We start from the raw sequence: 51,278 nt of genomic DNA, 5'->3' as shown, positions 1-51,278 counted from the left end.
ATGGTCGATGCACTGGCGTCGGCGCGAGGGGCTCAGAAGTTTCCCCGCGCCGCCTCGGCCAGGATGAGCTTGTCGAGCGTCAGATCGGAGACCGCCCGCCTGAGCCGTTGGTTCTCCTTCTCGAGCTCCTTCAGCCGCTTCAGCTGGCTCCGGCTCATGCCGCCGTATTGCCGCCGCCACCTGTAGTAGCTCTGCTGCGTGATCCCGACCTGGCGCACAGCATCGGCAACCGGCATGCCTTGGCCATGCAGCACCTCGATCTGCCGCAGCTTCAGCACGACGTCCTCGGGCTTCTCGCGCTTTCCACCCATCGCTTCGTCCTCCTCCTGACGAGATAAATCTATCTCAGTGGGCGGAGCACTTCAGTGGGGGCAGACCACAAGCACCTGTTGCAGGGGGACGCGGCCGTTGCCGTGATCCTCGTCGGCGTTCCCAAGCTCCGGGAGGCGGTCATGAGCGATGAGGATAAGGATCGCTGGTTCGAGAAGCTGTTCCTGAAGCCGATCAACGCAGGGTCGCGGGACGCCGAGCACTTCGCCAAGTGATGCGACTGGATGGCGAGTTCGCTGGGGCTCACGATGGCGGCTCGGGACAGGCTGCCCGAGCGCATCCTGTTCGCCGAGCAGGGGCAGCTGGGTCGCGCGGTGGACCTGTTCAAGGAAACCATGACCCGTGCACTGTGGGCCTGCCGCGAGGCCCCGAGCCTCGAGGATGCGGAGCAGCGCTTCGAAGCGCTTTACGGCCCGCGCGAGATGAGCCCTTTCGCGCCCGGGAACTGGGATGCCGTGAGGTCGGAACTGGAAAAGTCGGGATGGGGGCGGTGACGATGTTGTGGCCCTTCATGCCGCTCGGCGTAGGCGAGACACTGCTGTCCTACGTTGCCCGGCTCGGCCTGTTCCACGCGGGCACGGGGCCGCGCCGGCTGCTCGACGATCTCGGGGTGTCGGCAGAACGGTTCGCGGCCGGGCATGCCGATGAGGTCGCGCGGCTGGCCGAGGCCACCGGAAACGACCTCGGCCTGCTCGATCGCGCAGCGGTACGGATCGCGCCGCGGCATGTTGAGTTCCAGGGCGAGCGGCTGTCGAAGGATTTCCTCGTCACCCGGGTCGCACGCTACTGCCCGAACTGCCTCGTGACCAGGGATCGCGCCGACTGGGAGCACAGGCTCCTCTGGGGATTCCGCCACGTCCATCGCTGTCCGGACCACGGGGTACGACTGGCCGCGACCAGCAATCATCTGGCCGTAGGCCTTCGGCAGGTGGTCGATGCGAATGACGTCCGTCCCGAAGAACCCGTGGCTGACGAGCAGCCCGAGTATCTCGACTGGTTGGCAGAGCGGCTGCAGGGCGGAGGCTCGGGGGACGACTGGCTGGGCGGCCAGACCATCGAGCAGGTGCTTTCGGCGTCCGAGATGATCGGCGCGGTCCTGCAGCACGGGCACAAGGTCAGCCTCAAGAAGCTGTCCGGAGCAGAAAGGGAGACCGGCACCGACATCGGCTTCACCATGCATCGCGAGGGGTCCGAAGCCGTCACGGAAGCGCTGACGACGATCCACGACACGAGTTCCGCTTCCGCCCCCCAAGCCGGACCGCTCGCCAAGTATGGCAATCTCTACGACTGGCTCGACCGCCGCTGCAACGCCATCCACCCGGGTCCGATCCGCGATCTTCTCCGGGAGCACATAATCGAGCATGACGCCGTCGGGGCGGGGTAGACCGTGCTCGGGGTCGAGATCACCCACCGCCGTTACCATTCGGTCGAAAGCCTCGCCGAGGCCACCGGGATCTCGCGCAGCAGGCTCGGGCGGCTGCTGCAGAAGATGGGCAGGGTTCCGACAGGCGCCACCGACGCGGAATGCGGGCGCATGCGGTTCGACGCCGAAGAGATCACGGGGTTCATCGCGGATTCGGAGACGGCCATCCCGCTCCTTGACGTCCCGGAATACATCGGCGCCAGCAAGCGGCAGGTCGAGATGCTCTATGCCGCCGAGATCGTGTTGCCGCTCGTGCCGAGAACGGGGAGGGGAGCGGTGCGCAATGCCGTCTTCGCGCGCCGGCATCTCCACAAGCTGCTATCCACCATCAGCGAATTGCCGGAGGCAGGACCGGCCGATGGCTCACTCGCTTCGATCAGTTACGCCTGCCAGAGGGGGATCGGGACGACGCCGGATGTCGTGAGACGGGTCCTGAGCGGGGAGCTTCCCGCCTTTCGCAAGTCCGGGCCACCACGCCTCGATCGCGTCTTGGTGTCGCCGATCAGGGCATCCGCCTGATCCTCGAGTTCGACGAACGACGAAGCAGGGTCCGCGAAAGCGGGCCCATTTTTCGTATCACTGGCAGGTTTTGCCAGATCTTCACTTCGATTTCCGCCGGATCTCGACTACAAGATCGCCGGATCTCGATCGCGAGCAAAACGAGGGCGCAAATATCCCATTGATCGCAAAGGGAAATTCTGACGCTTTCGCGCTAAATTGAGTCGGATTTACAGACTTTGTAAATCCGACCCGAGTTGAGGCGGTTTCGCGGTCGAGATCCCGCGAAGAGGCCGGACGCCACAATATCAAGTGTCCGGCAGGGTCGGACGCCATAGACTTCTACCGAGGGCGGCCTGACGGCCGCCCGTTTCGTTTCAGGGACCAGACATGACCATCACTCACCTCGTCACCCATTCGGGCGGCTTCCACGCCGATGAACTCCTGTCCTCGGTCATCCTGACCCGGCTGTACCCCGAGGCCGAGATCGTTCGCAGCCGTGACAAGGACTGGATCACACCCGGCGAGGGGCGGATCATCTATGATGTGGGCGGTCAGTACGACGCCGAGGCGCGGATCTTCGACCACCACCAGAAGCCGAACCCGCTGCGCGAGGACGGGCAGCCCTTCAGTTCCTTCGGGCTGGTCTGGGCTGAATACGGCCGTGACTACCTGCGCGCGCTGGAGGTTCCCGAGCATGATATCGACGCGATACACGCCTCGTTCGACCGTGGCTTCGTGCTGCCCGTCGATCTGCTCGACAATGGCGCGGTGGACGCCTCGGCGGCGGGTCCGCTATTCTCGGGGCTGACGCTGCCGGCGTTGCTCGAAAGCCTGAAGCCCGCCTTCGACGACCGCGAGGAAGGCGCAGACGATCGTGCCTTTGCCGCCGCCGTGCCGATCGCGCGTGCCTTCGTCGAAGCCCGCATCCGCCGCTCGGCCGCGAAACGGCGCGCCGAGGGAATGGTCGCCGAGGCGATCGCGGCGGCAGGCGATGGGCGGGTGCTGGAGCTGCCCATGGGCATGCCGTTCCGGGCCGGTGTCGAGGCGGCGGGAGCCGATCACCTGCTTTTCGTCGTCCACCCGCGCGGCTCCGACTGGGCGCTGACTACGATCCGCACCGGCGACGACACCTTCGAGACCCGTGCAGACCTGCCCGCCGCATGGGCGGGGCTGACCGACGAGGCGCTGGAAAAGGCGTCCGGGGTGAAGGGCGCGAAATTCTGCCACAACGGCCGCTTCATCGCCGTGGCCGACAGCCGCGAGGCGATCATGGCGATGGCGGAGCTGGCAGTGTCGGAGGTCGCGGGATAGGCCATACGACCCTGCATCGTCCCCGGCCGTTGCGTCCGCTGCGCGCAGGAAGGGCGGTGCGGGGATGAAGCCCGGCCAGACGCAGGGCAGGTCCGTTGCGGTGACCAAGCTCGGAGCAAACTTTGCGAACCGGCTTGGCTTGGTCTGACTTCTCGTGGGGAGCGCCATCCGCTGAGAGGCGGCAATGCGCCGTTCAATTCGGAGCAAAGCAACGTAGAGGCTGCCAAGTTCGCCACCGGAACTTCCGCATCTCTCGTGATGGTCCCCCTTAGCTTTCCGGTCGGCCAAAGTATTGAACGCCAAGACGGCGACAAAGGATGGCGGCACCGCGCGGACCAAAGGCCGGTCCTTTCGCGTTCCATATCATGGGCCGCCCGCATGGCGGCGCTGAAGAAGGCGGAAGGCATGCAGGACCGACGCGGCGAAGGGCCCGGGCCCGGCGTAGGGGCGAACCCGCATTCAGAGGGCGAAGGGCCGACTGAACCAGCGGCGCCCGAGGAGGCCGGGCGGGAGCGCGGCCGCGGGCGCGAGGCGTGGCGGCCGGATCAGATCCACCCGGCGGGCTGGCGCGACATCTGGCTGCGCGTCACCGGGCGGATCGGACGGGAGCTCGTCCCGCTGGTCGCGGCGGGGGTCGCCTTCTTCGGCATGCTGGCGCTGTTTCCGGCGATCGCGATGCTGGTGTCGCTGGCCGGGCTGTTCTTCGACCCCGAACTCGTCATCGATCAGCTCGACGCGCTGGACGGGCTGGCCCCGGCCGAGCCGCTCGGGGTGGTGCGGGATCAGGCGGTCGAACTCGTGAGCCAGGCCCCCGGTCAGGCGACGGCCACGGCGATCATCAGCCTGGTGCTGTCGTTGTTCTGGGCGTCGCGCGGGATCGACAACCTCGTCAGCGGCATCAACATGGCGCATGCGGAAGACGAGTCGCGCAACATCATCATGCGCAACCTCGTATCGCTGGGATTGACGGCGGTGCTGACGGCAATGGCCCTTGCGGCCTTGGCGCTCGCGGTGGCGGCGCCGCCGGCCGCGGAGGCGCTGGGCCTCTCGGGCTGGACCGACACCATCGTCAGCGTGGGCCGCTGGCTGGTGCTGGGGCTGCTGTCGATGGCGGCGCTGGGGCTGCTCTATCGTTACGCGCCGGCGCGAAGGCCCCCGCGATGGAGCTGGGTCACGCCGGGGGCGGTCATCGCCACGGCGCTTTGGCTGGGAAGCTCGGTGCTCTTCGCGCTTTTCGTGCGCAATTTCGGTAGCTACCAGCCGACCTACGGCGCGCTCGCCGGGGTGGTGATCCTGCTTCTCTACATATGGATGACAGCGTTCGTGGTGCTGCTCGGAGCCCTGCTGAATGCCGAGATGGAGCATCAGTCGCGGCGCGACACCACGCGGGGGGCCGTCAGGCCGATGGGAGAGCGTAACGCGGAGATGGCCGATACGCTCGGGCCAAAGCCATGAGCGACGGTCAAAGCCGGACTGTTCCCATGGAGAGACGTGGTTGGATGCCGAGTTCGGGTCGGCGGCCACAGGCCGAAGCCATTACGCGGGGATTCTCGCAATGGCGAGCGATACACGGCCACGGCGATGAGGCGAACCGGGCGACGACCGGTCCCTTCATGACATTGGCCAGCGGCAAGGCGGCTCAGGCGCTGGCCAGCACCTCGACCGTCACGTGACCGACACCGCTGCTGAGCAGGCCGATATCGTCCGCCGCGCCCTTGGACAGGTCGATGATGCGGTTCTTGGCGTAGGGGCCGCGATCGTTGATCCGCACCACCACGGATTCGTTGGTGGCCTCGTTGGTGACGCGCACGCGGGTGCCGAAGGGCAGGCTGGGATGAGCGGCGGTAAGGCTGTTCATGTCGTAGGTCTCGCCATTGGCCGTCTGGCGCCCGTGAAAGCCCGGCCCGTACCAGGAAGCGGCCCCCTCGAAGGTCTGGGTGGCGCTACCGGAATGCGCGGTGGCGAATGGTGCCGCCGCGAGCAGGCAGCTTGCGGTCAAGAGGGTCCGAAGCGTGGCGTTCAGCTTGTTCAAGAGGCCCGTCCTTCAGTGGTGGTCCTAGGGTGTGCGCCCCACTTGAACACCCCCGCGCCATCGCGCAACGCCGAATGCCCGATGGTTCCCCTGCGGGCCAAAGGCTGGCAAAGCCTCGCCATTTTCCGCAGCCCTCGCCGGCACGCATCCGCCGAAATCACCGGGCTGGCCATCGTTTCGCGGCACGGGTCTTGAAACGGAGGTAATGGGCACGATGTCGAGCCGTCCGCTCGGCCGAGTTCCGCCACCGCAGCATGGACGCTGCCGCTCGGCACCTGCTTCGCCGGCGATTGGCGAAGGTGACGCCGGGATCGTCGAGCCATGGGCTCCACATGGGCTCCATGGGTTCGGCCCCAGCGCGGATCCCGGTGCCAGTTCCCGGCGCTCCGTCCGTCCCGCTGAAGGGTTCTATGCCAGCCGGCGGCAGGGCAGGGGCGCACCGGCCGCTCAGTAATCCCCCGGGACAGCGAAGCCATCCGTTCTGAGCTCGTCGAGATGGGCGATCACATCGCGCAGGCGGATGGGACGGAACTGCCAGACATCGACGCCCACATCGACCCGGCCCCCGAATTCGGTGGCCATCGGCGGCACCGAGCCATGGGTGTGACCGTGCAGGTGGATGCTGTTGCGCGCGCCAGCCCATGAGGCCATCGGGTAATGCGACATCACCAGCTTTCGCTTCCGGCCGCCCGGCATGAGAACCGCCGCTTCGAGGTAGTCGCAGACCCGGGCCCACTTGCGGGACTTCACCAGGACCTGCCTGTCGTGGTTACCGCGGATCAGCAGCCGGTGCTTCCCCGGCAGCCGTTTCACGTCGATGTCGCTGGCGTTGTTCCAGGTCAGGTCGCCCAGCACGACCAGAGTGTCCTCCGCCCCCACGCGTTCGAGGTTCTGTCGGATCGTCGCGTCCATCTCCTCGACCGAGAGAAACGGCCGCTCGCAATGCCGGCGGATCGCATCATGGCCGAAATGCGGATCGGCGATGAACCATGTCCGCTCCTCGTGCAGCGAGATTCTCTGCGTGGTCGTGTCGATCATCGTGGCGGGTACCTTTTTCTCTGGACGCCCATGGATAGCTCAACAATCTATACGTGTAACGTGCTGATCTTGCGGGCAGTCCCGGCCGGGGCGGGATCGGAGGCCAATGACCCTGCGACAACCGCTGGTACATGGGCGGTCCAGACGCTAGAAGGCGCCGGATATTTCAGGCCGACCAGAAAAGAACGGGTGTCATGGGAGAGACTTCAACCGAGCTGCGCCGCGCCATCGCGGGAATGGACGACGAACAGCTTCCGGTGCCGCAACATCGTCTGCATGGGCCGGGGCATTTCCTCGGGCTCTATGCGGCCGAACACGTGGCGGCGACCGAATTCGTGATCGGCGCGGCCTTCGTGGCGCTGGGCGCCACGATCCACGACATCCTGATCGGCCTGCTGATCGGTAACCTGCTGGCGGTGCTGAGCTTCTGGCTGATCACCGCGCCGATCGCCGTGAAGACCCGGCTCAGCCTCTACACCTATCTCGAACAGAACATGGGCGAGCTGTTCTCGCGGCTCTACAATGGCGCGAACGTCCTGATCTTCATCGTCATTTCGGCGGCGATGATCACCGTCTCGGCCACAGCTCTGAGGGTGCTCTTCGGGGTGCCGCCGCAGCACATGCCCTATCCGACAAGCGCCTCCTTCGTGCTGATCGCCGCCTCGGCCAGCGTGATCGCCGTGCTGGTGGCCTATTACGGCTTCAACGTGCTCAGCGAATTCGCATCGATCTGCGCGCCATGGTTGATGGTGATGTTCACGGCGGGCGGCATGGTGCTGATCCCGGCGTTGAACGAGTCGCTGACCGGGCAGACCGTGCTGGCGAGCTTCGGGGACTTCGTGGATCTGGCGGGGGCCACGGTGTTCACCGGAACCAATGCCGATGGCGAGCCGGGAATCGGCATCTGGGAGGTCATCGGTTTCGGCTGGGCCGCCAATACCTTCGCCCATTTCGGCCTGATCGACATGGCGCTGCTGCGCTATGCCCGCAAGAAGCGCTACGGCCTCTGCACGGCGACCGGCATGATGTTCGGCCACTACGTCGCTTGGATTTCCGCCGCGCTGATGGGCGCCGCGACCGCGGCCTTCATGCAGACCTCCATCGCGTTCGTCTCGCCGGGCGACGTGGCCTATCTCGCCCTCGGCGCCAGCGGCTTCGTCATCGTCATCGTCGCGGGCTGGACCACGGCGAACTCCAACCTCTACCGCGCGGGCCTCGCCGCGCAGGCTGTGTTTCCCAACATCTCGCGCACCAAGGTGACGCTGATCGTGGGCGCCGTGGTGGTGGTGGGCAGCTGTTTCCCGATCATCTATCGCAGCTTCCTGCCGCTTCTGACCTATGCGGGCCTGCTGCTGGTGCCCGTGGGCGGCATCGTCTTCGCCGAGCAGCACCTGTTCCCGCGCATGGGCATGAAGACCTACTGGCACAGGCTGCGCGGCGCGCATCAGAACTACCCGGCGGTCATCACTTGGGCCGTGGCGCTGGTCTTCGGCTTCGGGTTGAACATGATCGACCTGTTTCCGTTCTATTACCTTTTCGTGCCGACATGGATCCTGTCGGTCCTGCTTTACACCGGGCTGGCGAAGCGCGCCGGGGCGGACCGCGCCTGGCCCGAGGCCGAAGCCCGGCTCGCGGCATTCGACGAGGCGGTGAAGGAACATCATCGGGAACTGGCGGCGCGCGAGGTCACCGAACCGGTGAAGGACACGAGCGTTCTGACCAAGATCATCCGGGCGGTCTGGATCGTGGTCGGACTGCTGATCCCGGCCGTGCTGGCGTGGCGCGTCCTGTTCGACAGCCCCGATCTCGACAGCTATTACGCGAACCGGGAGCTGTTCTACAGCCTGACCATCTGGTGCACCGCGATCTATTTCAGCTTCGCATGGTGGGACCTGAAGCGGTCGAAGGCGCCCCGGCGGACGGCCATGCCCGTGGAGTGCCCCGCGGAATAAATCGTGGGGGAGGCGGCTCAGGCGCCCGGATAAGGCGTTCCGGATTGCGGAACGCCTGGTTGAATCCGGGCGCGTCAAAAACGGGAAACCGCTTTCCGAGACGAGGCGGCGCCTGGGCCGCTTCGCCCCTCGGATCGGAGGCGACGGCAGCGGTTCCGCGGTCGCGTCAGCTCGGGCGCTTCAGCAGCCAGACCAGCACCCCGGCGAGCGTGCCCCAGAAGGCGCCGCTGACGCCGAGAAGGGTCATGCCGCTGGCGGCGAAGAGAAAGGTCAGGGCCGGCGCTTCGAGCCGGCCCGGCACGCTGAAGGCACCCGACAGCGACGAGACCAGCGCCGGGATCAGCGCCAGACCGGCCACGGCGGTGATCAGTTCGGACGGCGCGATGCTGGCCAGCGCCACGATCGGCTCGGCAAAGAGCGCCATGGCGACATAGGCCAGCCCCGAGGCGATCGCGGCCCAGTAGCGGCGCGACGGCTCGCGGCCTGCATCCTCACCCGACATCATGGCGGCGGTGATCGCGGACATGTTGACGGGGATGGCGCCGAAGGGGGCGATCAGCAGGCTGGCGAGGCCGGTGCGGCGGATCAGCGGCTGCCGCTCCACCGCGTAGCCGTTCAGTTCCAGCACCGCGAAGCCGGGGATGTTCTGGCCCGCCATCGTGACGAGGTAGAGCGGCAGCGCCACCGAGACGAAGCCCTGCAGGCTGAAAACCGGCATCAGCGGCACCAGATCCGGCAGGCCGGTGCCGCTCGCCGCCATCGCGCTGGCCGGGGCCTCGACGGCGAAGAAGGTCACGGCGAGAAAGGCGAGGATCGTCAGCGGCATCGCCGCGAGACGGTGCCAGGCCAGTCCCGCCGCCCAAGCCAGCAGGAGCGGCAGGATCAGGGCGGGGGCCGTGCCGAGCGCCTGTGCAGGCGCAAAGCAGAGCCGCAGCAGCACGCCCGCCAGAAGCGCGTTGGCGACGGGCTTCGGGATCGCCGCCACGAGGCGTCCCAGCACCGGCACGAAGCCAGTGGCGAGTATCAGCGCCGCGCAGAGGATCATCGACCCCACCGCCTCGGCGAAGCCGCCGGGCAAAGCGCTGGCCGAGGCGAGAAAGGCCGCGCCGGGGGTCGACCATGCGACGGCAGCCGGAATCCGCGAGACGGCGGGCAGCCAGATGCTGCACAGCCCCATCCCCATCGTTGCGAAGAACAACCCCGTGGCGACCTGCGCCTCGGTGGCGCCCATCGCGCTCAGCCCCGCGAGCACGATCGCGAATGAGGCCGAATAGCCCACGAAGGCGGCAAGCAAGCCCATGTAGATCGCCGAAAACGAGGCTTCACGTATCATCGCGACGATGCCCTTTCGATTGTCCGCGGGCACGTCGTCCCTGCCACCTAGGGGCTACCTACGTGAAGTCATTCGGATATGCGAGTTCCTGCCGGCTCGCCCCGGTTCAGGCCCGGTCGCGGCCCCGATGGGGGCGTTCCGCCAGACCGTTCAGCCCGAGGACCGGCGCGAACATGAGCTCAGGCCCGGCGTCTGCTCCATAGGGCCCAGACCCGAAGGTCGAACATGACCTTGGCCGTCGCGGCGAGAACCAGAAGGCAAAGCGCCGTCTTCGACACGGTTCCCATCGTCCCCTCGATCAGCAGCGCGTGGATCACGCTGCCCAGCGCGATGACCATCGCGAGGGTGGTGTGCGCGAGACGCCAGCGCCTTGGCGGGATGCGACGCTGGCGTCGCAGGATCGCCAGCAGCGCCGAGGCGAAGACGGCCCACATGGCGATGACGCCCCAGGCCGAGAAGGGTGTCGGGGAGGTGAAGAGCAGCGCGTCGATCACGTCGGGCGGGCTGGTCAGCCAGAGCCCCGCGACATGGGCGGTGACGGCCACGACCAGCGTTCCGCCGATCCAGCGATGCACCCGGCGTCCGCGCAGCGGTGGCAGGCCGGGCAGGTATCCCCCCACGAGGAGCGGCTGCAACAGGATCAATGCCATCGCGGCGACCCCGGCGAAGCCGGCGCCGATATAGACCGGCTCGCGCCAAGCCAGCAGCGGGCTTGTCGCGGCCACGGCAAGGGGTACCACGATGGCGACCGAGAGCGCGCCCCAGATCAGGACCGGACGCAGCCGCACCGGGTGCTCAGGCCGGTTGAAGCACGAATTGCGCGGTGAGGCTGGTGTCGCGCGCGCTGGCCATCACCGGGCGCAGGAACACCGTCTGGAAGGCATCGTCGTCATAGGCGAGGTGCCCGTGCGGCTGGCCGAAGGCGGGCACGATCTGCGGCATCTCCAGCCGGAACTGGCCATTGGCGTCGGTGAGCGTGGCGCCATGGCTGTGCGGATCGCGCTCGTGCCCCTCGGTGGTGTGGGCCCAGATCTGGATTCGCACCCCTGCGAGCGGCGCACCGTCACCGGCGCGGCGCACCGAGCCGGTCATCCAGAACCCGCCACCGCCGATGCGTTCGACGATGGGCGCGCCGGGGAGGTAGTTGTTGGAGCCACCGCGCATGCTGGGTGTCGGCGCGAGCCCCTGCGCCCGGGCCGGCATCAGGAGGCCCGAGGCCCCCGTGAGCAGCGCCGCGGCCATGGCGGCCGAGCCGGTGGCAAGGATGGTGCGGCGGGTCGGTCGATCATGGATCATCTCGGTCCCTCCTGTCTGAGCCCACGAGGTCCGCGATGCCTCCCGGGACGGTCATGACTGCGTGCGGAATTCCCTATGGAAGCCATAGCAAATTCCGGCGTCGAAAGGGATGCGGGATGTCACCGCGCCCACGGCTTCGTGATGGGCCCTCCACCGGTCCGGGCATGATAGCTCGACCGGGGAAGAGCGAGTCGCATCCGTTCGCCCAAGCCTCCATTGACACGAGATGGCTGTGGCGACGGTCGTCCCAGGCTTCGGGCCGACCGTTTCGCCACGGACGGGACGGGAATATCCCCAATATACCCTTGATCCCAAGGGGTGGTTCTTGCAACTTCCAGCCAGCCCGAGTCGACCGGTCCCGCCCGGTCAGAGGCAAGGTCCCATAGCTCAACTGGATAGAGCAGCTGACTTCTAATCAGCAGGTTCGGGGTTCGAGTCCTCGTGGGATCGCCAGCCGCCTCGCGGCGGCTCTCGGTCCGGTCTCAGCCTTTCTTCCCTTCCAGGCGCGCCGCGCGCAAAGCGGCGATCTTGGCGTTGCGGGCCTCGGTCTCGGCGTCGAGGATCGCCTTGGCGGCGCGGGTGGTGACGTCGCCCTTGGTCTCGGGGACGGGGGTCGGGGCAGGACGATCGGGTGCCGCGCCGGTAGCGCGGATCATGCGGGCTTCGAGTTTGGCGAAAGTGGATTCGAGGGCGTTCATCAAACTGTCCTTTGATCGGGCGTCCGCTGTGCCGACGACATGCCGGCTCGGGGCCTCGCTGCAATAGAGATATACCGGCCCCATCGCTCGGCAAGGTCCCGCGCATCCGGCGCGGAGTGGCGGTCCAGGCGGATCAAGGCGCGAATAGGGCTGTGGCCCGATCACGGGGCGGTGTAGAAAGCGATCGCGGAAACGGCATCAAGACCAACCAGCGGGACATGAGCAGATGATCACACGGGCATTCACGGCGGCAGCATTCGGCATCGTCGCGGCGGGCGCGGCGCAGGCGCAAGGCTTTGCGGGCGGCACGCTTTCGGTCGAGACCTCGGCCTTCTTCGAGGAGGCCGATATCGGCTACACCACCTATTCGGGCGGGTTGCAGTTCGACGTCGGCGCGGGCTTCGGGCTGGCGCTCGACCTCGCCTCCTACGGCTTTTCCGGCTTCGGCTCGGATGGCACCAACGCGACGCTGCACGCGATCTATGATTTCGGGCCGCTGATGGCCTTCGGCGATGCCCGCTTCGGGGCCTTCATCGGCCGCGACGGCTATGAGGATGGCGACGCCGAGATCTTCGGGATCGAGGGCGCGGGCGAGGTTTATGGCCTGCGCGCCGAGGGCTATCTGGCGCGGCATGACGGCGATCTGGGCGACATCAACCTCGCGGGCGTCTCGGCGCTTTACGACATCACGCCGCAGATCTTCGCCACGGGCGATTTCGGCGTCGCCGATGGTGAGGGCAATGCCGAACTGATGCGCGTGGCGCTCGGCGGCGGCTACCGGATCGATGGCGGGCCGCGGCTCTGGGGCGAACTGGGCCGGATCGAGGCCGAGGAGGACGCCTTCAGCGGCGACGAGACCTATCTGGCGATCGGCGCCGAGATCGGCTTCGGGCCGATGTCCGGGACCAGCTTCGACAGCCGCAGCCTGTTCGACATAGTGCCGGGTCTCTGAGCCGGCTCAGGCTCTCAGGGCGCGCCGGGCGGGACCCCGGCGTGCCCGATCGCGCGCAGGAAGCCTGTCACATGCGCGGCCCAGTCCTCGGGGCGTTCCGCAGGTGACAGGTGTCCGGCGCGTCGGATGATCTCGAACCGGGCGCCGGGGATCAGCTCCACCGTCTCGCGCATCAGGTCGGGGGGCGTCGAGCGGTCCTCGGCCCCTGCGAGACCCAGAACCGGCAGGCGCAGCCCCGACACCGGGGTCCAGAAATCGGTGCCCGAAACGGCGGCGCTCGACCCGACATAGCCTTCGACCGGGGTGCCGGTCAGCACCCGGCGCGCCCGCGCCGCCACCGATCCGTGCCGCGCGTCGCGCCCGAGCCAGCGGTCGAGCACCGCGTCCGCCTGCGCGGCGACGCCGCCGCGACGGATCGCGGCGATCCGCTCCTCCCACAGCTTCGGCGTGCCGATCTTGGCGGCGGTGTTCGACAGCACCAGCCCACGCACCAGATCGAGCCGCTTCACCGCCAGCCCCTGCGCCACCATGCCGCCCAGCGACAGCCCCGCGAAGACCGTCTCGGCGAGGCCGTGCGCCTCGATCACCGCCTCGGCGTCCGAGACCAGCTGGCCCATCGAATAGGGGGCGGGCGGCGCGTCGGAATTGCCGTGGCCGCGCAAATCGTAGCGCAGCACCCGGATGTCGCCCGGCAGGAGCGGCAGCACCGCGTCCCACAGCGTCATGTCCATGCCCAGCCCATGCGCCAGCACCAGCGCGCCGTCGGGCCCCTGCAGCCGCGTCGCGAGGCGGCAGCCATCGCGCGCCTCGACGATCACGCGAGTGTCTCCAGCGCGCGGGCATAGAGCGCGGCATCGACATTGCCGCCGGTGGCCACCGCGATCACCGCGTCGCCATCGATCCGTTCGGGCCTGAACAGCGCCGCCGCGAGCGCCACGGCGCCGCCCGGCTCGATAACCACCCGCAGGTGGCGGAACGCGAGCGCCATGGCGCGCAGCGCCTCCTCGTCGCCGACCGCGAGGCCGGGGCCGCAGAGCCGCTTCAGGATCGGAAAGGTGAGCGCGCCCGGCTGCGGCGTGACGATCGCGTCGCAGAGCGAGCCCGAAAGCCTGTCGTTACGGCGGATCTCGCCTGCCGCGAGGCTGCGTGCCACGTCGTCGAAGCCCTCGGGCTCGGCAGGGCGCACCCGCAGCCCCGGGGCCTCGGCCTCGAGCGCCAGCGCCACGCCGGAACTCAGCCCGCCGCCGCCGCAGCAGACCAGCACCTCGGCGTGCGTGACGCCGGCCTCGGCTGCCTGCTCGGCCAGTTCGAGGCCCAGCGTGCCCTGGCCCGCGATCACCAGGGGGTCGTCGAAGGGCTTGATCAGCGTCAACCCGCGCGCCTCGGCCAGCGCCGCGCCCATCGCGTCGCGATCGTCGGTGTTGCGGTCGAACGGCACGACCTCCGCGCCCAGCGCGCGGGTGTTGTCGATCTTGGCCTGCGGCGCGTCGACCGGCATCAGGATCACCGCCGGGATGCCATGCTCGCGCGCCGCATGCGCGACGCCCTGCGCATGGTTGCCCGAGGAAAAGGCGATGACGCCACGTGCCCGCACATCCTGGGGGATCGCCGAGACGGCGGACCAGCCGCCGCGCGCCTTGAACGAGCCGGTGACCTGCAGGCATTCGGCCTTCACAAGCACCCGGCGGCCCGCGATGGCGTCGAGCGCGGGCGAGGACAGCAGCGGCGTGCGCCTCAGGTTGCGACCGAGGCGGGCGCGCGCGGCCCGGATCATCTCGATATCGCTCAAGTCTCGTCCTCCATCACGGCCCGGCAGCGCCCCAGCCAGTCTTCCAATGCCGCGAGCGCCTCCGGTTCGTCAAGGAAGGGGACATGACCGCGCCCGGGGACCTCGGCGAAGATCATGTCCGGGTGGCGGCGGCGCATCTCGGCCGCCGTGTCCGCGGTCAGGAGTTCGGAATTCGCACCGCGGATCAGCGCGGTGGGCAGGCCCCCGAGCGCGTCGAAGAGCGGCCAGAGATCGGGGGCGGGCTGCACCGCCCCGCCCAGCACCGCCTCGCGCAGCGCCGGGTCGTAGCGCAGGGTCAGCCCCCCCGGCGTCTCCTCGTAATGGCCGCGCACCTCTGCGAGCCAGCGCTCATGCGGCACCCCCTCGAAGCCGGTCCAGCTGCGGGCCCGGTCGCGCGCCGCCTCCTCCCAGCTTTTCTGCGCGGGCGTGATGCCGAGATAGCCCTTGATCGTCTCGAGGCCCGCCGGCGCGATCTCGGGTCCGATATCGTTGAGCGACACGCCGATCAGCCGGTGCTTCACTGTGGCCGCCAGCGCCATGGCGATCAACCCGCCGCGCGAGGTGCCGAGGATCGCGGCGCGCGACAGGCCGAGATGGTCCATCAGCCCCAGCACGTCGCGCGATTCCTGCATCACGGTATAGGTCGCGGGATCGGCCCAGGCCGAGCGGCCACGGCCGCGATAATCGGGCCGGATCAGCCGCACGCCGCGCAGATGCGGCGCGAGATGGTCGAAATCGGCGGCGTTGCGCGACAGGCCCGGAAGGCACAGGAGCGGCAGCCCCTCGCCCTCGTCGAGATAGTGCAGCCGCGCCCCATCCTCGGCCCGGAACTTGGGCATCAGGCGAACTCCGCGATATGGGTAAGATCGGGCAGCTCATGGGTGGGTCGCGACCAGAGCCGGTCGCGCGGCTCGCCTTGGCGGTTCACCCAGGCGGTGATGAAGCCGTAACCGGTCGCGCCGGCGATATCCCAGAAGTTCGAGCTGACGAAAAGCACCTCGTTCTTCTCGCAGCCGAAACGCTGGCCCACGAGGTCGTAGACCCGGGCGTCGGGCTTGTAGACCCCGGCGGCCTCGGCCGAGAGCACCGCGTCGAGACTGCCGCCGATGCCGGCGGATTCGACCGCGCGGTCGAGCATCTCGGGCGCGCCGTTCGACAGGATCGCGACGTTGCGGCCCTTGGCCTTGAGGTCGGCGAGCACCTCGCGCGCCTCGGGAAAGGCGGGCAGGGTGTCGTAGAGCGCCAGGAGCCGCGCCCGCAGGTCCGGGTCCGACAGCCCGGCCTTTTCGAGCGTCCAGGTCAGCGCGTCGGCGGTGACATGGCCGAAATCGATGTGATGGCCGGCGATGCTGCGCAGCCATGTGTATTCGAGCTGCTTGGTGCGCCAGTCCCGCGACACCTGCTCCCAGTTCTCCGCCAGCGCCTCCCCGCCGGGCTCGGCGCTGGCGATGCGGGCCGCGCCGCCGACGTCGAAAATCGTGCCGTAGGCGTCGAAAACGATTGTGGTGATGGTCATGAAATCCCCCTCTGGTGGCGAGGCTGGCATGCCCCGCCTCCTAGGGAAAGGCTTCTCGGGGCGATCGGGTTGCGATCCGGGGTCAGGCTTCCTACCTTGGGGGGGACCGACGAGGAGCACCCGCCAGCAGCGGCCTCCAGACATTCACCCGCAAGAACCCCATTCAAGGAGAGGCTCATGACGCAAGTCAAGCAGGGCGACACCGTGCGCATTCATTACACCGGCACCCTTTCGGACGGCCAGACCTTCGATTCGAGCGAGGGCCGCGAGCCGCTCGAATTCCAGGTCGGCTCCGGCCAGATCATCCCCGGTCTCGACAGCGCCATGCCCGGCATGGAAGTTGGCGAGAAGAAGACCGTCGAGGTGGCCTGCGACAACGCCTATGGCCAGCCCGATCCGAATGCCCGCCAGGCCGTGCCGCGCGACTCGATCCCGGCCGACATCCCGGTCGATCCGGGCACCCGCCTGCAGATGCAGACCCCGCAGGGCCAGGTCGTGCCGGTGACGGTGATGGAAGCCACCGAGGAGCAGGTGGTGCTCGATGCCAACCACCCGCTGGCCGGTCAGGACCTGACCTTCAAGGTCGAGCTGGTGGGCGTCGACCCGGCCTGATCCCGGTGACACGACCAAGAAAGGCCCCGGCGACGGCTGTCGCCGGGGCCTTTTCGTGTCCGCCCCCCGCCCATGCCCGACCCGGTCCGGAACGCCCGGCAACCCATGCGCGGCAGCAGACGGACCCCGTCCGGTCCGTCGGGGGCTTGGGGAGGTAAGGGCGCGCTTGTCAAAGGCAGGATCGGTAACGAGCGGCCCCGCAAGACGACGAGCCGGTCGCCTCGCCCCGTCGATCCGCTGTCGCCGACTTCGGTTCGGGGCCGATATCCGGCAGTGCCCGGATATCGGTGCGAGGCCGCCGGTCGTGGGCCGGAGGCGCGTACCCGCGCGCTCTCGCCGCGCGCTTCGCAGTCTGTTTTAGATGTTCTCGCTCTGCGGCATGCCCAGCACGTGGTAGCCGCCATCGACATGCACGATTTCGCCGGTGGTGCAGGCCGCCGCGTCCGAGCAGAGATAGAGCGCGGTGCCCCCCACGGCCTCGAGCGTCGCGTTGGAGCGCAGCGGCGCGTTCATGTCGGTGTGCTTGAAGGTCTTGCGCGCCCCGCCGATGGCAGCGCCCGCCAGCGTCTTCATCGGGCCGGGGGAGACCGCATTGACGCGGATGCCCTCGGGGCCGAGGTCGTTGGCGAGGTAGCGCACGCTGGCTTCCAGCGCCGCCTTGGCCACGCCCATCACGTTGTAGAAGGGCGTCACCTTGTTCGAGCCCTGATAGGTCAGGGTGATGATCGAGCCGCCGGCGCTCATCAGCGGATGGGCGCGGCGAGCGATGTCGATCAGCGAATAGCAGGAGATGTCGAGCGAGTTGCGGAAGTTCTCGCGGCTGGTGTTGATGAACCGGCCGGTCAGCTCGTCCTTGTTGGAATAGGCGATCGCGTGGACCACGAAATCCAGCCTGCCCCAGCGCTCCTCGATCTTCTTGAAGGCGGCGTCGAGCGAGGCGTCGTCGGTGACGTCGACATCGAGCAGGAAATCCGAATTGAGCTGCGCCACGAGCGGCGCGACGCGCCGCCCGAAGGTTTCGCCCTGGTAGGAGAAGGCCATCTCGGCTCCGGCGCCGTGCAGCGCCTTTGCGATGCCCCATGCGATAGAGCGGTCGTTCGCGACCCCCATGACAAGCCCGCGCTTGCCCACCATCGACATCATGTCCGTCTCTCCTGCCTGTCTCGTCAGTCGTTGAAGCGCGACAGCAGCATCGAGCCGTTGGTGCCGCCGAAGCCGAAGCTGTTGGTCATCACCGTGTCGAGACCGGCATTCTCGCGCAGTTCGGTCGCGATCTCGCCATCGTTGATCCCCTCGGCGAGGTTCTCGACGTTGATCGACGGCGCGATGTAGTCGCCCTTGAGCATCAGCAGGCAGTAGATCGCCTCCTGCGCGCCGGTCGCCCCCTGGCTGTGACCGGTCATCGACTTGGTCGAGGAAATGGGGGGCGTGTTGCCCTCGCCGAAGACGCGGCGCACCGCCTCGACCTCGCCCACGTCGCCCACCGGCGTCGAGGTGCCATGCGCGTTGATGTAGCCGACCTTGCGATCCTCGGGCAGGGTGGAGAGCGCGATGCGCATCGCCCGCTCGCCGCCTTCGCCCGAGGGCGCCACCATGTCATGCCCGTCGGAGGTCGCGGCGAAGCCGGTGACCTCGGCGTAGATCTTGGCGCCGCGCGCGCGGGCGTGGTCCAGATCCTCGAGCACCACCATGCCGCCGCCACCGGCGATGACGAAGCCGTCACGGTCGCGGTCGAAGGCACGCGACGCCTTCTCGGGCGTGTCGTTGAACTTCGAGGACATCGCGCCCATCGCGTCGAACAGGCAGGACAGGGTCCAGTCGAGTTCCTCGCCGCCGCCGGCGAACATCACGTCCTGCTTGCCCATCATGATCTGCTCGGCGGCGGCGCCGATGCAGTGCAGCGAGGTCGAGCAGGCCGAGGTGATCGAGTAGTTGATGCCCTTGATCGCATAGGCGGTCGAGAGGTTCGCCGAGACGGTCGAGGACATGCCGCGTGGCACCATGAGCGGACCGATGCGCTTCGGCGAGCCGGTCTTGAGCACGGTCTGATGCGCGGCGAAGAGGTTCGAGGTCGAGGGACCGCCCGAGCCCGCGATCAGGCCGGTGCGCTCGTTCGAGATCTCGGTCTCGGTCAGTCCGGCATCGGCGATCGCCTGGCGCATCGAGAGGTAGGCGTAACCCGCCCCCGGTCCCATGAAGCGCAGGGTCCGCTTGTCGATCTCTTCCTTGAGATCGATCTTCAACGTGCCCGCGACACGGCTGCGAAAGCCGTATTCGGCCATTTCCTCGGAGGCCTCGATGCCCGAGCGGCCCGCGCGCAGCGCGGCATCCACTTCCTCGGCCGAGTTTCCGATGGGCGAGACGACCCCGAGGCCGGTGACGACGACGCGACGCATGGCGCCTCCTTCCTTGACGGGTTCAGCTCTCGGAGAGAGCGACCTTCATGTCCTTGACGAGATAGATGGTCTCACCGTCGGCCTCGACCCGGCCGTCGGCGACGCCCATGGTGAGACGGCGGGTCTGTACCGCCTTGGTGAAATCAACGTAATAGGTGAGCTTCTTGCGATCGGGGCGCACCATGCCGGTGAGCTTCACCTCACCGACGCCGAGCGCGTAGCCGCGCCCCTTCCAGCCGCGCCAGCCGAGGTTGAACCCGGTCAGCTGCCACAGCCCGTCGAGGCCGAGGCAGCCGGGCATGATCGGGTTGCCCGGAAAGTGGCACTCGAAGAACCACAGGTCAGGCGTGATGTCGAACTCGGCCACGACATGGCCCTTGCCGTGCTCGCCGCCATCGCCCGAGATGTCGGTGATGCGATCCATCATCAGCATCGGCGGCGCCGGAAGCTGGGCGTTGCCCGGCCCGAACAGTTCGCCGCGCGAACATTTCAGCAGCGCGTCCTTGTCGAACTGGGTCGGATACTGTGACATGTGGCCCCGTCGGTTCGTTTCGGTTTCGTTGGCACAAGCCTCTAGCACCGGGCCGCGCGATAGGGCAAGGGCGGGGGCCGTGCGGCGCGATTGCGCGACATTGAAATTGCCGTGGATAAAGGGCATATCTGGTTCGTCATGACGCACACGTCCCAACCTCGCGCCCGTCGCGGCGCCGATTGGCTGGCCACGGCCGGGCTGCGCCCGACGCGCCAGCGGCTCGCGCTCGCCACGCTGCTGGTGGGCGACGGGCAGGATCGCCATGTCACCGCCGAAAGCCTGTTCGAGGCGGCCTCGCAGGCCGGCTACAAGGTGTCGCTCGCGACGGTCTACAACACGCTCTCGGCCTTCTGCGCCGCCGGCCTGATGCGCGAGATCACCGTGGACGGCTCGAAGAGCTATTTCGACACAGACATGACCGACCACCCGCATTTCTACTGGGAGGACGACGCGCGGCTCTCCGACGCGCCGGCCGATCAACTCGAGATTTCGCGGCTGCCCTCGGCCCCCGATGGCGCCGAGATCGCCAAGGTCGACGTGGTGATCCGGCTGCGCCGGCGCTGAACCGATCCTCGGGCCGGGTATCACGCGCAGGAGCGGGTTGCAGAAAAGGGTCTGAAGGCAAGGGCGAAGCCAACCCGCTTTGCGCCTCATCTTTCTCCAAATACGCAATCTGCAAGGCCGGCCCCGCGCTGCCTTCGGGTCATCTGCTTGCAGCTTCCTGTCCACGCGCCTAGCCTCCCGCGCAAACTCAAAGGAGGTTGCGCCATGCAGATGGATGAAGTTGCGCGCCGGGGCCTCGTGCTCCTGGGCTGCGGCAAGATGGGTTCGGCGATGCTGGCGGGATGGCTCGAAGGCGGTCTGCCAAAGCAGTCCGTCACCGTGCTCGACCCCAAACCCTCGGAGTGGCTGCAAAAGCAGGGCGTGCGCCTGAACGAGGAGCTTCCCGAAGACCCGGCGATCGTGCTGGTCGCGGTGAAGCCGCAGATGATGGGCGACGCTCTGCCCTCGATGCAGGCCAAGGGCAACGGCTCGACGCTGTTCGTCTCGGTCGCGGCCGGTACGCCGATCGCCACCTTCGAACAGGCGCTGGGCGAGAGCACCCCGATCGTGCGCGCCATGCCGAACACGCCTTCGGCGATCGGCCGCGGCATCACCGCGATCATCGGCAACGCGCATGCCACGCCCGAACAGGTCGATCTTGCGGAGGAGCTGCTGCGGGCCGTGGGGCAGGTGGTGCGGCTGGAATCCGAGGACCAGATGGACGGCGTCACCGCCGTGTCGGGCTCCGGTCCGGCCTATGTGTTCCATCTGATCGAGACCATGGCCAAGGCGGGCGAGGAGCAGGGGCTGAGCCCCGAGCTGGCGCTCCAGCTTGCCACCGCCACCGTGGCGGGTGCAGGCGCGCTGGCCGATGGCTCGGACGAGCATCCCGGCAAGCTGCGCGAGAACGTGACCTCGCCCAACGGTACGACCCAGGCCGCGCTCGACGTGCTGATGAACGAGAAAGACGGCTTCCCGGTACTGCTGAGCCGGGCGCTCAAGGCCGCGGCCGACCGCTCCCGCGAGCTTGCGAATGGGTGAGGCGCGGTCTTCGGAGATCGTCTTCGACGATTTCGCCAAGGTGGACATCCGCGCGGGCACGGTGACCCGCGCGGAGCCCTATCCGGAAGCCCGCAGGCCCGCGATCAAGCTCTGGATCGATTTCGGCGAGGAGATCGGCGAAAAGCGGTCCTCGGCGCAGATCGCGACACATTACGACCCCGCCGATCTGGAGGGCCGGCAGGTGCTGGCGGTAGTGAACTTTCCGCCGCGCCAGATCGGTCGGTTCCTGTCTGAGGTGCTGGTGCTCGGCCTGCCCGACGCCGAGGGCGCGATCGTGCTGATCGGCCCGGACCAGCCTGTGCCGTCGGGAGGGCGGCTGTCATGACCAAGAAGACCATGCTCGTCACGCGGCCGCTGCCGCAATCCGTGCTCGACGCCTGCGCGCAGAAGTTCGAGGCGACCTTCCGCGATGCCGATCGCGGATTGACCGAGGCCGAGGCGGCCGAGGCGCTCGGCGCCTATGACATCATCCTGTGCACGCTGGGCGATCGTTTCACCGCGCAGGCCTTCGCGCAGGCCGGCGAGATCCGCTGCGGCCTGCTCGCCAATTTCGGCGTGGGCTACAACCATATCGACGCGGATGCCGCACGCGCGGCCGGCGTCGCGGTGTCGAACACGCCGGGCGCGGTCACCGATGCCACCGCCGATATCGGCCTGACGCTGCTTCTGGCCACGGCGCGCCGTGCCGGCGAGGGCGAGCGCCTGGTGCGGGCCGGGGCGTGGACCGGCTGGGCGCCGACGCAGATGCTGGGCGCGCATGTCACCGGCAAGACCGTCGGCATCGTCGGCATGGGCCGGATCGGCCAGGCGGTGGCCAAGCGCTGCGCGCTCGGCTTCGACATGCAGGTGCTCTATCACAGCCGCTCATCCAAGGCGGTGCCGCTGCCCGCGATGCAGGTGGGCGATCTCGAGGAGCTGATGTCCTCGGCCGATTTCGTGGTGGTGACGGTGCCGGCCACGCCGGAGACCAGGCACCTGATCAGCCGCGACATGCTGTCGGTGATGAAGCCGGGTGGCGTCCTCATCAATATCTCGCGCGGCGACGTAGTCGACGAGACGGCGCTGATCGAGGCACTGGAGGCGGGTCGGATCGGCGGCGCCGGGCTCGACGTCTACGAGAACGAGCCCGAGGTGCCCGAGCGGCTGCGCAGGCTCGACAATGCGGTGCTGCTGCCGCATCTGGGTACGGCGGCGCTCGAGGTGCGCGAGGCGATGGGGCGGATGGCCTTCGACAATGCCTGCGCCTTCGTCAAGGATCAGGCACCGCCGAACCTCGTCAACTGATCCTCAGGCGGGGCGGTCGCCGATCGCCTCGCGGAAATGCCGGCGGCAGAGCGAGACGTAGCGGTCGTTGCCGCCGATCTCGACTTGGTCGCCCGCCATCGCCACCCGGCCCTCGGCATCCTTGCGCACCACCATGGTCGCCTTGCGGCCGCAATGGCAGATGGTGCGCACCTCGCGCATCTCGTCGGCCAGCGCCAGCAGCGTCGCCGAGCCGGGAAACAGGTGCCCGAGAAAGTCGACGCGCAGCCCGTAGCACATCACCGGGACCTTCAGATCGTCCACCGCGCGGGCGAGCTGCCACACTTGGTCGGGGGACAGGAACTGCGCCTCGTCGACGAAGACGCAGGCGCAGGGCGTCTCGAGTCGCGCCCTGATCTTTTCGAACAGGTCGTCGCCCGCGTCGAAGGTGTCGGCCTTCGAGCCGATGCCGATCCGGCTCTTGATGAAGCCCTCGCCCGAGCGGTTGTCGAAGCGCGCGGTCAGAAGGTAGGTCTGCATGCCCCGCTCGGCGTAGTTGTGCGCCGCCTGCAACAGCACCGTCGACTTGCCGGCGTTCATCGTCGAGTAGTTGAAATAGAGCTTGGCCATGGCCGGTCACATACAAAGGGCGGCGCGTCCTGACAACGCGCCGCCGGGGCCGGGGGCAAGAGTTTTGCAAGACTCTTGCGCAAATCCTTCGAAGGATTTGGATCAGGCCTGGGAGGGAACGTCGCCCTGCAATTGCATCCGGCCGATCGGCCGCACGCTGGTCGCCTGCGGGCCCATACCGTTCGGGCCGTCATCGACGATCGACAGCTCCACGGGCGTGTTCTCCTCGAGCTTGCCGAAGCCGTCCTCGGCGACGCTCGCCTTGTGGAACCAGATGTCGCGACCGTCGAGAGTCTCGATGAAACCGTATTCGGTGAAGAGCTGACGCACCCGGCCCTGTGGCGGCCCCTCATGCGCCTTCACGTCGCCCTGTACCTTCTGGGCGGCATGCTCGAGCTGGCGCTCCATCGCGTAGAAGGCATCCCGCACGGCGAGGTAGGGATCATGCTTGTCGCCCTTGCCCGGGTCATGGCTTACCACGAGCTCCTTGCCCGGCACGCGGCATTCGACGCGCACGTGGTAGCCCTTGGCGCCGCCCTGACTGCGGTTCGGGACCTCGACCACGACGTGACAGCTCGTGATGTGATTGTGAAAGCGCTCCAGCTTGGCGGCGCGTTCGCGGATCCGGGCCTCCAGCCCGTTCGAGCTGTCCATGTTGTGGAAGGCGATCTCGAGGGGGGTATCCATGCGTTTCTCCCTTCTGGTTGGTGAGGGAGAAACGCATGGTCGCTCACGCCGTTCCGGCCAGCGTCAAGCCTGCAGCGAACGCACGCCGACCTCGCCCTCGACCCGGGCCTTCATCGCCTGGGCCGCGGCCTGCGCGGCGGCGGCGGTGGTGAAGTAGGGGATCTTGGCGTGCAGCGCCGCCGAGCGAATGTCGCGGCTGTCCTCGATCGCCTGCGCGCCCTCGGTGGTGTTCATCACCAGCGCCACGTGGCCGTCCTTGAGCCGGTCGACGATGGTGAGCCCGCCCTCGTAGAGCTTGTTCACCAGCTCCGCCTCGATGCCGTTCTCCTTGAGCCAGGCCAGCGTGCCCCGAGTGGCAAGGATGCTGAGCCCGAGATCGGTGACGGTGCGCGCGGCCTCGGCCATGGCCGGGGTCTTGTCGCCGTCGCGGATCGACAGGAACACGCGGCCCTCGCGTGGCAAGTCCGAGCCCGCGCCCATCTGTGCCTTGAGGAAGGCCAGAGCGAAGCTGCGATCCCAGCCCATCACCTCGCCGGTCGAGCGCATCTCCGGGCCGAGGATGGTGTCGACGCCAGGGAAGCGGGCGAAGGGCAGAACCGCCTCCTTGACCGAGAACCACGGCATGTTCGGATCGGCCAGGGTCATCGGGTCGGCGAAGGGTAGGGGGGTGTCGTAGTCGACGTTCTCATAGGCCGGGCGGAACGGGAAGGCCGAGAGCTTCTCGCCGGCCATCAGACGTGCCGCGATCGAGGCGATGGCGCTGTCGGTGGCCTTGGCGACGAAGGGCACGGTGCGCGAGGCGCGCGGGTTCACCTCGATCAGGTAGACCTCGTCCTCCTTGACCGCGAACTGCACGTTCATCAGCCCGACCACGCCCAGCGCCTTGGCCAGCGCCTCGGTCTGGCGCCGGATCTCGGCCTGGATCTCTTCGCTCAGCGAATGCGGCGGCAGGCAGCAGGCGCTGTCGCCCGAATGCACGCCGGCCTCCTCGATATGCTGCATTATGCCCGCGACATGCACCTGTTCGCCGTCGCACAGCGCGTCGACATCGACCTCGGTCGCGCCCGAAAGATAGCTGTCGAGCAGCACCGGGCTCTTGCCCGAGACAACCACGGCATCGCGGATGTAGCGCTTGAGGTGGTCCATGTCGCGGACGATCTCCATGGCGCGCCCGCCCAGCACGTAGGAGGGGCGGATCACCAGCGGGAAACCGATGCTCTCGGCGATGTCGAGGGCCTGGGCGTCGGTCGAGGCGATGCCGTTCTTCGGCTGCTTGAGCCCGAGCCGGTTCACCAGGTCCTGGAACCGCTCGCGGTCCTCGGCGAGGTCGATCGCGTCGGGGGTGGTACCGAGGATCGGGATGCCCTCGTCATGCAGCGCGTTGGCGAGCTTGAGCGGGGTCTGGCCGCCGAACTGCACGATCACGCCATGCAGCGTGCCGCGCTCCTGCTCGACCCGCAGGATCTCCATCACGTGCTCGAAGGTCAGCGGCTCGAAATAGAGCCGGTCGGAGGTGTCGTAATCGGTCGAGACGGTCTCGGGGTTGCAGTTGACCATGATCGTCTCGTAGCCCGCATCGGTCAGCGCGAAGCAGGCGTGGCAGCAGCAATAGTCGAACTCGATGCCCTGGCCGATCCGGTTCGGCCCGCCGCCGAGGATCACCACCTTCTTGCGGTCCGAGGGGCGCGCCTCGTCCTCGACCTCGCCCATCACCGGGTGCTCGTAGGTCGAGTACATGTAGGGCGTCTGCGCTTCGAACTCGGCGGCGCAGGTGTCGATCCGCTTGAACACCGCGGTGACCCCGAGATTGCGCCGCGCGCGACGGACATTGTCCTCGTCGCGCCCCGTCAGCGCCGCCAGGCGCGCATCGGAGAAGCCCATCATCTTGAGGTGGCGCAGCCCTTCCTCGGTGGTCGGCAGGCCGTTCCTGCGGATCTCGGCCTCGGTCTCGACGATCTCGCGGATGCGGGCCAGGAACCACGGGTCGAACTTGGTCACGGCCTGGATCTCGTCGTTCGACAGCCCCTCGCGCATCGCCTGCGCGATGACCCGAATCCGGTCGGGGGTGGTCTTCGACAGCGCCTTGGTGATCGCCGCCTTGTCCGGTGCGCCGGCGATCTCGATCTCGTCGAAGCCGGTCAGACCGGTCTCCATCGAGGCCAGCGCCTTCTGGAAGGATTCGTGGAAGGTCCGGCCGATCGCCATCGCCTCGCCCACCGATTTCATCGCGGTGGTCAGATGCGGCTCGGAGCCGGGGAACTTCTCGAAGGCAAAGCGCGGGATCTTGGTGACGACGTAATCGATGGTCGGCTCGAAGCTTGCCGGCGTCACCTTGGTGATGTCGTTGTCGAGTTCGTCGAGCGTGTAGCCCACGGCGAGCTTGGCCGCGATCTTGGCGATCGGGAAGCCCGTGGCCTTGGAGGCCAGCGCCGAGGAGCGCGAGACGCGCGGGTTCATCTCGATCACCACCATGCGGCCGTCATCGGGGTTCACCGCCCACTGCACGTTCGAGCCGCCGGTCTCGACGCCGATCTCGCGCAGCACGGCGATCGAGCCGTTGCGCATGTGCTGGTATTCGCGGTCGGTGAGGGTCAGCGCCGGGGCGACGGTGATCGAATCGCCGGTATGCACGCCCATCGGGTCGACGTTCTCGATCGAGCAGACGATGATGGCGTTGTCGGCGCGGTCGCGCACCACCTCCATCTCGTATTCCTTCCAGCCCAGCAGGCTCTCGTCGACGAGGATCTGGCCCACGGGCGAGGCATCCATCCCGGTGCGGCAGTAATGCTCGTATTCGGCGCGGTTATAGGCGACGCCGCCCCCCGTTCCGCCCAAGGTGAAGGCCGGACGGATGATCGCCGGCAGGCCGATCTCCTCGAGCGCCTCGATGGCGAGGCTGACACCTGCGTTGAGGTCGCGCTTGCCATTGGCCAGCTTCGGCGCGGTGATGATCGTGGCCTTCGGGTTCTCGAGCCCGATCCGGTCCATCGCCTCGCGGAACAGCTTGCGGTCCTCGGCCATCTCGATGGCCTCGCGCTTGGCGCCGATCATCTCGACGCCGAACTTTTCCAGCACGCCCATGTCCGCGAGCGCCAGCGAGGTGTTGAGGCCGGTCTGCCCGCCCATGGTGGGCAAAAGCGCGTCGGGGCGCTCCTTCTCGATGATCTTGGCCACGACCTCGGGGGTGATCGGCTCGATGTAGGTGGCGTCGGCCAGCCCCGGATCGGTCATGATCGTCGCGGGGTTGGAGTTCACGAGGATGACCCGGTAGCCCTCTTCGCGCAGCGCCTTGCAGGCTTGCGCGCCCGAGTAGTCGAACTCGCAGGCCTGGCCAATGACGATCGGCCCCGCGCCGATGATCATGATCGAGCGGATATCGGTTCTTTTCGGCATGGGACCCTCGTGTTTCTCGCGCAGCCTCAAGGGGAGGGGGCCGCGCAAATCGTCGCGGTTATAGACATGGGCGGGCGCAGCGCAAGGCCCCGCGGTCCCGCTAGGGAAAGCAATCGTCCCGCCCCCTGTCGCCCGGCCGTCCGGCGATGTATCGGAGAGGCGCAAAAGAATGTGGACGAAGATGCGGATAGGCTTCGACAGCGGCCCCGGCGGGCGGGGCGCAATCTTCTCGCGCCCGCAGCGGCTGATCGAGGCGTGGCAGCCCGGCGGCGTGCCGCTGGCGCTGGCCGCCATCGACGCGGCGCGGGCCGAGGGGGCTTGGGTCGCGGGCTATGCGAGCTACGAGCTGGGCTATGCGCTGGAGCGGCGCCTGACCCCCGCGATGCCCGCGCCGCGGCGTCTGCCGCTCCTTCGCTTCGGCGTGTTCGAGACAGAACCCGAGCCATGGGCCCCCCGGGCCGGCCCTGCCAGCCTCGGGGCCCTCGTTTCGCGCTGGACGGCCACCGAGCACGCGGCGGCGCTGCAGCGGGTGCGGGCCTATATCGCGGCGGGCGACATCTATCAGGCCAACCTGACCTTCCCTCTGGATGCGGCCTGCTCGGGAAGCCCCGAGGCGCTGTTCGCGGCGCTGTCGCGCGGCCAGAGGGTGTCGCACGGGGCGTTGGTCGAGCAGGAGGGGCTGCCGGCGCTGGTCTCGCGCTCACCGGAGCTGTTCTTCGCCACAGACGGGGTCGGGCGCATCGAGACCCGGCCGATGAAGGGCACGCGGCCGCGCGGCGCGACGCCCGAGGAGGACGCCGCGCATCGCGCCTTCCTCGCCGCCGACGAAAAGAACCGCGCCGAGAACCTGATGATCGTCGATCTGCTGCGCAACGATCTGAGTCGGGTGGCGCTGCCGGGCAGCGTTTCGGTGCCGAAGCTGTTCGACATCGAAACCTATGCGACGGTGCACCAGATGGTGAGCCATGTCGCGGCGCGGCTCGCGCCCGGCGTCGGCCTCGGGGCGGTCCTCGCGGCGCTGTTTCCCTGCGGCTCGATCACCGGCGCGCCCAAGCTGCGGGCGATGGAGATCATCCGCGAGCTGGAGCCGTGGCCGCGCGAGGCCTATTGCGGCGCGATCGGCTGGGCCGCCCCCGATGGTCGGTCCTCCTTCAACGTCGCGATCCGCACGCTGATGGTCGAGGCGGGGCGCGCCACCCTCAATGTCGGCGGCGGCATCGTCTGGGACAGCGATGCGGCTTCGGAATGGGACGAGGCGTTGTGGAAGACCCGCTTCGCCCGCATTCCGGGCTGAACCATGGCCACTTTGTTCCCCAAATACGCAAATCCGCCGGTGCCGCCCGATGCGCGGCCGCAGATCATCGAGACGCTTGGCGCGCATCCCGGCGAGGGCCCGCGCCGCTTGCCCGCGCATCTCGACCGCATGGCAGCCACCGCCGAGGCGCTGGGCTACCCCTTCGACCACGCCCGCGCCGAGACGCTGCTCGACCTCGCGCCCGAGGCGCCGCTGCGCTGCCGCCTGACGCTCGGTCCCGGTGGCGAGCTCGACCTGACCACGGCGCCGCTCGGGCCGAACCCGCCGGAATGGCGCGTGGCGATCCATCCCGAGCCTCTCGACCCCTCCGACCCCTGGCTCTACCGCAAGACGACGCGGCGCAGGCTCTACGACGAGGCGCGGGCCGCGCTGCCCGAAGGCGTGGACGAGTGGCTGTTCCTGAACCGGGCGGGCGAGGTTTGCGAGGGCACGATCACCAATCTCTTCGTCGGGGATCGCACGCCGGCTTTGTCCTGCGGCCTGTTGCCCGGCGTGCTGCGGGCCGAGCTCTTGGGGCAGGGCTGGCGCGAGGCGGTCGTGACACCGGACGAGCTCGCAGGTGCGGGCTTCTACATGGGCAACTCGCTTCGCGGACTGATCCCGGCGCGGCTCGTCGCGGGCTGACCCCTCGGCTTGCTTGACATCAAGGCCCCAACCCGGTGTATCGGCGCGACACCCGCCGAAAGGGACCAAGAATGCACGCCTACCGCACCCACACCTGCGCCGCCCTGACCCGTGACAATGTCGGCGATACCGTCCGGCTGTCGGGCTGGGTGCACCGGATCCGCGACCATGGCGGCATCCTGTTCATCGACCTGCGCGACCATTACGGCGTCACGCAGGTGCTCTGCGACCCCGACAGCGCCGCCTTCGCCGAGGTCGAGAAGCTGCGCTCGGAGTGGTGCATCCGCATCGACGGCGAGGTGAAGGCCCGCGCGCCCGAACTGGTGAACCCCAAGCTGCCGACCGGCGAGATCGAGGTCTTCGTGCGCGGCGTCGAGGTGCTGGGCGCGTCGAAGGAGCTGCCGCTGCAGGTCTTCGGCGATCAGGAGTACCCCGAGGAGACGCGTCTCAAATACCGCTATCTCGACCTGCGTCGCGAGGCGATGCAGGCCAACATGACGCTGCGCTCGGACGTGGTCCGCTCGATCCGCCAGCGGATGTGGGACCAGAACTTCCGCGAGTACCAGACGCCGATCATCACCGCCTCCTCGCCCGAGGGCGCGCGCGACTTCCTCGTGCCCTCGCGCCTGCATCCGGGCAAGTTCTACGCGCTGCCGCAGGCGCCGCAGCAGTTCAAGCAGCTCCTGATGGTGTCGGGCTTCGACAAGTATTTCCAGATCGCGCCCTGCTTCCGCGACGAGGACCCGCGCGCCGACCGCTCGCCCACCGATTTCTACCAGCTCGACATGGAGATGAGCTTCGTCGAGCAGCAGGACGTGTTCGACACGATCCAGCCCGTCATGCAGGGCATCTTCGAGGAGTTCGGCGGCGGCCGGAAGGTCGACACCGAATGGCCGCTGATTTCCTACAAGGACGCGGCGCTGTGGTACGGCACCGACAAGCCGGACCTGCGCAACCCGATCAAGATGCAGGACGTTTCCGAGCATTTCAAAGGGTCGGGCTTCGCGATCTTCGCCAAGCTGCTGGAACAGGAAGGCACGCAGATCCGCGCGATTCCCGCGCCGACCGGCGGCAGCCGCAAGTTCTGCGACCGGATGAACGCCTTCGCCCAGAAGGAAGGCCTGCCGGGCATGGGCTACATCTTCTGGCGCGAGGCCGAGGGCGGCATGGAAGCCGCCGGTCCGCTCGCCAAGAACATCGGGCCCGAGCGCACCGAGGCGATCCGCCAGCAGTTGGGCCTCGGCGTCGGTGACGCGGCCTTCTTCCTCGGCGGCAAGCCCGAGGCCTTCGAGCGCGTGGCGGGCCGCGCCCGCGTCGCGATCGGCGAGGAGCTCGGCCTGACCGAGACCGACCGCTTCGCCTTTGCATGGATCGTCGATTTCCCGATGTACGAGAAGGACGACGAGGGCCGGATCGACTTCAGCCACAACCCGTTCTCGATGCCGCAGGGCGGCATGGAGGCGCTGCAGGGCGATCCGCTCGAGGTGCTGGGCTACCAGTACGACCTCGCCTGCAACGGCTACGAGCTGATCTCGGGCGCGATCCGGAACCACAAGCCGGAGATCATGTTCAAGGCGTTCGAGCTCGCCGGTTACGGCGAGGACGAGGTGCGCAAGCGCTTCGGCGGCATGGTCAACGCGTTCCAGTACGGCGCGCCCCCGCATGGCGGCTGCGCGGCGGGCATCGACCGCATGGTGATGCTGCTGGCCGACGAGGCCAACATCCGCGAGGTCATCCTCTTCCCGATGAACCAGCGGGCCGAGGATCTGATGATGAACGCGCCGTCGGAGCCCTCGAACGAACAGCTGCGCGAGTTGCGGCTGCGGGTGCTGCCGCCCGAGAGCTGAAGACATGGACCCGACGCTCGCCCTGGCCCGCTCCTCCGCGCTTCACGCGCTCGACCGGGCCGGGGTGTTGCTCGGGATCGGAGCGCGGGCCGGTTGCATGGAGGCCCGGCTCGTGCCCGACCAGTTCGGGTTCGCCGAGCAGATCGGCATCTGCGTGGGCTTTGCGCTCAGATCCACATTGCCGTTGATCGGGCAGGCGCCGCCGGACACCGATCCTGCCCTTGACGCCGAAAGCCTTGCAGCATGCCTCGCCGATGCGCGCGCCGCGATCGAGGCCATGCCCGAGGCGCCATTGGTCGAAGGTATCGCGCATCGGGCAGGCTTTGCCGATCTGGAGCAGTCACCCGAGGCCTATCTCGCCGCTTTCGCCCTGCCGAACCTGTGGTTCCACCTGTCGATGGCACATGCGATCCTGCGGGCGCAGGGCGTGCCGGTGGGCAAGGCCGATTTCGACGGGCTGCATCGCTACCCCGAAGGGTTCAGCTGGATCGACTGAAACGGGGTGCGGGTCAGAGCACCAGCCCCCCCAGCACGCAGATCCAGGCGAGCCCCACCGCCGCGCCCGCCACCGCCACCGCGGCACTCCCCGAATCCTTGGCCTGCTTGGCCAGTTCGCGGCGTTCTTCGCTCACGTCGTCGACCACCCGCTCGATCGCGGTGTTGAGGCATTCGAAGGCCAGCACCATGACGCCGCCCATCAGCAGCATGCCCCGCTCGCCGGCCGAGAGTGGCAGCAGGAAGGCGAGGCCGGCCGAGACGATATTGGCCCACATCCATTGGTGAAGGCTGCCCTCGGTGTTCCAGATATGCTTGAGGCCCTGCCAGGACCAGACCGCGCGCATGCGCAGCCTCTCGTAATGTTCGCGCATCTTCGGCTCCCGGATCGGAGCGCGCAGAATGGCCGCTCTGCCGGGCGAAGCCAAGACGCGCCGAGGCCTTGCCGGCAGCAATGAAATGCCGGTGACGCTGCGACCTGTACCAATGCCCCCTGCACCGGCCGCCGCGCCGCGCTAAATGTGACCCATGACACCTCAACACGAAGACTATCCCGCCTATGCCCGTTCCGAGCGCATCGCCGATGGCGTGATCCATGCGCTCGGCGTGACCTTCGCGCTGACCGGCGCGGTGCTGCTCATCGTGTTCTCGGCGATGGCGGCGGAGGCGCAGGCGGGCCGGATCGCCGCCGTTGCAGTCTACGGCGGCGCGCTCGTCGCGACCTTCACGGCCTCGGCCTTCTACCACATGACGCCATGGACCGGGCTCAGGCCGGTGCTGCGGCGGATCGACCATGCGGCGATCTATCTGAAGATCGCGGGCACCTACACGCCGCTGGTTGTGCTGATCGGCTCGGCCTTCGCCTATGCGATCCTCGCGGTGGTCTGGGCGGTGGCGCTAGGCGGCGCGATCTCGCGACTGTTCTTCTGGAAGAGCCCGGGCCGGCTCGGGCCGACGCTCTACCTCCTTCTCGGCTGGCTCAGCACCGCGCTGGTCTGGTCGCTGGCGCTGACGCTGCCGGTGGCCTCGACCGTGCTGGTGGTCATCGGCGGGCTGCTCTACTCGGCCGGCGTGATCTTCTTCCTGTGGGAAAAGCTGCGCTTTTCCAACGCGATCTGGCACGGCTTCGTGTTGGCCGCCTCGGCCTGCTTCTTTGCCGCGATCACGATGGGGGTGCTCGTCTGAGCACCCCCGACCGGCTTTCGGCCGGTTCAGGAGATCGCGTCAGAGGCCCGCAGCGGTACGGCGGACGATCTCCATGCGCTGCGCGTTCGGCGGGTGGGTCCCGAGGAAGGTGTCGCCCGGATCCGGGATTCGCAGGAAGAACTGGGCGCCATTGACGGGATCGTAGCCCGCGCGCTTGGCGATGGTGGTGCCCAGCGCATCGGCCTCCAGTTCGAAATCCTTGGAGTAGCTGCGCGCGCCGACGCCCGCGCCGATCTGCTGCGCCGTGCGCACCACGTCGGCGTTGCCGCCACCCAGTCCGCTGGCGAGCTGGCCGAACACCGTGGCGCCGATCGCGGCGTTGCGGCTCTGCCGGTCGAGATGGCCGGCGATGTGATGCGCCGCCTCGTGGCTGAGCACGAAAGCGAGCTCGTCGGCGTTTCGTACCTCGCCCAGCAGCGCCACGGTGAAGGCGAGGATCGGCCGTCCCTGCGCATCGCGGGTCTGGTAGGCGTTGGCGGGCTGGCCGGGGCGGTCATCGACGACGATCCGGAAATCGCAATCGAACTGCGGCGCGTTGGCGCGGCAGACCTGTTCGGCGACCGGCTCGAGCCGTTCGACCACCTGCACGAAATTGCGCGCGGCGATGCGGGCGGCATCGGGGTCGGCCACCACGCCGGGCCCCTTCGAGACGGTCACCTGGGTCGGGGCCGGGGTGCCGGGGCGGGTGACGGTGGTGGTTCGCTGCGGGCCGGTGGCGACCACGACGGGGGGTGCACAGGCCGAGAGCCCGAGGCCGGCGGCCAGGGCGAGGAGAGTGAGGCGTGACAGCATCGGCAGGAATTTCCGGTTGTCTGAGGGCTTTGCAGATGATCCTAGCGGTGCGGCCCGGGCGCGGCCAGTCCCGCGGGGGCGCCGTTCACGCGATCGGCATGGGGTTGCCGTCGTGCTTGCGGCGCGGACCGGGCCTGCCTAGGCTGGGGCCATGTTTACCATCGAGCATGATTTCGACGCCACCGTGGTCACCCTCGTCGACGAGGGGACGGCGAACCTGCAGGAGGACGTCACCGTCTGCGCCTTCGAGGATTGCGTCACGGTGGAGCAATACGACCCCCGGCGTGATGCGGTGGTCCGCATCACCCTGTCGCTGCATCAGGCTCGCGAACTGGGCGCAGCGCTGCACCTGCCCGAAGGGATCTACCGGGCGAAATCGGAAAGCTGAGCGCGCCTGTCCCAAGCTTTTTTCGGAGATACCTCCGAAAAGGGCCCCGGGCTGGTCGAGGCCCGGGAGGGCGCTCTTTGCCCGCCGGGCTTCGCCATGCGTATTTGTAGAAAGATGAAAGGGAAGGGTGCGGCTGGAGCCGGGAGGCTTCACTCCTCCTCGGAGTGGGCCGGAACGGCCTGGCCATGCGCGCGCCAGATCTCGGCGCCCTTGCGTGCCAACGGCTTCAGATCCTCGGCCCGACCCGCATCCATCATCTCGAACAGCCGGTCGCGCATTCGCGGCTCCCAGAACGAGCGCAAATGCTCGGCCACGCGTTCGGCGCGGGTGCCCTCGGCCTGGCTTTCGAAGAAGGTGGCGATCTGGTTCGCCATGTAGACGAGCTTTTCGTCGGTGGTTCTAGAGGACATGGGCGCTCCCTATGCGGGCGTGATGGGTAAAGATGCGGGTGCCGTGGCGGTTGTGGGTGATGAGCGCGATACCGGCCTCCTCGGCCAGGCGCACCGCATGGGCGGTGGGCTGCGAGACCGAGAGCATCACCGGCGCGCCGATCATCGCGGTCTTCTGGACCATCTCCAACGACAGCCGCGAGGTCAGCACGATCGCGCCCGAGGCCGGATCGGTTCCGGCGGCCGCCATCGCGCCAGCCAGCTTGTCGAGTGCGTTGTGCCGGCCGACATCCTCGCGGGCGAGCACGATGCCCCGTCCAGGCACGTAGAACCCGGCCGCGTGGACCGCGCGGGTTTCGTCGTGCAGCGGCTGCCGCGCGCGCAACCCGTCGAGCGCCGCCGCGATCTCCGACGGGGCCAGCACGAGATCGGAGGCGGGCACGGCGCGCACCTCGCGCGCCGCCTGCGCAAGGCTGTCGATGCCGCACAGCCCACAGCCCACCGGGCCGACCTGCGCCCGGCGACGCGCATCGAGCGCGGCCTGCCGGTTCTCGGGCAGCCAGATCCGGGCCTCGATGCCCATCGCCCGTTCGATGATCTCGACCTCGCCGATCTCATGCGCTTCGGCGAAGCCCTCGGTGATCGTGAAGCCGCGCGCGAAATCCTCGATATCGGCGGGGGTGGTCATCATCACCGCCTGGGTCGAGCCGTTGTAGACCACCGCCACCGGGGTCTCCTCGGGCAGCGAGACGGGGGCGGCTTCGGCCGCCCCGGTGTCATGGGCCGCAACCCGCCTGTAGGGATGCAGCCCGCCGTTCATTCCGCCGCCGGCAGGATGCGGCGCGACTGCTCGGCCTGCGCGTCGTAGTCCTGCTGCCACTCGGAGGGGCCGTTCGACGGGCTGACCTGCACCGCCGTCACCTTGTATTCCGGGCAGTTGGTCGCCCAGTCCGAGAAGTCGGTGGTGATGACGTTGGCCTGCGTCGTCGGGTGGTGGAAGGTGGTGTAGACCACGCCGGGGCTGACCCGGTCGGTGACCAGCGCCCTGAGCGACGTCTCGCCCGAGCGCGAGGCGAGGCGGACGTAATCGCCGTCACGCACGCCGCGTGTCTCGGCGTCGTGCGGGTGGATCTCCAGCACGTCCTCCTCGTGCCAGCGCGAGTTCTCGGTCCGCCGGGTCTGCGCGCCCACGTTGTACTGCGACAGGATTCGCCCCGTGGTGAGCAGCAGTGGGAAGCGCGGGCCGGTCTTTTCATCCGTCGCCACGTATTCGGTGCGGATGAAACGTCCGCGACCGCGCACGAAGCCGTCGATATGCATGAGCGGCGTGCCCTCGGGCGAGGCGTCGTTGCAGGGCCACTGCACCGAGCCCTTCTCCTCCAGCAGCTCGTAGCTGACATTGGCGAAACTCGGTGTCGTCGCCGCGATCTCGGCCATGATCTGCGCGGGGTGGGTATAGGTCCAACCGCCGCCCATCGCGTTCGCCAGCAGCTGCGTCACCTCCCAGTCCGCGTAGCCGTTCTTCGGGGCCATGACCTTGCGCACGCGGTTGATGCGGCGCTCGGCGTTGGTGAAGGTCCCGTCCTTTTCGAGGAAGGTCGAGCCGGGCAGGAAGACATGGGCGTAGTTCGCGGTCTCGTTCAGGAACAGGTCCTGCACGATCACGCAGTCCATCGCCGCAAGGCCCGCCGCCACGTGCTTGGTGTCGGGATCGGATTGCAGGATGTCCTCGCCCTGGCAGTAGAGCCCCTTGAAGGTGCCGTCGACGGCCGCGTCCAGCATGTTGGGGATGCGCAAGCCGGGCTCGCTGTCGAGCTTGACGTTCCACAGGCTCTCGAACACGTCGCGGACCTCCGAGCCCGAGACGTGCCGGTAGCCCGGAAGCTCGTGCGGGAAGGAGCCCATGTCGCAGGAGCCCTGCACGTTGTTCTGGCCGCGCAGCGGGTTCACGCCGACGCCCCGGCGACCGATATTGCCGGTCAGCATGGCGAGGTTGGCGATGCCGATGACGGTGGTCGAACCCTGGGAGTGCTCGGTCACGCCGAGGCCGTAATAGATCGCGCCGTTGCCCCCCGTCGCATAGAGCCGCGCCGCCTCGCGCAGCTCCTGCGCGGGCACGCCGGTCAGCATCTCGACCGCCTCGGGCGCATGACGCTCCTCGGCCACGAACTCCACGTAGTCCTGGAACTCCTCCCAGTCGCAGCGGGTGCGGATGAATTCCTCGTCGTAGAGCCCTTCGGTCACGATCACATGCGCCATGGCGGTGACGATCGCGACGTTGGTACCAGGCCGCAACGCGAGGTGATGGGCCGCCTTGATATGGGGCGATTTGACGAGGTCGATCCGGCGAGGATCGACGACGATCAGCTTCGCCCCCTCCCGCAACCGCTTCTTGAGGCGGCTCGCGAAGACCGGGTGGCCATCGGTCGGGTTGGCCCCGATGACGACGACCACATCCGTGTCCTCGACCGAATCGAAATCCTGCGTCCCGGCCGAGGTGCCGTAGGTCTGGCCGAGGCCGTATCCCGTGGGTGAGTGGCAGACGCGGGCGCAGGTATCGGTGTTGTTGTTGCCAAAGACGGCGCGGGCCATCTTCTGGACGAGGTAGGTTTCCTCGTTGGTGCAGCGCGACGATGTGATCACGCCGATCGACTTCTTGCCGTATTGCTCCTGGATGCCACGCATTTTCGACGCGGCAAAGCCGATGGCCTCGTCCCAGGACACCTCGCGCCACGGCTGGTCGATGCTGTCGCGGATCATCGGGTTGAGGATGCGGTCCTTGTGCGCGGCGTAGCCATAGGCGAAGCGGCCCTTGACGCAGCTATGGCCGCGATTGGCCTTGCCATGCTTGTAGGGCGTCATCCGCACCAGCTCGTCGCCGCGCATCTCGGCCTTGAACGAACAGCCGACGCCGCAATAGGCGCAGGTGGTGACGACCGAGCGGTCGGGCGTGCCGATCTCGATCACCGACTTCTCCTGCAGCGTCGCGGTCGGGCAGGCCTGCACGCAGGCGCCGCAGGAGACGCAGTCCGAGGTCATGAAATCGTCGAGCTTGGTGCCCGCCGAGACCCGGCTGTCGAAGCCGCGACCCTCGATGGTCAGCGCGAAGGTGCCCTGCACCTCTTCGCAGGCCCGCACGCAGCGCGAGCAGACGATGCATTTGCTGGGGTCGTAGGTGAAGTAGGGGTTGCTATCATCCTTGGGGATGAATTGCGGATTGTTGATCCCGACAGGGTCGCGCAGCCGCGCCTCGGCCTGGCTCCGCGCGCCGGTGCCCGAGGGGTCGTAATGGTTGTCCCCGGGCGTGTAGCGCACGTCGCGCAGGCCCACCGCCCCCGCCATGTCCTGCAACTCGCAATCGCCATTGGCGCCGCAGGTCAGGCAGTCGAGCGGGTGGTCGGAGATGTAGAGCTCCATCACCCCCTTGCGGAGCTTCTTGATCTTGGAGGTCTGGGTGTGGACCACCATGCCCTCGGCCACCGGGGTGGTGCAGGAGGCGGGGGTGCCGCGACGGCCCTCGATCTCGACCACGCAGAGCCGGCAGGAGCCGAAGGCGGCCATGTTGTCGCTGGCGCAGAGCTTGGGCACCTGAATGCCCAGCTCGGCCGAGGCGCGCATCACGCTGGTGCCCTCGGGGACCGTGACCTCGAAGCCGTCGATGCTCAACGTCACCATGCTGGTGGAGGTCGAGGCGGGCGTGCCCATGTCGCGGTCGTCGTGCAGCCCGGTGCCGCCCGGACCGTCAAAGGGGATCAGAAAGTCCTTCATTCCGCCGCCTCCTTGGCATTGGCATGGAAATCGTCTGGGAAATGGGTGAGCGCCGACATGACGGGGTAGGGGGTGAAGCCGCCCAGCGCGCAGAGCGAGCCGTCCTTCATGGTATCGCACAGATCGGTCAGCAGCGGGATCGCCGAGGCGTCGCCCCGCGCGATGCGATCGACCGTTTCGACGCCGCGCACCGCGCCGATCCGGCAGGGCGTGCACTTGCCACAGCTTTCGACCGCACAGAACTCCATCGCGAAGCGCGCCATGCCGAGCATGTCGGCGGTGTCGTCGAACACCACCACGCCCGCATGGCCGATCAGCCCGCCCTGGCCGTCGAACTCCTCGTAGCCGAAGGGGGTGTCGAACAGGTCGCGCGGGAAGTAGGCCCCGAGCGGGCCGCCGACCTGCACCGCCTTGACCGGGCGGCCCGAGGCGGTGCCGCCGCCGATCTCGTCGACCAGCGCGCCGAGCGAGGTGCCGAAGGCGGTCTCGAACAGACCGCCGTACTTCACGTTGCCGGCGATCTGGATCGGTATCGTGCCGCGCGAGCGCCCGAGACCGAAGTCGCGGTAATGCGCCGCGCCCTTCTCGAAGATCACGGGCACGGTGCCGAGCGAGATGATGTTGTTGACCACGGTGGGCTTGCCGAGGAAGCCCTCGATCGCCGGGAGCGGCGGCTTGGCGCGCACCACGCCACGCTTGCCCTCGAGGCTGTTCAACAGCGAGGTTTCCTCGCCACAGACATAGGCGCCCGCGCCGACGCGGACCTCCATGTCATAGGCGAAGCCGGAGCCGAGCACCGAGGCGCCGAGAACGCCGCGCGCGCGGGCGATGCGGATCGCCTCGTTCATGGTGTGGATCGCTTCCGGGTATTCCGAGCGCAGGTAGATGTAGCCACGGGTCGCGCCGACGCAGATGCCCGCGATCGCCATGCCCTCGATCAGGCTGAAGGGATCGCCCTCCATCAGCATCCGGTCGGCGAAGGTGCCCGAATCGCCCTCGTCGGCATTGGCGACGATGTATTTCTGGTCCGCCTCGGCGAGCCGGACCGTGTCCCACTTGATGCCCGTCGGGAAACCGGCGCCGCCGCGACCGCGCAGTCCCGATTCCTTCATCTCGTCGATGATCGCCGCGCCGGTCATCTCCAGCGCCCGGCGCAGCCCCTTGAGCCCGCCATGCGCCTCGTAGGCATCGAGAGACAGCGGATCGATCACGCCGACGCGGGCAAAGGTGAGGCGGGTCTGCCGCTTCATCCAGTCGATTTCCTCGGTCGGGCCGAGGGCGAGGGCGTGATCGCCCCAATCGGCATCAAACAGCGCCTGCACGTCGTGCGGCGTCACCGGCCCGAAGGCATGGCGGGTGCCGTCCTTCTCGATCTCGACCATCGGCTCAAGCCAGAGCATCCCGCGCGAGCCGTTGCGCACCAGCTCGACCTCGATCTCGCGGATCTTCGCCTCGGCCAGTACGGCCTCGGCGACCTTCTCGGCATCGACCGCGAGGGCGGCGGCGTCACGGGGGACGTAGATCTTCAGCTTGGTCATGCGCCGACCTCCGAAAGCAGGGTTTCGAGCCGCTTCTCGTCGACGCGGGCCACGACGCGGCCGTCGATCATCGCGGCGGGGCCGGTGGCGCAGAGGCCGAGGCAATACACGGGCTCGAGCGTCACGCCGCCATCGGCGGTGGTGCCGTGCCAGTCGACGCCGAGCCGGGCCTTGGCCGCGGCCTCGACGCCGTGGCCGCCACGGGCTTGGCAAGCCTCGGCGCGGCAGATCTTGACCATGTGGCGGCCCGCCGGCTCCTCCCGGAAATCATGGTAGAAGCTGACCACGCCATGCACCTCGGCGCGGCTGATGTTCAGCCCTTCGGCAATGATCGGCAGCGCCTCCGGCGGCACGTAGCCCCATTCGGCCTGCACCGCGTGCAGGATCGGCAGCAGCGGCCCCTCAAGTTGCGCGTGATCGGAGAGAATCGCGCCGAGACGCGTCTCCAGATCGACGGGGGCTGGCGGTGTCGGCATTGGCTGGCTCCTCCTCGAGTCGTCCGCGCATACAACTGCATGCTCACGCCCCGGATCAATATCGCTGTTCCGTGCCGCGATAGAGAAATCCTATCATGATTTGTCGAAGCGTCGGGCCTCGGCGAGCAGGGCCGTCAGCAGCGGCGTGTGCGGCTCGCGCCAAGGCGCGATCAGCCCGATCTCATGCGCGGCGTCGGGTGCGGTCAGGGGGCGGGCGACCAGCGGCTGCCCTTCCAGAAAGATCGCCGCGCCGCGCTCGGGCAGGATCGTCACCCAGCCGGTGGCGAGCACGTGGCTGATCAGCACGATGGTCGAGTTGGTCTCGACCTTGGGCGCAACCTCGACGCCGGCGGCCCGCAGATGCCCAGCGATGATCCGGCGGTTCTGCATGTCGGGTGTGAGCAGGCACAGCTCGACCTGCGCCAGATCGCCCCAGCGCAGCCTGTCGCGATCGGCCAGCGGCGCGTCGGCGCGCATCACCGCGACGTAGCGCTCGGTATAGAGTGGCACTGTGACGACCCGGCCCAGTGGCTCGTTGTCGAGATAGCCGATCCCGGCATCGGCCTCATGATCCTCGATCGCCGCCAGAAGCTGGGTGGTGGTGGCCGAGCGGATGGAGAACCGCATCCTCGGATGCGCGGCCGAAAAGCGCGATGTGAGCTGCGCCACCGCGCCCAGTGCCGTCGGGATGACCGCGAGCCGCAGCACGCCGGTAAGCCCCTCGCGCGCGGCGCGCAGCTCCTCCTTCATGCCCTTCACGTCGCCCGAGATGCGCCGCGCCCAGTCGAGCACGCGCTCGCCCTCGGGGGTCAGCCCCTGAAAACGCGAGCCCCGCCGCACCAGCATCACCCCGAGCTGATCCTCGAGCTGGCGGATCGCGGCCGAAAGCGTGGGCTGCGTTACCCCCATCGCTTCGGCCGCACGGCCGAAATGCCGGGCCTTGGCAAGCGCCAGGAACGCCTCGAGCCGCTCGATCATCGCAAGCCCTCCGTGCCCTGGCGAAGCGGTCCCAGGGCGCCGGACCCGTCGGAGCCGGAAACCGCCAGCGGGGCCGGGCGGGATGTCGTCCCGAGCGGCATGTGCCGCGCTTCCATTGCCCGTGCGGAATCCGGGGCGGAGTCGGTCGGATAGGATGTCATCTGGCGTGTTCTCCCGCCCCGGAACTAGCGCTTAGGGATGGCAATGACGAGAGCTGGCAGATTTTCGCTGTCCGCGATTGATCACAATTTCCGGACGCTGGCGCGGGAAATGAAACGTGAAGTTGCCGTGCGGTCGGGTTTGCCCGACATGATCTGTGCGAAAGCGGCGGGATTTTCGCCATAAGGTTGCTCATCTTGCCTGACCTTGGGGAAATTCGACGGGTCTGCTGTCGCATGGTCATGCCGCGAATAGTCTTGCATTGCAGGGCCTATCGCAAAAGGATCGTGCCACAACCACGCCCGCAAAGGGCGGACGTCCATCCGGCGCGGCCTCACCCGCGCCTTTTACACAGGGATGATCTAATGACCTTGAAGACCCGCCTTCTCGCCGGTGCGGCGCTGATTGCCATGGCCGGCGCCGCCCATGCCGAAAGCCACGCGATGATGGAGCACCCCGAGACCGGGGAGAAGCTCGCCGCCGACCAGAGCTTTACCTACCGCGTGCTCGACGAATTCCCGTCGATCGACCCGAACCTGATCGAGGACGTCGAGGGCTCGGCGATCGGCCGCCAGCTGTTCGAAGGCCTGATGAACCAAGACGAGAAGGGCGACGTGGTGCCGGGCGTGGCCACCGGCTACGAGGTCTCCGAGGATGGCCTGACCTATACCTTCACCCTGCGCGACGACGCCAAGTGGTCGAACGGCGAGCCGGTGACCGCGAATGACTTCGTCTATTCCTGGCAGCGCGCCGCCGACCCGGCGACCGCCTCCGAGTACCAGTGGTACATGGGCCTGATGAAGATCACCAATGTCGACGAGGTGATCGCGGGCGACATGGAGCCCTCCGAACTCGGCGTGAAGGCGATCGACGACCACACCCTCGAGGTGACCCTGTCGCAGCGTCTGCCCTATTTCCCGCAGATGGTGACGCATACCACCACCTTCCCGGTGCCCAAGGCGACCATCGAAGAGCATGGCGACGCCTGGGCCCAGCCCGGCAACATGGTGTCGAACGGCGCCTACGTGCTCGAGGACCGGGTCCCGCAGGAGTACATCACGCTCAAGAAGAACCCGGAATACTGGGACGCCGAGAACGTCATCATCGAAGAGGTGAAGGCGCTCATCATCAACGACGAGAACCAGGCGCTGACCCGCTATCTCGCCGGCGAGTTCGACCAGACCGACGTGCCCGCGGGCCAGTTCCCGCGTCTCGCCGAGGAGCACCCGACCGAGGCGATCTCGGTGCCGAACCTGTGCACCTACTACTACAACCTGAACGTCTCCGAGAGCGGCCCCGAGGCGCTCAAGGATCCGAAGGTGCGCGAGGCGCTCTATCTCGCCATCGATCGTGACGTGATCGTCGAGAACGTCGTCGCCGGCGGCCAGAAGCCAGCCTACACGCTGACCCACTGGGCCACCGCGGGCTTCGAGGTTCCCTCGGTCGAGGCGGCGCAGATGAGCCAGCAGGAGCGCAACGAGCGCGCCAAGGAGCTCTTCGCCGAGGCCGGCTATGGCGAAGGCGGCGAGTCGCTTTCCTTCGACCTGCTCTACAACACCTCCGAGTCGCACAAGCAGGTCGCGACCGCGATCGGCCAGATGTGGAAGCAGACGCTGGGCGTCGACATCTCGATGGCCAACATGGAGTGGCAGACCTTCCTCGAGGAGCGCCACAACAAGAACTACGAGATCGCCCGTGCCGGCTGGTGCGCCGACTACAACGAGGCCTCGTCGTTCCTCGACATCATGGACACCAACTCGTCCTACAACGACTCCGGCTTCAACAACGCCGATTACGACGGGCTGCTGGCCGAGGCGAAGACCGCCGAGGATCCGCTGCCGCTCTACACCCAGGCCGAGGAGATCCTGACCCAGGAGTTCCCGATCCTGCCGATCTACCATTACGCCACCGTGTTCATGATGGATGACACCATCAAGGGCTACCCGCTCGAGAACGCGCAGGACAACTGGTACGCCAAGGACCTCTACCGCGTCGCGGAAGAGTAAATCCTGATGTGACGACAACCGCGCCCCCTGGCCGTCGCGCCGGGGGGCGCGATCCATTTCCGCAGGCTGCGGAAACGAGGTATCATCCCCCATGCTGAATTACGTTCTCAGGCGCGTCGCCGTCGCGATCCCGACGATCCTGCTGCTTGTCGTGATCTCCTTCGTGCTGATGTATGCCGCCCCCGGCGGCCCCTTTAATTCCGAACGCCCGCTGCCCGCGCAGGTCATGGCCAATATCGAGGCGCGCTACGGGCTCGATCAGCCCTATTGGAAGCAGATGGCGAACTACGTCTGGAACGTGGTCGTGCATTTCGACTTCGGCCCCTCGTTCCAGTACCGCGACCGCACCGTCAACGACGTGATCGCCCAAGGCTTTCCGGTGACGCTCACCTACGGGTTCTGGAGCTTCATCGTCGCCCTCGTGGTCGGCGTCGCGCTCGGCGTCGCCGCGGCGATCCGGCACAATTCCTGGCTCGACTACCTCGCCGTCGGCATCTCGATTGGCGCGCAGGTGCTGCCCAACTTCGTGATGGCGCCGATCCTCGTGCTGGTCTTCACGCTGTGGCTCGGCTGGCTGCCGGGCGGCGGCTGGCAGGGCGGCCAGATCGAGTACATCATCCTGCCGGTGATCGCGCTCTCGACCTCCTACATGGCCTCGATCGCCCGGATCACCCGCTCGTCGATGCTCGAGGTGCTCAATGCCGGCTTCATCCGCACCGCGCGCGCCAAGGGCCTGCCGACCAGGCGGATCATCTGGAAGCACGCGATGAAGCCGACCATGCTGCCGGTGCTCAGCTATCTCGGGCCCGCCTTCGTCGGCATGATCACCGGCTCGGTGATCATCGACGTGTTCTTCTCGACCGGCGGCATCGGCCAGTTCTTCGTCAACTCCGCCTTCAACCGCGACTACTCGGTCATCATGGGGATCACCATCCTCGTCGGTGTGCTGACGGTCACGTTCAACCTCGTGGTCGACCTGCTCTACGCATGGATCGATCCGAAGATCCGCTACTGAGGAGGGGTCCCATGTCGCTCAATCCCGATCCCGACACCGCAGACCGCCTGCTCGCCGCGCAGGCCGCCGCCGAGGTCAAGGGCCGCTCGCTGTGGAAGGATGCGCGCCAGCGCTTCATGCGCAACCGCGCCGCCGTGGCCGGTCTCGTGGCGCTGGTGCTGATCTGCATCTTCGCCTTCTTCGGCGGGTTTCTCGCCCAGTACGAACCCGACTACGTCGATTTCTCGCTGATCGGCTCGAATGCCACGCAGGGCGTGCCCTCCTTCGAGACCGGGCATTACTTCGGCACCGACAGCTCGGGCCGCGACCTCTACGCGCGCACCGTGCAGGGTACCCGGATCTCGCTCCTCGTCGGCATCGTCGGCGCCGGCGTCGCGGTGATCGTCGGCACGCTCTACGGCGCCATCGCGGGCTATCAGGGCGGGCGCACGGACGGCGCGATGATGCGCACGGTCGATATCCTGATGTCGGTGCCTTACATGTTCGTGCTGATCCTGATGCTGGTGATCTTCGGCCGCTCGATCCTGATGCTGTTCATCGGCATCGGCCTGATCTCTTGGCTCGACATGTCGCGCATCGCCCGCGGCCAAACCTTGACCATCAAGGGCAAGGAGTTCGTCGAGGCGGCGCATGCCACCGGCGTCCGGCCGATGACGATCATCCTGCGCCACATCGTGCCGAACCTTCTGGGCCTCGTCATCGTCTACGCCACGCTGCTCGTGCCGCAGATGATCATCACCGAGAGCTTCATCAGCTTCCTCGGCCTCGGCATCCAGGAGCCGAACACCTCGCTCGGGGCGCTGATCTCGAACGGTGCCAGCAACATGCAATACGGCGTGATCTGGCAGCTTGCCTTCCCGCTCTTCTTCTTCGTCATCACCCTCTTCGCCTTCTTCTTCGTCGGCGACGGTCTGCGTGATGCACTCGACCCCAAGGATCGCTGATGGCCCTGCTCGACATCGAAGACCTGCGCGTCACCTTCACCACCGGCGATGGCGAGGTGAACGCCGTCAACGGCGTGTCCTTCTCGGTGGAGGAGGGCGAGACCCTCGCCATCGTCGGCGAGAGCGGCTCGGGCAAGAGCCAGACCGCCTTTGCCGCGATGGGGCTCTTGGCGCGCAACGGGCGCGCCACGGGGCAGATCCGCTATGACGGGCGCAACCTGCTGGAGCTGAAGCAGAAGGAGCTGAACCGGGTCCGGTCCGAGGAGATCGGCATGATCTTCCAGGACCCGATGACCTCGCTCAATCCCTACATGCGGATTTCCGAGCAGATGGCCGAGGTGCTGACCCTGCACAAGGGTATGACCAAGCGCGACGCGATCGCCGAGGCCACGAAGATGCTCGACGCGGTGAAGATTCCCGATGCCAAGAACCGCATCACCATGTTCCCGCACGAGTTCTCGGGCGGGATGCGGCAGCGGATCATGATCGCCATGGCGCTGCTGTGCCAGCCGCGGCTCCTGATCGCCGACGAGCCGACCACCGCGCTCGACGTGACAGTGCAGGCGCAGATCATGGAGCTGATGGCCGAGATCCGGCAGGAATTCGGCACCGCGATCATCCTGATCACCCATGATCTCGGCATCGTCGCCGACACCTGCGAGCGCACGCTCGTGATGTATGGCGGCCAGATCATGGAGACCGGACCGACCGACACGCTGTTCGAACGGCCCACCCATCCCTACACGCTGGGTCTGCTGCGCGCCGTGCCGCGCATCGACCGCGATGACGAGACGCTCTCGACCATCGCGGGCGAGCCGCCGGACATGTCGCGGCTGCCCAAGGGCTGCCCCTTCACGCCGCGCTGCGCTTGGGCGCATGGGCCGTGCCCGACGGTGCGCCCCGAGCTGCTGCCCGCCGAGGGCTATCCCATGCTGCGCCGTGCCTGCCATGCCCCCGTCGAGGAGGTGAAGTGATGACCGATCCCAAGGACGACAAGTTCACCGAGGCCGAGGGCCGCGACGCGGCGGGCGATCCGATCCCCGCCGCGCCCCCGGCCTCCGGCACGCCGGTGGCGACGCCGCCATCGCCCGCGCCGGCCGAGGTGGCGCACAAGGACGCGCCGGTCGCGGAGCGGGCCGGCAATGGCGGTCGCCCCGACCGCACCGGCCGACTCGCCGCGCCGATCCTGCGGGTCGAGGACCTGCGCGTGGCCTTCGACATCCGCCCGCGTGGCGCCTGGCCCTGGACGCCCTCGAAGAAGCTGCACGCCGTCGGCGGCATCAGCTTCGACCTCGCACCGGGCGAGAGCCTCGGCGTGGTGGGCGAGAGCGGCTCGGGCAAGTCGACGCTGGCGCGTGCCATCGTCGGCACCATCGCCTCGACCGGCGGCCGCATCGAGTTCGAGGGCCAGGACCTCGCCTCGATGACAGAGCGCCAGCGCCGCGTTCATCGCAAGGACGTGCAGATGGTGTTCCAGGACCCCCTGGCCGCGCTCAACCCGCGCATGACGGTGGGCGACATCATCGCCGAGCCGCTGGTCACGCACGAGCCCAAGACGCCCCGCAAGGAGGTGCGCCGCCGGGTGGCCGAGCTGATGGAGCGGGTCGGGCTGCTACCGAACCTCGTGAACCGTTACCCGCACGAGTTCTCGGGCGGTCAGTGCCAGCGCATCGGCATCGCCCGCGCGCTGATCCTCAAGCCCAAGCTCTTGATCTGCGACGAGCCGGTCTCGGCGCTCGACGTCTCGGTGCAGGCGCAGGTGGTGAACCTCCTGAAGGAACTGCAGCGCGACATGGGGCTGGCGATGATCTTCATCGCGCATGACCTCTCGGTCGTGAAGCACATCTCCGACCGGATCGTGGTGATGTATCTGGGCCGGGTGATGGAGGTGGCCAAGTCCAAGGCGCTGACCACCAGCCCCGAGCACCCCTATACGCAGGCGCTCATCGCGAGCGTGCCGATCCCCGACCCGGTGCTGGAGCGCAAGCGTCAGCGCCCGGTGCTGGGCGGCGAGCTGCCTTCGCCGATGAACCCGCCCTCGGGTTGCGTGTTCCGCACCCGCTGCCCCAAGGCGCATCCCGATTGCGCCGAGGGCCTGCCGCCGATGCTCGATCTGGGCGACGGTCACCGCGTGGCCTGTCCCTATCACGAAGAGCCCAGCGTACTCGATTCCGCGCGGCAGATGGCGGGCTGATCGACATCCCGGCCGGCCCCTTGCAGGGCCGGCTGGGATTCCGCGTCGATGCTGGAGCCGGCGCAGGGCAGGGGAGACCCTGCCCATAGCGGTGGCAGGTGGCGGCTGGGCTCAGGGAACGGGGCGGAGAGCTGCACCGAGCCCGGTTGTCAGTCTTGAAGAATGTGAGATTTCTCAGTCGCCCTTGGGCGAGGCGAAGCTGGTTGCGCCTGCCTCTTGTGAACGGGGCATCAGGCCGGGTCCGATGCCGGTCGTCGGCGCTCAGGTCCCGATGACCGCCCGCGCGGCGGCCAGCAGTTGGCCGGGATCGTAGGGCTTTTGCACGCAAGGGTGCTTGGCGTAGCTGCCCGCGAGGCCGGCCGAGGCGTAGCCGGTAGCGAAGATGAAGGGAATCTTGCGTTCTTCGAGCAGCTCAGCCACCGGATAGCTCGTCTCGTTGCCGAGATTCACGTCGAGAATCGCCACGTCGAGATCGCTCTCCTCGGCGGCGCGCAACGCCTCGCTGAGCCGCATCGCCACCGTGACCCGGCAGCCGGCCTCGCTGAGCACGTCCTCGCCCAGCATCGCGACGATGCATTCGTCCTCGACCAGAAGCACCCGCACGCCGGTTAGCTCCCCGCTACCCATGTCCGGCCCCGGCGGATGGCTCCAACGCGACGGGGTCGGGCAGCTGCGGCAGCAGCATGTCGATCCGGCAGACAAGCCCTTCGGGGCGGAAATCGACATGCGCCTCGCCGCCGAATTCCATCGCCACCTGCCGCTCGATCAGCCGCAGGCCGAAGCCCCTCGACGCGGGCGGGGCGACCAGCGGACCGCCACGCTCGGTCCAGCGCAGCGACAGATGCGTGCGACCTTCCTCGGCGGGCTCCGCCGCCCATTCGAGCGCGACCTCGCCGTCGGGCTGGCTGAGCGACCCGTATTTCAGCGCGTTGGTCCCCAGCTCGTGCAGCGCCATCGACAGGCTCACCGCCGCCTTGGGGTGGACATCGAGATCCTCGCCGGTCACGGAGATCCGCCCCGGCGCGATCATCTCGACGGCGGCATCGGCGATGCCTTGCAGCGAGGCGCCCGCCCAGGCGGTCTCGGTCAGCACGTTATGCGCGCGCGACAGGGTGGTCAGCCGACCCGAGAACCGCTCGAAGGTCTCGGGATCGGTGCCCTTGAAGGTCTGCCAGGCGATCGACTGGACCGTGGCGAGGGTGTTCTTGACCCGGTGGTTCAACTCGTTGACCAGAAGCCGCTGCCGTTCCTGGGCGCGCTTCTTCTCGGAGATGTCGCGCACCTCGATGATCGTGCCGATGGTCTGGCTTTCCTCGTCGCGGATCGGGCTGGCGGTGAATCCGACCGGGTAGAAATGCCCGTCCCGGTGGACGAAGACCTCCTCGCCCTGGGTCTGGTTGTGCTCGGGGAAGGCGCGGTCGATGGCGCATTCATGCAGCGGGAACGGCGTGCCGTCGGGATAGGTATGGTGGATGATGTCGTGCAGCGGCTTGTCGAGCGCGACGACCTCCTCCAGCGTCCAGCCGGTCAGCAGCTCTGCGGCGCGGTTCATGTAGACGCATTGCTGCCGGTCATCCATCAGGAAGATCGAGACGCTGGCGTTGTTGAGCACGGCGTGCAGCCGCCGCTGGGCATCGTCGAGGGGGCGCATTTGAGAGGATTGCAGCAAGGTTAGAGTTCTCCGACGAAAGCGCCACCCGGCCGAGGATGCCACTTGGGGGCGATCACGGCCAGCGGCCATTTTCCGACCATCTAGTGTTCGACGCAGGGCGGCAACACCGCCCAAGCGTCACATGTCTTCAACTCCCGATCATCCTGCCCCAGAGATCATATTCGCCGGCCTCGTCGACCTTCACGGTGAGCATGTCGCCCGGCTTGAGGATCTCGTGCCCCTCGTCGATGAACAGGTTGCCGTCGATCTCGGGCGCGTCGGCCATGGTGCGGCAGGTCGCGGCCTCCTCGTCGACCTCGTCGACGATGACCTGCAGGTGCTGGCCCACCTTGGCTTCCAGCTTGGCTTCGGAAATCGCCTGCGCCTTCTGCATGAAGCGCTCCCAGCGCTCCTGCTTGACCTCTTCGGGCACGTGGTCCGGCAGGTCGTTCGACCGGGCCCCCGCGACGTTCTCGTATTTGAAGCAGCCGACCCGGTCGAGTTGCGCCTCGTCGAGCCAGTCGAGCATGTAGTCGAACTCGGCCTCGGTCTCGCCGGGGTAGCCGACGATGAAGGTCGAGCGCAGAGTGATATCGGGCGCCATCGACCGCCACGCCGCGATTTCATCGAGCGTCTTCGCGGAGGCCGCGGGGCGCGCCATGCGCTTGAGCACGTCCGGGTGCCCGTGCTGGAACGGGATGTCGAGATAGGGCAGCAGGCCGGAATTCGGATCGGCCATCAGCGGGATCAGATCGCGCACATGCGGGTAGGGATAGACGTAGTGCAGCCGCACCCATGCCCCGAGGCTTCCCAGATCGCGCGCCAGATCGGTGATATGGGCCCGGTGGCCCCGATCCTCGGCGTGGCGGATGTCGAGGCCGTAGGCCGAGGTATCCTGGCTGATCACCAGAAGCTCGCGCACACCGGCCTCGACGAGCTTCTCGCCCTCGCGCATCACCGCATGCGCCGGGCGCGACTGCAGCCGGCCCCGCATGTCGGGGATGATGCAGAACTTGCACTTGTGATTGCAGCCCTCGGAGATCTTCAGATAGCTGAAATGCCGGGGCGTGAGAGAGATGCCGCGCGCGGGCAGCAGGTCGACGAAGGGATCGGGCGCGGGCGGCACCGCACCATGCACCGCGTCGAGCACCTGCTCGTATTGATGCGGGCCAGTGACGGCCAGCACTTTCGGGTGCGCGCCGGTGATGTAGTCGGGCTCGGCGCCGAGGCAGCCGGTGACGATCACCTTGCCGTTCTCGTTGAGCGCCTCGCCGATCGCGTCGAGGCTCTCGGCCTTGGCACTGTCGAGAAAGCCGCAGGTGTTGACGATCACCGCGTCGGCGCCGGCGTAGTCGGGCGAGATCGCGTAGCCTTCGGCCCGGAGCCGGGTCAGGATACGCTCGCTGTCGACCAGTGCCTTGGGGCAGCCGAGCGAGACCATGCCGATGGTCGGCTGGCCCGGGCGGGCGACATCGTTGAAGCGCGCCTTGGGGGCGAGGTCGGGGCGGAGATTCGGCGGGTTCTGCATCCGGCGCGATCTAATCGCTCTCAGCCCGTCTGGGAAGCCCTCCCGTTCTCGGCCCGGCGGATCGTGATCGACTTCCATGCGAAGGCGGCGACGAAGATCAGCGTCAGCCCGAGGATGATCGTCGGCGCGGGCGCGCTGTCGATCCAGAAGCTGGCATAGACGCCGCCCCATGTCGCCGCGAGCGTCACCGTCACCGCCACGCCGAGCATCGCGCCGAAACGGCGGGTCACGAGGAACGCGATGGCGCCCGGCGCGATCAACAGGCCGATGGCAAGGATGATGCCGACCGCCGAGAGCGTCGAGACGATGGTCAGCGACAGCATCGCCAGCAGCCCGTAGTGGAACAGTCCCACCGGCAGGCCCAGCGCGCGCGCATGGGCCGCGTCGAAGGCGTGCAGCATCAGATCGCGCCAGCGCGCCAGCAGCGCGAGGCTGACCAGACCACCGACGATGCCCGCGGTCCACAGATCGGCCGCGTCGACGCCGAGCATGTTGCCGAAGAGGATGTGGTCGAGATGCACCTCGCTCTCGACCCAAGTGTAGAGCACCAGGCCGATGCCGAACATGCCCGAGAACACCACGCCCATCACCGTATCCTGTTTGATCCGGCTGTGATCGGCGAGAAAGCCGGTCGCCAGCGCGCAGGACATGCCCGCGACGAAGGCGCCGACCAGCAGCGGGATATTCAGGATATAGG

General features: G+C 67.8%; 51 protein-coding genes, 1 tRNA gene and 1 pseudogene (1 of these 53 cut by a window edge). 24 read left to right on the top strand and 29 right to left on the bottom strand.

Annotation, left to right across the window (positions count from 1 at the left end; genetic code table 11):
- Positions 1 to 311, bottom strand: a pseudogene (locus tag O4G76_RS04350) (transposase); the annotation flags it as partial.
- Positions 312 to 554: 243 nt separating this feature from the next.
- Between O4G76_RS04350 and O4G76_RS04345 the strand changes: the two are divergent.
- The 5 genes from O4G76_RS04345 (at position 555) to O4G76_RS04325 (ending at position 5,020) form a co-directional block, all read left to right on the top strand.
- The gene (locus O4G76_RS04345) at positions 555 to 824 is read left to right on the top strand and encodes a hypothetical protein (protein WP_269396156.1); all 270 of its coding nucleotides are present in this window, start codon (positions 555 to 557) and stop codon (positions 822 to 824) included.
- A gap of 2 nt (positions 825 to 826) precedes the next feature.
- The gene (locus O4G76_RS04340) at positions 827 to 1,714 is read left to right on the top strand and encodes a TniQ family protein (protein WP_269396170.1); all 888 of its coding nucleotides are present in this window, start codon (positions 827 to 829) and stop codon (positions 1,712 to 1,714) included.
- 3 nt (positions 1,715 to 1,717) lie between these two features.
- Positions 1,718 to 2,272: a hypothetical protein gene (locus O4G76_RS04335; RefSeq protein WP_269396155.1), complete on the top strand. Its 555-nt coding sequence runs from the start codon at positions 1,718 to 1,720 to the stop codon at positions 2,270 to 2,272.
- Positions 2,273 to 2,641: 369 nt separating this feature from the next.
- Positions 2,642 to 3,565 carry an MYG1 family protein gene (locus O4G76_RS04330; protein WP_269396154.1) on the top strand — a complete coding sequence of 308 codons (924 nt, stop codon included), beginning with the start codon at positions 2,642 to 2,644 and terminating at the stop codon, positions 3,563 to 3,565.
- A 405-nt stretch (positions 3,566 to 3,970) separates the two neighbouring features.
- Positions 3,971 to 5,020 carry a YihY/virulence factor BrkB family protein gene (locus tag O4G76_RS04325; RefSeq protein WP_269396153.1) on the top strand — a complete coding sequence of 350 codons (1,050 nt, stop codon included), beginning with the start codon at positions 3,971 to 3,973 and terminating at the stop codon, positions 5,018 to 5,020.
- A 184-nt stretch (positions 5,021 to 5,204) separates the two neighbouring features.
- On the opposite strand, the gene O4G76_RS04320 is transcribed toward O4G76_RS04325, so the two are convergent.
- Positions 5,205 to 5,597, bottom strand: coding sequence for a septal ring lytic transglycosylase RlpA family protein (locus O4G76_RS04320; protein WP_269396152.1), 393 nt, complete (start codon positions 5,595 to 5,597; stop codon positions 5,205 to 5,207).
- Positions 5,598 to 6,044: 447 nt separating this feature from the next.
- On the bottom strand, positions 6,045 to 6,635 hold the full coding sequence (locus O4G76_RS04315; RefSeq protein WP_269396151.1) for a metallophosphoesterase: 591 nt from the start codon (positions 6,633 to 6,635) through the stop codon (positions 6,045 to 6,047).
- A gap of 194 nt (positions 6,636 to 6,829) precedes the next feature.
- Here O4G76_RS04315 and O4G76_RS04310 point away from each other — a divergent pair, with 194 nt between their 5' ends.
- Positions 6,830 to 8,587 (top strand): cytosine permease, encoded by a 1,758-nt coding sequence (locus tag O4G76_RS04310; protein WP_269396150.1) that lies wholly within the window; start codon positions 6,830 to 6,832, stop codon positions 8,585 to 8,587.
- A gap of 166 nt (positions 8,588 to 8,753) precedes the next feature.
- Here the strand turns inward: O4G76_RS04310 and O4G76_RS04305 are convergent, their stop codons facing one another.
- From O4G76_RS04305 to O4G76_RS04295, 3 genes are all read right to left on the bottom strand, one after another.
- Complete coding sequence (locus O4G76_RS04305; protein WP_269396149.1) at positions 8,754 to 9,920, bottom strand: benzoate/H(+) symporter BenE family transporter; 1,167 nt, start codon at positions 9,918 to 9,920, stop codon at positions 8,754 to 8,756.
- Positions 9,921 to 10,099: 179 nt separating this feature from the next.
- Positions 10,100 to 10,702, bottom strand: a complete 603-nt coding sequence (locus tag O4G76_RS04300; RefSeq protein WP_269396169.1) for a ferric reductase-like transmembrane domain-containing protein — start codon at positions 10,700 to 10,702, stop codon at positions 10,100 to 10,102.
- Positions 10,703 to 10,715: 13 nt separating this feature from the next.
- Positions 10,716 to 11,216: a twin-arginine translocation pathway signal gene (locus tag O4G76_RS04295; RefSeq protein ID WP_269396148.1), complete on the bottom strand. Its 501-nt coding sequence runs from the start codon at positions 11,214 to 11,216 to the stop codon at positions 10,716 to 10,718.
- Between the two features lie 376 nt (positions 11,217 to 11,592).
- On the opposite strand from O4G76_RS04295, the gene O4G76_RS04290 reads away from it, so the two are divergent.
- Positions 11,593 to 11,669, top strand: a tRNA-Arg gene (locus tag O4G76_RS04290).
- Between the two features lie 29 nt (positions 11,670 to 11,698).
- Here O4G76_RS04290 and O4G76_RS04285 read toward each other — a convergent pair.
- A complete protein-coding gene (locus O4G76_RS04285; RefSeq protein ID WP_269396147.1) occupies positions 11,699 to 11,914 on the bottom strand; it encodes a hypothetical protein in 216 nt (71 codons plus the stop codon).
- A gap of 226 nt (positions 11,915 to 12,140) precedes the next feature.
- Between O4G76_RS04285 and O4G76_RS04280 the strand changes: the two genes are divergently transcribed.
- Positions 12,141 to 12,866, top strand: coding sequence for a hypothetical protein (locus O4G76_RS04280; RefSeq protein ID WP_085895553.1), 726 nt, complete (start codon positions 12,141 to 12,143; stop codon positions 12,864 to 12,866).
- Positions 12,867 to 12,880: 14 nt separating this feature from the next.
- On the opposite strand, the gene pcaD is transcribed toward O4G76_RS04280, so the two are convergent.
- Genes pcaD through O4G76_RS04260 form a run of 4 tightly spaced genes read right to left on the bottom strand, consistent with a single transcriptional unit; the run spans position 12,881 to position 16,171 of the window.
- A complete protein-coding gene (pcaD, locus tag O4G76_RS04275) occupies positions 12,881 to 13,684 on the bottom strand; it encodes a 3-oxoadipate enol-lactonase (protein WP_269396146.1) in 804 nt (267 codons plus the stop codon).
- Positions 13,681 to 14,655 (bottom strand): threonine/serine dehydratase, encoded by a 975-nt coding sequence (locus O4G76_RS04270; RefSeq protein ID WP_269396145.1) that lies wholly within the window; start codon positions 14,653 to 14,655, stop codon positions 13,681 to 13,683. Before O4G76_RS04270 ends, pcaD begins: the two co-directional genes overlap by 4 nt.
- Positions 14,652 to 15,494: an alpha/beta fold hydrolase gene (locus O4G76_RS04265; RefSeq protein ID WP_269396144.1), complete on the bottom strand. Its 843-nt coding sequence runs from the start codon at positions 15,492 to 15,494 to the stop codon at positions 14,652 to 14,654. The genes O4G76_RS04270 and O4G76_RS04265 overlap by 4 nt, the downstream gene beginning before the upstream one ends.
- Complete coding sequence (locus O4G76_RS04260) at positions 15,494 to 16,171, bottom strand: haloacid dehalogenase type II (protein WP_269396143.1); 678 nt, start codon at positions 16,169 to 16,171, stop codon at positions 15,494 to 15,496. The genes O4G76_RS04265 and O4G76_RS04260 overlap by 1 nt, the downstream gene beginning before the upstream one ends.
- Positions 16,172 to 16,348: 177 nt before the next feature.
- Between O4G76_RS04260 and O4G76_RS04255 the strand changes: the two genes are divergently transcribed.
- Positions 16,349 to 16,783: a peptidylprolyl isomerase gene (locus tag O4G76_RS04255; protein WP_085895558.1), complete on the top strand. Its 435-nt coding sequence runs from the start codon at positions 16,349 to 16,351 to the stop codon at positions 16,781 to 16,783.
- A 357-nt stretch (positions 16,784 to 17,140) separates the two neighbouring features.
- Here the strand turns inward: O4G76_RS04255 and O4G76_RS04250 are convergent, their stop codons facing one another.
- Genes O4G76_RS04250 through fabA form a run of 3 tightly spaced genes read right to left on the bottom strand, consistent with a single transcriptional unit; the run spans position 17,141 to position 19,711 of the window.
- Positions 17,141 to 17,926 carry an enoyl-ACP reductase gene (locus tag O4G76_RS04250; protein WP_269396142.1) on the bottom strand — a complete coding sequence of 262 codons (786 nt, stop codon included), beginning with the start codon at positions 17,924 to 17,926 and terminating at the stop codon, positions 17,141 to 17,143.
- 23 nt (positions 17,927 to 17,949) lie between these two features.
- Positions 17,950 to 19,179: a beta-ketoacyl-ACP synthase I gene (fabB, locus tag O4G76_RS04245; protein ID WP_269396141.1), complete on the bottom strand. Its 1,230-nt coding sequence runs from the start codon at positions 19,177 to 19,179 to the stop codon at positions 17,950 to 17,952.
- Between the two features lie 22 nt (positions 19,180 to 19,201).
- A complete protein-coding gene (fabA, locus tag O4G76_RS04240) occupies positions 19,202 to 19,711 on the bottom strand; it encodes a bifunctional 3-hydroxydecanoyl-ACP dehydratase/trans-2-decenoyl-ACP isomerase (protein ID WP_269396140.1) in 510 nt (169 codons plus the stop codon).
- Between the two features lie 138 nt (positions 19,712 to 19,849).
- On the opposite strand from fabA, the gene irrA reads away from it, so the two are divergent.
- The 4 genes from irrA (at position 19,850) to O4G76_RS04220 (ending at position 22,600) form a co-directional block, all read left to right on the top strand.
- Complete coding sequence (gene irrA / locus O4G76_RS04235; protein WP_269396139.1) at positions 19,850 to 20,275, top strand: iron response transcriptional regulator IrrA; 426 nt, start codon at positions 19,850 to 19,852, stop codon at positions 20,273 to 20,275.
- A gap of 204 nt (positions 20,276 to 20,479) precedes the next feature.
- The gene (proC, locus tag O4G76_RS04230; RefSeq protein ID WP_269396138.1) at positions 20,480 to 21,295 is read left to right on the top strand and encodes a pyrroline-5-carboxylate reductase; all 816 of its coding nucleotides are present in this window, start codon (positions 20,480 to 20,482) and stop codon (positions 21,293 to 21,295) included.
- Complete coding sequence (locus tag O4G76_RS04225) at positions 21,288 to 21,641, top strand: tRNA-binding protein (RefSeq protein WP_269396137.1); 354 nt, start codon at positions 21,288 to 21,290, stop codon at positions 21,639 to 21,641. The genes proC and O4G76_RS04225 overlap by 8 nt, the downstream gene beginning before the upstream one ends.
- Complete coding sequence (locus tag O4G76_RS04220) at positions 21,638 to 22,600, top strand: D-glycerate dehydrogenase (RefSeq protein WP_269396136.1); 963 nt, start codon at positions 21,638 to 21,640, stop codon at positions 22,598 to 22,600. The genes O4G76_RS04225 and O4G76_RS04220 overlap by 4 nt, the downstream gene beginning before the upstream one ends.
- Positions 22,601 to 22,603: 3 nt before the next feature.
- Here O4G76_RS04220 and O4G76_RS04215 read toward each other — a convergent pair whose 3' ends face one another.
- The 3 genes from O4G76_RS04215 to carB all read right to left on the bottom strand — a co-directional run bounded on the left by O4G76_RS04215 (position 22,604) and on the right by carB (position 27,268).
- On the bottom strand, positions 22,604 to 23,188 hold the full coding sequence (locus tag O4G76_RS04215) for a thymidine kinase (RefSeq protein WP_269396135.1): 585 nt from the start codon (positions 23,186 to 23,188) through the stop codon (positions 22,604 to 22,606).
- A 102-nt stretch (positions 23,189 to 23,290) separates the two neighbouring features.
- On the bottom strand, positions 23,291 to 23,875 hold the full coding sequence (locus O4G76_RS04210; RefSeq protein WP_269396134.1) for an HPF/RaiA family ribosome-associated protein: 585 nt from the start codon (positions 23,873 to 23,875) through the stop codon (positions 23,291 to 23,293).
- Positions 23,876 to 23,938: 63 nt separating this feature from the next.
- Positions 23,939 to 27,268, bottom strand: coding sequence for a carbamoyl-phosphate synthase large subunit (gene carB / locus O4G76_RS04205; RefSeq protein ID WP_269396133.1), 3,330 nt, complete (start codon positions 27,266 to 27,268; stop codon positions 23,939 to 23,941).
- Positions 27,269 to 27,449: 181 nt separating this feature from the next.
- Between carB and O4G76_RS04200 the strand changes: the two genes are divergently transcribed.
- From O4G76_RS04200 to O4G76_RS04185, 4 genes are all read left to right on the top strand, one after another.
- Positions 27,450 to 28,562 carry an aminodeoxychorismate synthase component I gene (locus O4G76_RS04200; RefSeq protein WP_269396168.1) on the top strand — a complete coding sequence of 371 codons (1,113 nt, stop codon included), beginning with the start codon at positions 27,450 to 27,452 and terminating at the stop codon, positions 28,560 to 28,562.
- Between the two features lie 3 nt (positions 28,563 to 28,565).
- Entirely contained in the window at positions 28,566 to 29,207 is a 642-nt protein-coding gene (locus O4G76_RS04195; protein WP_269396132.1) for an aminotransferase class IV family protein, read from the top strand.
- 71 nt (positions 29,208 to 29,278) lie between these two features.
- Complete coding sequence (gene aspS, locus O4G76_RS04190; RefSeq protein WP_269396131.1) at positions 29,279 to 31,054, top strand: aspartate--tRNA ligase; 1,776 nt, start codon at positions 29,279 to 29,281, stop codon at positions 31,052 to 31,054.
- A 4-nt stretch (positions 31,055 to 31,058) separates the two neighbouring features.
- Positions 31,059 to 31,550: a DUF1993 family protein gene (locus O4G76_RS04185; protein ID WP_269396130.1), complete on the top strand. Its 492-nt coding sequence runs from the start codon at positions 31,059 to 31,061 to the stop codon at positions 31,548 to 31,550.
- A 13-nt stretch (positions 31,551 to 31,563) separates the two neighbouring features.
- Here O4G76_RS04185 and O4G76_RS04180 read toward each other — a convergent pair whose 3' ends face one another.
- Entirely contained in the window at positions 31,564 to 31,923 is a 360-nt protein-coding gene (locus tag O4G76_RS04180) for a diacylglycerol kinase (RefSeq protein WP_269396129.1), read from the bottom strand.
- A 154-nt stretch (positions 31,924 to 32,077) separates the two neighbouring features.
- On the opposite strand from O4G76_RS04180, the gene O4G76_RS04175 reads away from it, so the two are divergent.
- Entirely contained in the window at positions 32,078 to 32,734 is a 657-nt protein-coding gene (locus O4G76_RS04175) for a hemolysin III family protein (protein ID WP_269396128.1), read from the top strand.
- 39 nt (positions 32,735 to 32,773) lie between these two features.
- Here the strand turns inward: O4G76_RS04175 and O4G76_RS04170 are convergent, their stop codons facing one another.
- Positions 32,774 to 33,547, bottom strand: a complete 774-nt coding sequence (locus O4G76_RS04170) for a M48 family metallopeptidase (RefSeq protein ID WP_269396127.1) — start codon at positions 33,545 to 33,547, stop codon at positions 32,774 to 32,776.
- Between the two features lie 151 nt (positions 33,548 to 33,698).
- On the opposite strand from O4G76_RS04170, the gene O4G76_RS04165 reads away from it, so the two are divergent.
- Entirely contained in the window at positions 33,699 to 33,935 is a 237-nt protein-coding gene (locus O4G76_RS04165; protein WP_269396126.1) for a hypothetical protein, read from the top strand.
- Positions 33,936 to 34,084: 149 nt separating this feature from the next.
- Here the strand turns inward: O4G76_RS04165 and O4G76_RS04160 are convergent, their stop codons facing one another.
- The 6 genes from O4G76_RS04160 to O4G76_RS04135 all read right to left on the bottom strand — a co-directional run bounded on the left by O4G76_RS04160 (position 34,085) and on the right by O4G76_RS04135 (position 41,084).
- Entirely contained in the window at positions 34,085 to 34,345 is a 261-nt protein-coding gene (locus O4G76_RS04160) for a formate dehydrogenase subunit delta (RefSeq protein WP_269396125.1), read from the bottom strand.
- The gene (gene fdhD, locus O4G76_RS04155; RefSeq protein ID WP_269396124.1) at positions 34,335 to 35,144 is read right to left on the bottom strand and encodes a formate dehydrogenase accessory sulfurtransferase FdhD; all 810 of its coding nucleotides are present in this window, start codon (positions 35,142 to 35,144) and stop codon (positions 34,335 to 34,337) included. The genes O4G76_RS04160 and fdhD overlap by 11 nt, the downstream gene beginning before the upstream one ends.
- Positions 35,141 to 38,092, bottom strand: coding sequence for a formate dehydrogenase subunit alpha (gene fdhF, locus O4G76_RS04150; RefSeq protein ID WP_269396123.1), 2,952 nt, complete (start codon positions 38,090 to 38,092; stop codon positions 35,141 to 35,143). Before fdhF ends, fdhD begins: the two co-directional genes overlap by 4 nt.
- Positions 38,089 to 39,621, bottom strand: coding sequence for an NADH-quinone oxidoreductase subunit NuoF (locus O4G76_RS04145; protein ID WP_269396167.1), 1,533 nt, complete (start codon positions 39,619 to 39,621; stop codon positions 38,089 to 38,091). Before O4G76_RS04145 ends, fdhF begins: the two co-directional genes overlap by 4 nt.
- 5 nt (positions 39,622 to 39,626) lie before the next feature.
- The gene (locus O4G76_RS04140) at positions 39,627 to 40,106 is read right to left on the bottom strand and encodes a formate dehydrogenase subunit gamma (protein ID WP_085895578.1); all 480 of its coding nucleotides are present in this window, start codon (positions 40,104 to 40,106) and stop codon (positions 39,627 to 39,629) included.
- 93 nt (positions 40,107 to 40,199) lie between these two features.
- Positions 40,200 to 41,084 (bottom strand): LysR family transcriptional regulator, encoded by an 885-nt coding sequence (locus tag O4G76_RS04135; RefSeq protein WP_269396122.1) that lies wholly within the window; start codon positions 41,082 to 41,084, stop codon positions 40,200 to 40,202.
- Positions 41,085 to 41,608: 524 nt separating this feature from the next.
- On the opposite strand from O4G76_RS04135, the gene O4G76_RS04130 reads away from it, so the two are divergent.
- The 5 genes from O4G76_RS04130 (at position 41,609) to O4G76_RS04110 (ending at position 47,402) form a co-directional block, all read left to right on the top strand.
- Positions 41,609 to 43,249, top strand: coding sequence for a peptide ABC transporter substrate-binding protein (locus O4G76_RS04130; RefSeq protein ID WP_269396121.1), 1,641 nt, complete (start codon positions 41,609 to 41,611; stop codon positions 43,247 to 43,249).
- A gap of 91 nt (positions 43,250 to 43,340) precedes the next feature.
- Positions 43,341 to 44,264 carry an oligopeptide ABC transporter permease OppB gene (oppB, locus tag O4G76_RS04125; protein ID WP_269396120.1) on the top strand — a complete coding sequence of 308 codons (924 nt, stop codon included), beginning with the start codon at positions 43,341 to 43,343 and terminating at the stop codon, positions 44,262 to 44,264.
- 11 nt (positions 44,265 to 44,275) lie between these two features.
- Complete coding sequence (locus O4G76_RS04120) at positions 44,276 to 45,208, top strand: ABC transporter permease subunit (RefSeq protein ID WP_269396119.1); 933 nt, start codon at positions 44,276 to 44,278, stop codon at positions 45,206 to 45,208.
- Positions 45,208 to 46,182: an oligopeptide/dipeptide ABC transporter ATP-binding protein gene (locus O4G76_RS04115; RefSeq protein ID WP_269396118.1), complete on the top strand. Its 975-nt coding sequence runs from the start codon at positions 45,208 to 45,210 to the stop codon at positions 46,180 to 46,182. Before O4G76_RS04120 ends, O4G76_RS04115 begins: the two co-directional genes overlap by 1 nt.
- Positions 46,182 to 47,402, top strand: coding sequence for an oligopeptide/dipeptide ABC transporter ATP-binding protein (locus tag O4G76_RS04110; protein WP_269396117.1), 1,221 nt, complete (start codon positions 46,182 to 46,184; stop codon positions 47,400 to 47,402). Before O4G76_RS04115 ends, O4G76_RS04110 begins: the two co-directional genes overlap by 1 nt.
- A gap of 261 nt (positions 47,403 to 47,663) precedes the next feature.
- On the opposite strand, the gene O4G76_RS04105 is transcribed toward O4G76_RS04110, so the two are convergent.
- From O4G76_RS04105 to O4G76_RS04090, 4 genes are all read right to left on the bottom strand, one after another.
- Positions 47,664 to 48,029, bottom strand: a complete 366-nt coding sequence (locus O4G76_RS04105) for a response regulator (RefSeq protein WP_269396116.1) — start codon at positions 48,027 to 48,029, stop codon at positions 47,664 to 47,666.
- Entirely contained in the window at positions 48,022 to 49,053 is a 1,032-nt protein-coding gene (locus O4G76_RS04100; RefSeq protein ID WP_269396115.1) for a sensor histidine kinase, read from the bottom strand. Before O4G76_RS04100 ends, O4G76_RS04105 begins: the two co-directional genes overlap by 8 nt.
- Positions 49,054 to 49,201: 148 nt before the next feature.
- A complete protein-coding gene (gene rimO, locus O4G76_RS04095; protein WP_269396114.1) occupies positions 49,202 to 50,581 on the bottom strand; it encodes a 30S ribosomal protein S12 methylthiotransferase RimO in 1,380 nt (459 codons plus the stop codon).
- Positions 50,582 to 50,601: 20 nt separating this feature from the next.
- Positions 50,602 to 51,278 carry the 3' portion of a metal ABC transporter permease gene (locus O4G76_RS04090; RefSeq protein ID WP_269396113.1) on the bottom strand. 169 nt of this gene lie beyond the right edge of the window, so the window shows 677 of its 846 coding nt (coding positions 170-846); the start codon falls outside the window, past its right edge; it ends in the stop codon at positions 50,602 to 50,604.

Origin of the sequence: Limimaricola sp. G21655-S1 (assembly GCF_027213785.1) — a bacterium.
Classification (GTDB): Bacteria; Pseudomonadota; Alphaproteobacteria; order Rhodobacterales; family Rhodobacteraceae; genus Limimaricola.
Note: the sequence above shows the minus strand (reverse complement) of the source record. Positions and strands in the feature narration are given on the sequence as shown.

Coding starts and splice junctions, on each gene's coding strand:
- O4G76_RS04345 (WP_269396156.1), top strand. CDS start 555: ATGGCGAGTTCGCTGGGGCTCACGATGGCGGCTCGGGACAGGCTGCCC.
- O4G76_RS04340 (WP_269396170.1), top strand. CDS start 827: ATGTTGTGGCCCTTCATGCCGCTCGGCGTAGGCGAGACACTGCTGTCC.
- O4G76_RS04330 (WP_269396154.1), top strand. CDS start 2,642: ATGACCATCACTCACCTCGTCACCCATTCGGGCGGCTTCCACGCCGAT.
- O4G76_RS04325 (WP_269396153.1), top strand. CDS start 3,971: ATGCAGGACCGACGCGGCGAAGGGCCCGGGCCCGGCGTAGGGGCGAAC.
- O4G76_RS04315 (WP_269396151.1), bottom strand. CDS start 6,635: ATGATCGACACGACCACGCAGAGAATCTCGCTGCACGAGGAGCGGACA.
- O4G76_RS04310 (WP_269396150.1), top strand. CDS start 6,830: ATGGGAGAGACTTCAACCGAGCTGCGCCGCGCCATCGCGGGAATGGAC.
- O4G76_RS04305 (WP_269396149.1), bottom strand. CDS start 9,920: ATGATACGTGAAGCCTCGTTTTCGGCGATCTACATGGGCTTGCTTGCC.
- O4G76_RS04295 (WP_269396148.1), bottom strand. CDS start 11,216: ATGATCCATGATCGACCGACCCGCCGCACCATCCTTGCCACCGGCTCG.
- O4G76_RS04285 (WP_269396147.1), bottom strand. CDS start 11,914: ATGAACGCCCTCGAATCCACTTTCGCCAAACTCGAAGCCCGCATGATC.
- O4G76_RS04280 (WP_085895553.1), top strand. CDS start 12,141: ATGATCACACGGGCATTCACGGCGGCAGCATTCGGCATCGTCGCGGCG.
- O4G76_RS04265 (WP_269396144.1), bottom strand. CDS start 15,494: ATGCCCAAGTTCCGGGCCGAGGATGGGGCGCGGCTGCACTATCTCGAC.
- O4G76_RS04260 (WP_269396143.1), bottom strand. CDS start 16,171: ATGACCATCACCACAATCGTTTTCGACGCCTACGGCACGATTTTCGAC.
- O4G76_RS04255 (WP_085895558.1), top strand. CDS start 16,349: ATGACGCAAGTCAAGCAGGGCGACACCGTGCGCATTCATTACACCGGC.
- O4G76_RS04250 (WP_269396142.1), bottom strand. CDS start 17,926: ATGATGTCGATGGTGGGCAAGCGCGGGCTTGTCATGGGGGTCGCGAAC.
- fabB (WP_269396141.1), bottom strand. CDS start 19,179: ATGCGTCGCGTCGTCGTCACCGGCCTCGGGGTCGTCTCGCCCATCGGA.
- fabA (WP_269396140.1), bottom strand. CDS start 19,711: ATGTCACAGTATCCGACCCAGTTCGACAAGGACGCGCTGCTGAAATGT.
- irrA (WP_269396139.1), top strand. CDS start 19,850: ATGACGCACACGTCCCAACCTCGCGCCCGTCGCGGCGCCGATTGGCTG.
- proC (WP_269396138.1), top strand. CDS start 20,480: ATGCAGATGGATGAAGTTGCGCGCCGGGGCCTCGTGCTCCTGGGCTGC.
- O4G76_RS04225 (WP_269396137.1), top strand. CDS start 21,288: ATGGGTGAGGCGCGGTCTTCGGAGATCGTCTTCGACGATTTCGCCAAG.
- O4G76_RS04220 (WP_269396136.1), top strand. CDS start 21,638: ATGACCAAGAAGACCATGCTCGTCACGCGGCCGCTGCCGCAATCCGTG.
- O4G76_RS04215 (WP_269396135.1), bottom strand. CDS start 23,188: ATGGCCAAGCTCTATTTCAACTACTCGACGATGAACGCCGGCAAGTCG.
- O4G76_RS04210 (WP_269396134.1), bottom strand. CDS start 23,875: ATGGATACCCCCCTCGAGATCGCCTTCCACAACATGGACAGCTCGAAC.
- carB (WP_269396133.1), bottom strand. CDS start 27,268: ATGCCGAAAAGAACCGATATCCGCTCGATCATGATCATCGGCGCGGGG.
- O4G76_RS04200 (WP_269396168.1), top strand. CDS start 27,450: ATGCGGATAGGCTTCGACAGCGGCCCCGGCGGGCGGGGCGCAATCTTC.
- O4G76_RS04195 (WP_269396132.1), top strand. CDS start 28,566: ATGGCCACTTTGTTCCCCAAATACGCAAATCCGCCGGTGCCGCCCGAT.
- aspS (WP_269396131.1), top strand. CDS start 29,279: ATGCACGCCTACCGCACCCACACCTGCGCCGCCCTGACCCGTGACAAT.
- O4G76_RS04185 (WP_269396130.1), top strand. CDS start 31,059: ATGGACCCGACGCTCGCCCTGGCCCGCTCCTCCGCGCTTCACGCGCTC.
- O4G76_RS04180 (WP_269396129.1), bottom strand. CDS start 31,923: ATGCGCGAACATTACGAGAGGCTGCGCATGCGCGCGGTCTGGTCCTGG.
- O4G76_RS04175 (WP_269396128.1), top strand. CDS start 32,078: ATGACACCTCAACACGAAGACTATCCCGCCTATGCCCGTTCCGAGCGC.
- O4G76_RS04170 (WP_269396127.1), bottom strand. CDS start 33,547: ATGCTGTCACGCCTCACTCTCCTCGCCCTGGCCGCCGGCCTCGGGCTC.
- O4G76_RS04165 (WP_269396126.1), top strand. CDS start 33,699: ATGTTTACCATCGAGCATGATTTCGACGCCACCGTGGTCACCCTCGTC.
- O4G76_RS04160 (WP_269396125.1), bottom strand. CDS start 34,345: ATGTCCTCTAGAACCACCGACGAAAAGCTCGTCTACATGGCGAACCAG.
- fdhD (WP_269396124.1), bottom strand. CDS start 35,144: ATGAACGGCGGGCTGCATCCCTACAGGCGGGTTGCGGCCCATGACACC.
- fdhF (WP_269396123.1), bottom strand. CDS start 38,092: ATGAAGGACTTTCTGATCCCCTTTGACGGTCCGGGCGGCACCGGGCTG.
- O4G76_RS04140 (WP_085895578.1), bottom strand. CDS start 40,106: ATGCCGACACCGCCAGCCCCCGTCGATCTGGAGACGCGTCTCGGCGCG.
- O4G76_RS04135 (WP_269396122.1), bottom strand. CDS start 41,084: ATGATCGAGCGGCTCGAGGCGTTCCTGGCGCTTGCCAAGGCCCGGCAT.
- O4G76_RS04130 (WP_269396121.1), top strand. CDS start 41,609: ATGACCTTGAAGACCCGCCTTCTCGCCGGTGCGGCGCTGATTGCCATG.
- oppB (WP_269396120.1), top strand. CDS start 43,341: ATGCTGAATTACGTTCTCAGGCGCGTCGCCGTCGCGATCCCGACGATC.
- O4G76_RS04120 (WP_269396119.1), top strand. CDS start 44,276: ATGTCGCTCAATCCCGATCCCGACACCGCAGACCGCCTGCTCGCCGCG.
- O4G76_RS04115 (WP_269396118.1), top strand. CDS start 45,208: ATGGCCCTGCTCGACATCGAAGACCTGCGCGTCACCTTCACCACCGGC.
- O4G76_RS04110 (WP_269396117.1), top strand. CDS start 46,182: ATGACCGATCCCAAGGACGACAAGTTCACCGAGGCCGAGGGCCGCGAC.
- O4G76_RS04105 (WP_269396116.1), bottom strand. CDS start 48,029: ATGGGTAGCGGGGAGCTAACCGGCGTGCGGGTGCTTCTGGTCGAGGAC.
- O4G76_RS04100 (WP_269396115.1), bottom strand. CDS start 49,053: ATGCGCCCCCTCGACGATGCCCAGCGGCGGCTGCACGCCGTGCTCAAC.
- rimO (WP_269396114.1), bottom strand. CDS start 50,581: ATGCAGAACCCGCCGAATCTCCGCCCCGACCTCGCCCCCAAGGCGCGC.